Source organism: Dickeya sp. ws52, from assembly GCF_007210685.1.
Taxonomy (GTDB): Bacteria; Pseudomonadota; Gammaproteobacteria; order Enterobacterales; family Enterobacteriaceae; genus Dickeya; species Dickeya chrysanthemi.
The window spans coordinates 1-57,671 of sequence record NZ_SZVX01000023.1 but is presented as its reverse complement, the minus strand read 5'-3'; the positions used below and the strand labels follow the sequence as shown (position 1 = coordinate 57,671).

Here is a 57,671-nt window from a genome sequence, read left to right as displayed (position 1 = left end):
CTATAACAGACTCACTCTTGACAGTAGAGTTCGAACTGTAGAAATGTATAAAAACATACTGGTTGATAAAATTGTTGCCGCCGCTACGAGCGAACGGAATGCTAAGGAGTTAGCCTCAAGATATAAAACGCAATGTCCATACGGTCCGCGGTCAACTACGCGTTGTTATAAAGTAGCCACAATATTAGACAACCTGCAAAGACAAGCAGAAGCAGAAGCAGACAAGCTTGTTGCCAGGCAGGCAGCATGGGATGTTGCCGAAGCAGAAGTGGAACTGGCAAAGTTGGAGGGTAACTGGATCAACAATCGATACAACACGATCCCCCCTCGTCCACGATAAGTTTAACAAAAATACACGACAGTTTTCCGTCAGCGACACCCGGAATTTTCCCGGCAATGTCGGGGAAATTCCGGCACTGTTTGTATAATTTCGCTGGCTGACTGGCGCAAGAGAATCACGCCGCCAGGTGTGCCGGTTATAGGCAACGCTATGTCCCCCAGGTCTTGTTAATAATGTTTTGGCCGTTAATACTATCATTCTGGCTGTGCAGATATCCCCGTTTGTAATCCACAACAGAAAAACTCTCAAGCGCCGTATAAAAACCATTATTGGATGAATACACGCGCGCGTCGCCGTCAACGGTGAAACCTAAATGGAATCCTTTTATCATATTATTAAAAACATTAAATTCACCATAACGAAATAACCCAGGCGCGCGAACATAGAGGTTGTAGTAGTAATTATTGCAGATAGTGATTCGGGGCTTGCCTTTAAATCTACTGTTGCCATCAACAGGATAACCGAAAATACAACCGTATCGATGATTGGCAAAAACACAGTAGGAAATAGTAATGAAATCAGCGTCCTCTCCAAAATAGATATGCTTATCTTCCGCGCCATCATTAACCGACCACTCATGCCCCACGAAGTTACAATGATCCAACCAGTAACCTTCACCCGAGCTGACCCTCAGTTGAATATCGTTATTGCCGTTAATTTTCTTATCATGCAGGAAAGTCAGATTCTTGATGATGACGTTCCCCACGTTATTGTCGGCGATCAGGTAAATATTATTAAGCGTAATTGCTGGATTGCGGCCGACTAAGGTTTTATTCGACCCCAGTAAGATAATGTGCTTATCAGGTGTATTCAGCGTGCTGGTGATAACAATATTTTTATGCTCCGGGCCGGCAAGATGAAAAGCCAGCGCGTTGACGTTGTCAACATAGACAATTTGGCCTCCCACTCCCCCTCCGCTCACCTGTTTCATCCTGGCATACCCGGTTACACCACTATCAGACTGGGCCGTTCTGGCGTAGGGAAATACGGGCAGCAACACAGCAAGCTTAAGTAAATGCCGCCGTGAAAAAACGGTATCCATCGCAGATATAACCGTGTTCTTTCGCATCGTAGCCTCGCTTATTCAGTCGGGGTTGAAGAATGTAACACCACATGCATCAGGCGAATGTCGCCGGGTTCGTTCGCCGGCACCGCGTCCAGTTGAACCACGCTGATGCCATACTGCTGTTGAAGATCACTAAGCCAGACAAACAACGCATCGAAATGGACCACCACAGCAGATGCGAGCACCGCCTCTCGCGGGTGGTACTGAAATGCGGCGGCGAGATCGGCTGGCGGCGCAGAGCGCCGGAGGGCTTCCTGCAACGGCAACGCAAGCGTCTTTTTGTCGGGTCTGGCTGCAAGCCATACGGTGAAATCCTGCTGCTGTGCGACCCAGACGCTGGCTTGATGCAACTGTGCGGATTTTTCGCCAACGTGCACCAATAGAGCCGAGAGAAGAATGACGATGGCCCCCATTGCAGCCAGCCAGCGCCGCTGGGCCCGGGTGAACGCGCGCCATGCGTACGAGACCGCATTCACTGCAACCGCCTTATGACGAGGGTGACGTGAATTTTTTCGGCCTGGGCCTCATGAACAACCACACTCACGTTGGCAGGAGCCGTATGAATGAGATTTCTGACTTCTGTTTCCGGCAGGAGAACATCAATCCGAAGTTGACGCTGCGACGCATCGAATTGCAGGCGGGTAATCACTGGGTCGTGGAATCGTTGGCTCAGGGGTAAATAATCGGCCAACCGATCAAAGAAGTTGCTCTCACCACTCACCACGAGCTGCTGTTGACGATCGCGGATTAATCGCTCCAGCACCGGTAACGAAGCACCGGCGTCGCCGATAGGCTGATGAGCATAAAACGCCTGCAAAAATGCCGTGTCACGCTGTATTTGATAGCCCACTATTCCCAACCCGCTCGCCAGCGCAAGTATCGCCGCGGCCAACAGCGCCAGGCTGATGGCCGCGATATAGCGGTGCCATGACCGTATATGCGTAATGTGCAGAGAACCTGGCAGGCCGCGCAACAGATTAACATCGACACGTTCAGGTGGTGCAAGACGCTGGGCATCCGACAAGGCCGGATGTTGCGCCGCCCAGCACACGGCCTCCACCGGAGGCGGACCGTAGAGCGATACCGATTCCGGCGCGGCAATATGAGGCAGCAACGTCTGAACCGACACCGCAGGCAGCCAGTATCCAGCCCCCTTGCTAAAACGCAGCAACCAACGCGGTTCTGCCCACGCTAAAACGATGGGGGCATCAGGCAGGCTCAACCATTCAGGCAGAATCTGCTTCACGTTAAGCCCTGCTGTTTGCACCTCATCCCATACCGCCGATAGCCACGCGCACGAACAGCCGAATATCAACCGACTGCTGCGATCAATCCGCCACCAGTGAAAGTCAGTAGCAGGCTGCCCCAGCTTATCTTCAATCAGCAGCGCCAGTTGTGCGGCCGATAGCGCGACGTTTCCCGTGACGCTAACCGTTTCCAGCACGCTCTGCTCGGCAGGGATCCATAAAATGGCGTCATCCTCTCGCCGGGCGGCGGCAGGCAGCGTTAATTCCGCCAGGCTGCCGGCCTCTCCCCGATGAATCGGCTCACCACTGTCGGCAGAGCACCACCACCATCGTACTCTTCCACGCGGAGAAGACGGCAACAGGATCGACAACCGAGCCGTTTTCTTTTGCTTAAAGAACATCACGCTCACCAGAATCAATAAAATAGCGGCGGCGGTACACCAACGCCTGGCCTTGATAAAAATAGAGCAAGGTCGCAAGGCCGAGGTTATGGCCGTCAGAGGAGAGGGTCAGGGTTAAGAGGTAGTGGTGGCTGCCAAAATTAAGGTAGCGATTATCGTGTGCTAAAGCCGGCGGCAGTTCCTTTACCCCACGCCACCCTGTAGCAGGCCGGCTCCGTAATAACGACTCAAGCGGCGCCTGTTTATCGGTAATATGCAGCACCTCGGCCAACAGCGGCAGCGTCTCACGGGTTATCGCATTGATGTTGATTTTAAATACGTCAGACGTTTCCGACAGTGAAAAAATTGGCCACACACAGCTTATCCGCTGCAAGAAAGCCCTTTCCGCCGCCGGCAACGGAAGCTGGCTCAACTGGCTGATATCGCTAAATTCCGCGCCGTTTAGCCTGGTTTTGAGCACATCCTGCGATGGAAGGGGCGAAAAACCCTGCTTTGCTAATACGGCATCGATCCAGTCGCGGGCTATATTTTTACGAACGCCGATGCGGTCAAATTTCTTCGCCTCAATCAGCAGCCAGTTGAGATTAAAACAGCCCGATAAATCTTTTACCTGATAGCGGATCGCCTGACCGCTACTGTCTTGCGTGGCGCCCGTTGCGGCAAGCGCACCGGTAATAAGCTGGCTATGATGCTGAGCCAACTGCGCGCGCAGGCTTTGCGCTATTACCGACTCTGCACTCAACAACGCCCAGCGCTGGTTCATCTGTTGGCGATGGTGACGCAGCGAATAATGCACAAGCAGGCTATTCTGCATCACTCCCGCCAGTAAAAGCATACCGATCAACACCACCAGCATCACCATCAGCAGGATAATGCCTTTTTGGTCATCAGCACGCGTCATGGTACGCCCCTTAGCAAAATCAGCCGCTGATACGTTCCCAAATCGCTAAGGGTTACGGTGAATTCAATGGCGCTGGGCGGCAAAGACTGCCAACCGGTCTCGTTTTGCCAACTGCCCTGCTGGTAAAAACGCAGACGCCAGCTCTGCACGCCGGTCAGAATCGCTTGCCAGCGGGGAGCGAGCGATGTTTGTCGGTAAATCACGCCGTCCTGCAAGCGCCACGCGATCCGCATGGTCGATGTCCGTTGAGAAAGCAGGCCGCTACTGAATGCCAGCCCACTCAACTGGCTCCCGTCCAGCGGCTCAGTAAACAGCAATATGTTCCCGCCCGCCCGTTTAAATGGGACGAGGTTAGAAAGGTCCTGATGCATCTGCTGCACGCCCGCCACCAGCATAGTGATATGCTGCTGCCGGAGGCGTAAACGCTGGCTTCCGCTAGTCAGCTCTCGCAGTATAAAGAGTGCGCTCACCAGCAGTACCGAGGCAACGGCGACGGAAAGCAGCACCTCTAAAAGCGAAAATCCTCTCTGGGTCTGTTTCATGGCGGCGCAATACTGAGCTGGACTAGCGGCTGCGACTGCGTGGCATTAAAGACCCTGACCTGCAGCAGCCTCATGCCTGACGGCGCGACGTCCTGCGTGTAGCCCAATTCCCAGCGCCAGCGTTCATTGCCCATCACGCTACTGCCCGACGCTTGCTCGCCGCCGGCGGATAACGGCGTCAGGCGGGAGAGAACCAGAATATTATCTGCGACCCAGCCTGCGATAATCGCCTCCTGGGTGTACGCAGTCATCGCCATCTGCTGAGAAACAACGCGAAGAATAGCGCTGCCGCACAGCGCCAGAATAAACACAGCGATTAATACTTCCAGCAAAATTATCCCTCTGACTTTTTTATTATTAGTCATAAGGCACCTCTCGCTTTTTTATTTCAAAACAGCGGCTATTTCGTCCAGTTGCCAATATCATCTGCGGTGCCGGCTTTTTCATCCGGTCCTGAAGAGTAAATATCGACATCCTTATGCTGACCTGGGTTAGCATAATAGTAGGCATGTCCCCAAGGGTCTTTGGGAAGTTCGGATACATAACCGCCGCTCAGGCTTGCGCGGTTTTTTTCTGCCGTCAGCGCAGACAATCCCTCCAGTTCTTCCGGGAAGCGATTATGGTCGAGGTGATACATCTCTAGTGCGTTTTCAATGGCGCTGATATCCGCTTTGGCTTTTTGAATATTGGCTCGCTGTTTACTCCCCATGATATTGGGAATGATCAGGGTGGTCATTAATCCAATAATGACAATAACAACCATAATCTCCATCAAGGTAAAACCTTGCTGGACGCTTTTAATGCGCCGATATGACATAACTATTTACTCTCTGGAGTTAGATTGTATTACTGAGTTGCATAATAGGCTGGAGTATTGACATAACAATAAATAAAATCAGGCTGGAGATGATAATTAACAAACCATTTTCACTTAGCAGTAATACCAAACTCATTCGCCGCTTAAGGCTCTCCTCCTGTATATCGGCGATATACTTCAGCATCTGTTCCAGCCTGCCGCTTTGCTCACCGGAGGCAATCATATGTTTTACCATCCCGGAAAATATGTCGTTATTACTGAGCGATTCGGTGAGCGACTTACCTTCGTTTACCTTTTGGCTGGCTACGGCAAGCTGAAAGCGCGCAAAACTGTTGTTTAGTACATTTTCGGCTACGCTCATCGACTCCAGCAGCGGAATTGCGCTGGCGATTAAGATCTCCATGGTGCGGATATAGCGTGCGCTGCTTATATCCCTTAATAACGGGCCGATGACGTGTAGCCTGAGCAGGTGACGATCCAGCCAGAGTTTACGTGCGGGTATGCGTGTAATCTGGTGCAGGCCGATAACCAGCGCCGCCAGCGCGACCAGCAACACCCAGCCATATTGATTCAACAAATCGCTGATGGCTAACAGCGTTCGCGTGGTCAGCGGCAGCGGGGTATGCATTTGCTGAAGTTGCATGACAACCTGCGGCACCACCGAGGAGAGTAAAACCGACACCACAATGACGCTCATTACGGCAAGCAGCGCGGGATAGAGCAGCGCCTGAATTAACGCATTCTTGGTTTTCTGTCGCTGATCGAGATAATCCGCCAGCCTGATTAGCACCAGCGCCAGGCCGCCCGTCGCTTCCCCGGCAGCAACCATCGCGCAGTATAAGCGATTAAAGCTGTGCGGCAGGGTTTGCAGCGCCTGCGCGAAACTCACGCCGGCTATCAGTTGTTCCCGCACTGCGTTGAGCACCACCCCCACAGCCGGCTTATCCGCCTGACCAGCCAGCGTGGTTAACGCTTCCTCCAGCGGAATGCCCGCGTCAAGCAGAGAAGCAAGCTGACGAGTTAATAACGCCAGATCGAGGGTAGATAATCTTTCATAGCGGTTCAGGAAAAGCAGCCACTGTTGCAGCAGGCTGATGCGGCAACTGACCATAATTAGCTGCCGGGCGAATAACTGCTCCCGCAGCGACTCTTGCGAAAAGGCGCGGCGGCGGCCGGTCACCACCTCCCCTTCTTTATTGACCGCAATATAGCGAAAATTACGCATCATCAAGCTCACCTGTAACCCGGATGACCTCATCAAGCGAGGTTAAACCAGCCAGGACTTTATTGACCCCATCCAGGCTGAGTGAAGCCGCATTTCCAGCCAGCGCCGCCAACTCACTCTCATTTTTTTGCTGATAGATCCCGACACGCATCGGTTCATTAATCACCACCAGCGTCTGAATCAGCGTACGCCCGAGATAGCCGGTATTAAAACAGGCCGGGCAGCCTTGTGCCCGATATCCCGTCATGCCCTCCCGCCAGGGCACGCTGAGCATTTGGCATTCCGCCTCCGTGATGGCTACGGGCTGACGGCAGTGAACGCACAAGCACCTCACCAGTCGTTGCGCCATGACGGCATTCAGCGCACTGGCCAGCATAAAAGGCTCTACGCCCATATCCTGCAAGCGGGTAAGTGCGCTGATGGCGGTGTTGGTATGTAGCGTAGACAACACCAGATGGCCGGTCATCGATGCCTGTACCGCTATCTGCGCCGTTTCCTGATCGCGAATTTCGCCGATTAAAATCACGTCAGGGTCTTGACGCAAAATAGCCCGCAACCCTTTCGCGAACGTCATACCAATTTTGCCGTTAACCTGAGTCTGCGAGATATTGGCGATGTCATATTCGACCGGATCTTCGATGGTCATGATGTTCAGCTTTTCTTGATCCAGTTCGTTGATCATCGCATACAGCGTTGAGCTTTTACCCGACCCGGTCGGCCCCGTGACCAGAATGATGCCATTCGGCCGGCTCACTAACGACACCACCTTTTTTCTCACCGCATCAGGTATGCCGAGCTGACGTAAATCCAGTTTAACGGCGTTTTTATCCAGCAAGCGCAGCACAATCCTTTCGCCATAACTGGAGGGTAATACCGACACCCTGACATCTACGGCCCGGCCCAATATGCGTAAACTCATGCGCCCATCCTGCGGTTTGCGTTTTTCTGCAATATCCAGGCGGGACATAATCTTTAGCCGCGAAACCAGCAACGAAGAGAGGCGCCGTTCCGGCTCAAGCTTTTTGTGCAGTACGCCATCAAGGCGAAAACGGATGGCGACCCGCTGCTCAAACGTTTCAATATGGACATCGGAGGCGTGCTCCTTCAGCGCCTGCGCAAGAATCGCGTTAATCAGCTTAACGATAGGCGGATTATCTTCGTTATTAAGAATCTCTTCGTACACCGGCAGCGCCTCGGCTAACTGGTACATATCCAGATCTTCGCTCAGCCCGGCCATAACCTCACTTGCCCGCTGATCGCTATTTTGAAACGTGCTGGCGATGCGCTCCGCGAAGGCGTCATCGTCTATGGCGCTGAGTAACGCGCCCGGCGGGCAATAGCGCAACGCACTCATAATCGCCTGCGGGTGGGCATCGCTACGGTAATAAATCCGCCAGGCGTCATCTTGCCTCTCAATTAAAATGCCCTGGCTTTTCGCCCACGCCAGGCTAGAGACCTTTGGATGCATCAGCGCAAACTCGCCGTGAATTTCTGAATGCCGTTCAGAATGGCGTTCACTCCGGCATTCGGGCCCTCGGTCGCCTGCGACTCGGAGAAATTCCGCACCGCCTCATCAGCCACAGAGGAAGACGCGCCTCGCCTTGCCTGCGCGGCCTCAACCCCGTTGCCACGAATAATTCGCGGGCGGATAAACAGCATCAGATTACGTTTGTCATTATTCTGCGAGGTATACCTGAATAAGTTGCCCAGCCAGGGAATATCACCCAGCAGAGGAACCTTGTTAGTGGTCTCTTTTTTTTCGTCATCCAATAACCCGCCAATCACGACGGTTTCGTCATCCTGAACCTGTACTACGTTATTTACCGTACGAATATTAAACACCGAGCCAAGATTACTATTTACCTGCGCGGTGTCGGACAAGCTGGAAATTTCCTGCGAAATATTTAAGAGGATGGTTCCACTCTGATTGATGCGGGGCAGGATACTGAACTTAATGCCAATTGTGCGCCGCTGGACCGTATTAAAAATATTATCGTTATTGGTGGTTTGCGAGCCGGTTAAAATAGGTACGTCCTGGCCGACGTTAAATTCTGCGCGGTGATTGTCGAGGGTAACGACGCTGGGCGTTGCGAGAATATTATTACGCTTATTACTTTCGAGCGCGTTAAACAATGTTCCCCAGTTGCCATGATAAAAACCGGCAACCAGCCCTTCTGTCCCTTTTAACGCATTGACTAACGGATTGGGCTGATTGAACCCATTCCCGACGTTAACGCTATTGAAGTTGCTGCCGCCATAATTTCTATTTCCCCAGGCGATACCGAGATTCAAGCCTTCGGCTTGCTGTACTTCCACCACAATCGCTTCAACCAGCACCTGCTCATGCCGAACGTCAAGCTGCCGTATAATTGACGCCGCCTGACGCATGGCGTCGGGCGGCGCGCTGACGATCAGTGCATTGTTATCGCGATCGGCATGGACGCGAATTTGCCTCACCAGCGCATCACCACCGCCGAACAGGCTGCCGAGGTCGTTCGAAAAACCGGCGCCGGATACAGGTGCGGTGCCGTTGCCGGCTGCCTGACCGTCCGGGTTGACGGGCTGCCCAGAGCTCATGCCGCCTGGTGGCTGCTGCGCCAGTTGCGCGTCCATCGACATGCCGCTATCGCCCGCCATCGGCAACAAGCCCGGCTCAGAACTTCCTGACTGGTTATTGGTGAACAGTTTCGCCATCTGCGCCGCATCGGCATACTTTAAAAAAAACACTCGGGATTGCTGATCGGGCACGTCCATAGCTGAAATTAACCGTCCGATCTCCGTCTTCACGTGCGTGCTGCCTTTGACCACAATGGTCCTGGTTGCGTCGTTGCCGTAAATTAACGGCGCATCTTTATCTTCCGGGCTGAGGTTTTTGAAGGCACTCTGCAAAGATTTAGCAATATCCGACGCTTTCGCCCGGCTCACGTTAAATACCGCCGGACTGTTATCTTTTCTGGCATTGTCAACCTGATTCACAATGTCCACCAGTCGTTTAACCACATCCTCGCGCCCGGTGAAGATAAACAAGTTCCCTGGTGAGTAATATTTCAGTTTCACCGCAACGTCTTCCGATATGCGACTTAAAATAGGCTCTAGTTCCGAGCCAGGCAACGCATCCATTTTTGCCAAACGCACCACAATATTTTTTTCTCGCCCGGTGTTGCCTTCAGTCCAGGCTGCCCGTAAGGATTGCGCCAAAGGGACAATATTCAGAGTGTGGTTATCAATTTGAACCACGCTGTAGCCATAGGTTTCCATTACGTTAAGGAAGAAAACAAAATATTGATTTTCATCCAAATCATCATAACTACGTACAGAAATCTGCCCGGTCACTGACGGATCAATAATAATATTTTTCTTTAAAACTTGCGCCGCAGTCGCAACAAACTCCTTTATTTCCACTTCACGAAATGAGGCGGAGTATTTATTTGATGAGTTCGCAGCCGTTGTGGCAGCTAAAGAATGAACATCATCAGTCGTCATCGCCTTTTCAGCATAAACACGTTGCGATATCATAAAAATTAAAAACAGTACGTTTGCCCTAAAAATGTTATTCATTCTTAGACCCTGATCTTACTCATTTTTAAAATGTAACGATCGGTAATATCCATTACTGTCGATGATAACTTCATCCGGCAAAATCAGTAGGATCTTTTCATTACCGGGTGGCAATACATCTCCTGCACGGTAAGTCTGCTGTTTATTATCGTTTGCAACTGTTATTCTTGCAGCATTAGAGTCAACCGAATAAACGATACCGGTGAGTTTAACCGGTGATTCAGACTCCGGCACATGCTGTATAATGTATTCTGACAAAGGGTGGTCATATATTCTAAACGTATTGTCTATACTAAATGAATCGTCACTTTCTGATCTGACGACATGCGGTTCTCCAAACAGAGGTTTTTTCGTCACCACCTGTTTTTGTTGTGCCGTATAAAAATAGTGACTGATATAAAATAGACGTCCCGGCATATCTCCGTCATCTTGCGGCACGATTAACCACGTGGAAAACGCCAGTAAACTCAGCCATGAGATGCCACTGATTACTTTTTTAACCGTAACATTAATGCGTTTCATAGTGCATACTGTTTATTAATCAACAGACCAGTGCTATTATTAAACGTGTCTTTATTTTCACAACTTTTCATTTCATTTTTTAATATTTATTTATAAAATTCATCTGCCGCATTAAATATATACCCAAAATAATTCGAGTTGCAGGAAGGCGGCAAGAGAGAGAATCCCGATGAGCTTACTCAGGTAAGTGATTCGGGTGAACGAACGCAGCCAACACACCTGCAGCTCGAAGTATGACGGGTATAAACATAATTTAACTAAAAACACATAGAGTTACACCGTCTTATTTTTTGTTAAAATTAGCAATATTTCACTCACTAAAAACGCTACCGCCCTTAGGATACTTAATCCCAAAAATCATTTATTAAATACCCCACCACCTTCTTCTTGAAATAAACTTACAGTTGATGACCTTGATTTACATAAGATTCGTCTTAATAAAAACGACACTTTTTTTTCAGATTTAATCGGCACCGTTACAAATCACCATTACAGCGGCCTGTGCCCACCACGGTAGGCGATCCTGGGTTGCCGCCCGCGAAGAGTGGCGGCCTGATCCAACTGTAGCGCCGCCTTTCCTGATGGTGACCACAACTCATGTTATGGTCGGCACAGCCGCACGAATTTTCCGTCCAATGGCTAAACTGGCCACGACGGTGATAAAGCCATAAGCAAACGCACTTAACGCGACGATGTTGAAAAGCGATGCCAGGTCGGCTTCGAACTGTGTGACGGCCAGCCACCCTGCACCCGCCGCGATCACCATACGTACAGTCCCGGCGAGTACGGGCCAGAGCACGCGTTTCGCTCCCTGACCGGCAAAATAGAGCGCCATAGCGATGCCGATGGCGCCGTAAAACGGCGCTACGTTTTGCAGGTAGCGGGTCCCTGCCGCCAGAATGGCGTGATCGTCGCTAAACAGCGAAAGCCAAAGGTGCGGATAAACCGCCACGACAAGCCCGATTAATTCCGTAAACGTAAACGCGACGGCGGCGCCAACCCAGGCAATACGTTGGGCGCGCTGCTTTTTCCCCGCGCCGATATTGACGCCGACCATCGTCATGATCGCCGTCCCCAGCCCAAACAGCAGCGGAATTTGCAGATAATCCAGCCGTGAAGCGATGCCATACCCGGCGATGGCATCAGGCCCGAACAGCCCGACAACGGCAGTCACTACGGTAACGGTCAAATTGATCTGCACAGTACCGATGGCCGACAGGAAACCCACGCCAAGCACATCTTTGAACAAGTGGGGACTCAGCGGTGCGATTGACAGCTTGATGACACTGTTGGCTGAACGCATATGCCTGACCAGTAACAGCGTGGCAAAGAGATAGTAGAAAAGTATCGCTATCCCCGCGCCGGCGACGCCAAACGGCGGTATCGGCCCCCATCCCATTATCAGCGCAGGAGACAGCGGCAGCAGGATGGCGCCCCCCAACAAGGTGATACGCGCAGGGGTTTTCGTGTCGCCCGCACCGCGCAGAGCGGCAGACAACAACGCCACCAGCCAGACCAGCGGCGACCCGGCAAACACAAGATTGGAATAGGCCAACGCGGCAGAAAGCGACGGCCCTTTAACCCCCATGACGTGATACAGCGCCTCACCGCCGATGAGGATAATGGCGGCAAAGGCGGCTCCCAGCACACCAGCAATAATAACGCCATGCCATACCAGCGCCTGCGCATCCTGCCATCGACCTGCGCCGGATGCCCGCGATATCGCCGATGATAATCCCCCGCCGATACCGCCGTTCGCCATCATTTGCATCAGCATCAAGACGGGAAATACCACCGCCACCCCGGCTAATACATCGGCGCCAAGCGAGCTGACAAAGTAGGTTTCCACTACCCCCACCAGCGCCTGAACCACCAGCACCGCAACCGTCGGCAACGCCAGACGCAGCATAACCGGCAGGATGGGGCCGATCAGAATATCCGTGGTCAACTGTTTGGCGGTCGGCTCATGGCTTCGATTTGCGTTCGGTAATAATTTAGTCATCATGCAGGCCCAACACTCAGTGTTATGAATAAAATTTAAACGCCGCTATTGCTGTGCTGACTGGGAGCCGCCGCCGTTTCACCGGGTTGCCAGCCGCCGCCGAGCGCTTTGAACGCCGCAACCGCCGCACGGGCGGATTCGGCTTGCGCCTGAAGTCGTGCATCAGAAGCCCGCAGCAGACTTTCGTCGGCTTGCAGCACCTCGATCAGGCTAAGGGTGCCGTGCTGATAAGCCGCAAACGCGGCATCCCGCGCTCGACTGAGTGAATCAACCCCTTGCGTCAGCACGCGGGCCTGCTCTTCATTGTTAACCAGCGCCGAGAAGGCGTTTTCCACATCTTCAGTCGCCTGCAATACCGACAGCCGATAAGCGGCCAGCATCTCAGCTTCCTGGCCCTTGGCCTGGTTGATCTGTGCATTGATGCGGCCGAAATCGAACAGCCGCCAGCGCAAGCCGATTACCCCGGACGCCTGGCTGGCGCCGTTGCTAAACAGGTTGCCGCTGGATACCGTCGTCGCGCTGCCAAGCAGCCCACTCAGGGAAAATTTGGGATAATACTCGGCAACGGCGACGCCAATACGCGCGTTGGATGCGGCCAAGCGACGCTCAGCCACGATCAGGTCCGGCCGGCGTCGAAGCAGCTCGCCCGGCGTGCCGGTCGCGGCAATTTGCGGCGCGGCGGGAATGGCGCTGGTCTCAGCCAGTACTGCCCGGTTCGTGCCCGGTGCCGCCCCCAGCATCACATCCAGCGCGTTCATCGCCGTATCCAGCGCGGTTTGTAAAACCGGCACCGATGCCTGCACCTGCGCCAACGCGCCTTCGGCCTGTTTTACCTGAAGCTCCGCCGCCAACCCTTTGTCATACAAGCGGTTGATGGTGGCGAGCAAATCCTGCTGCGTTTGCACTTGCCGACGGGCGACGTTCAGACGGGCCTGTAATCCACGAATCGTGATGTAGATGTCGGCGGTTTGTGCGGCGACCGCCAGACGGGTTGCCGCCACTCCCGCTTCAGATGCCTGATACTCGGCCAGAGCCGCTTCCCGCCCGCGGCGCAGGCCGCCGAACACATCCAGCTCCCAACTGGCGCCGAGGTTGGCCTCGTAAGAATTACCGTAACGGTCGAAACCCGGTGTCGAGTTCAATACTCGCCCCAACGGGGTTTCGACAGACTGGTAGGCACGGCCCGCCTGGCCGGAAATGTTGCCGGAAGGCAGCAGTGCGGCATTCGCCGCGCCAAGACCGGCGCGGGCCTGCACCACGCGTGCGGAAGCCTGCGCAAGAGAGAGATTCTGCTGCAACGCCTGCGTGATAAATCGGGTTAATTGCGGATCGCCGAACCCCTCCCACCACGTCAGAAGCTCGGCACGGGCGGCGGCATGTCGTTGATTTACAGCCTCCTGACCCAGGTATTTTTCCTGCATGGACACGGCAGGCCGGGTGTAATCAGGGCCGACCGCACAACCGGCTAACAAACCAGCCACGGTAAGGACGATAACGGGAGACTTGGGTAACATATTTTTCCACCATAGACATTGCACCGATTTGTGACCATATTACAAATTGGTCACTCGTTGTCAACGAGAAGGTCAGGGGGTAAACTTCTCCCCCTGTGTATTACGTCAGGGGCAAATTGCAAACTATGAGTAAAGAAAATCCTTATCCCGTGTCGAACCGGGGCCCGGCTGATCATGATGTACGGGATCAGATAGTAAGCGCCGCGACTGAGCACTTCAGACTTTATGGCTATGAAAAAACTACGGTTTCCGACCTCGCCAAAGCCATCGGTTTTTCCAAGGCCTACATTTACAAGTTCTTTTCATCCAAGCAGGTCATCGGTGAGATGATTTGTGCCAACTGCCTGCGAGAGATCGAAGCAGAAATTCGTGCCGCCATTGAGGAAGCCGATCAGCCGCCGGAAAAATTGCGACAAATGTTTAAATCCGCCGTCGAAGCCAGCCTGCGTTTGTTCTTCCATGACAGAAAGCTGTATGAAATTGCCGCTTCCTCCGCCAGCGAGCGCTGGCAGTCGGCGATCGCCTATGAAGAACGCATCCAGACACTGCTGCATGATATTTTGCTGGAAGGCCGACAGAGCGGGGATTTTGAACGAAAAACGCCGCTTGATGAAACGGCGGCGGCGATTTATCTCGTCATGCGTCCTTATCTCAACCCACTGATATTGCAGCACAGTTTCGATTATGCCGAGAAGGCGCCGGCACAGCTGTCCAGCCTGATACTGCGTAGCTTATCGCCCTAGTTCAGCAGCGGACATGAAATAGTGACTATTGACTAAATTAGTCACTTGAATGAAGATGGGTCTCCTGATTAATCCGTCAAGGGGACTCTACATATGGCTCGTCGCCGCCTCCTTTCATTTGCAGTCATCTGCGCATTGCCGTTTGCCCTGGCCGCCTGCGGCGAAAAAACATCCTCCGACCCGCGAACGCAGGCGCCACTGGTACGATCCGCAACGATACAGGGCTCAGAGGTTGAGTCACGGACGTTCACCGGAACAGTCGCCGCCAGAATAGAGAGTGATTTAGGGTTCCGGGTCTCCGGCAAAGTACTGGAACGGCTGGTCGATACCGGGCAAGCCGTCAAACGTGGTCAGCCGTTGATGCGCCTTGACCCCATCGATCTGGAACTCACCGCCCGCGCGCAGCAGGAAGCCGTAGTCGCCGCTCGTGCGCGGGCGTTACAAACCGCAGAAGATGAAGCCCGCTACCGCGGCCTGCGCGGAACCGGCGCGATATCGTCATCCGCTTACGACCAGGTGAAAGCCGCGGCAGACGCAGCCAAAGCCCAGCTCAGTGCAGCGCAAGCCCAGGCCGACGTGGCCCGCAATGCCAGCCGTTATGCGGTATTAGTCGCCGATGGTGACGGCATCGTCATGGACACGCTGGCCGAACCGGGCCAGGTGGTCAGCGCCGGGCAAACCGTCGTACGTTTGGCTCAGGCCGGGCAGCGTGAAGCGATTATCCAGTTGCCGGAAACGCTGCGCCCCGCGCTCGGTTCGACCGGGCTGGCAACACGCTTTGGTCAGGCAGGCACCGGCAGCCCGGCCACCCTGCGACAACTCTCCAACACGGCGGACAAGCTGACGCGCACATTCGAAGCGCGCTATGTACTGCAAGGCGAGCTGGCCAATGCGCCGCTGGGAACCACGGTGATGATCCGCATCTCCGACCCGCAATCCGCTACGCAAGGAAGCCTGCGAGTGCCGCTGGCCGCCTTGCTCGACGCCGGCAAAGGGCCGGGCGTGTGGGTGATTCACGGCGAACCGGCGACGGTAACCTGGCGCTCGGTCGCCATTCAGCATATGAGCGACGACACCGCACACGTCACCGGCCAGATACAGCAAGGCGAGCAGATCGTCGCGCTCGGCGCGCACCTGCTGCGCGAAGGCGAAGCGGTGCGGGTCGCTGACGTTGCCGCCACCACTGCTGCTGCGGGAGGTCGCCCGTGAGTGAAAGTCGTTTCAATCTGTCGGCGCTCGCGGTACGCGAACGCGCTATTACGTTGTTTCTGATCTTCCTGATCTCCGTCGCCGGTATCGTCGCGTTTTTTCAGCTCGGGCGTGCGGAAGATCCGCCGTTTACCATCAAGCAGATGACGATCATCACCGCCTGGCCGGGAGCCACGGCGCAGGAAATGCAGGATCAGGTTGCTGAACCGCTGGAAAAACGCTTGCAGGAGCTGCGCTGGTACGACCGCACGGAAACCTTCACCCGTCCCGGTCTGGCTATCACCATGCTTTCTTTTCTTGACAGTGCGCCGCCTTCGGAGATTCAGGAGGAGTTTTATCAGGCCCGTAAAAAGATGGGGGATGAAGCCAAAAAATTGCCTGCCGGCGTCGTCGGCCCCCTCATCAACGACGAATATGCCGACGTGACGTTCGCGCTGTTTGCGCTCAAAGCCAAAGGCGAACCGCAGCGGCTGCTGGTGCGGGATGCGGAAACATTACGCCAGCAACTGCTGCACGTTCCCGGGGTGAAGAAGGTCAATATTATTGGCGAGCAGCCCGAACGCATTTTCGTTTCGTTCTCCCACGACCGCCTGGCTACGCTCGGCATCACGCCGCAGGATATCTTCGCTGCGCTCAATAACCAGAACGTAATGACCCCGGCCGGCTCCATCGAGACCAAAGGGCCGCAGGTGTTTGTGCGCGTCGACGGCGCGTTCGATAACCTGGAGAAAATCCGCCAGACCCCTATCGTGGCGCAGGGACGGACGCTGAAATTAGCGGATGTGGCCACCGTCGAGCGCGGTTATGAAGACCCTTCGACCTTCATGGTCCGCAGCAACGGCGAGCCGGCGCTGTTGCTGGGCGTCGTGATGCGTGACGACTGGAACGGGCTTAAGCTCGGCCAGGCGCTTGAAGCGGAAGTCACCAATATCAACGCAGGGCTTCCCCTGGGCATGACCTTGAGCAAAGTGACTGACCAGGCCGTCAACATCAGTTCGGCGGTCGACGAGTTCATGGTCAAATTCTTCGTCGCTTTGCTGGTCGTGATGGCGGTGTGTTTTCTCAGCATGGGCTGGCGCGTCGGTATTGTGGTCGCCGCGGCGGTTCCGCTGACGCTGGCGGCGGTGTTCGTCATCATGGCCGCCAGCGGCAAGAATTTCGACCGCATCACACTGGGCTCGCTGATTCTGGCGCTGGGCTTGCTGGTGGATGACGCCATCATCGCCATCGAAATGATGGTGGTGAAAATGGAAGAAGGTTACAGCCGCATCAAAGCATCGGCCTATGCCTGGAGCCACACGGCGGCCCCGATGCTTTCCGGTACGCTGGTCACCGCCATCGGCTTTATGCCGAACGGGTTCGCCCGCTCCACCGCCGGTGAATACACCAGCAATATGTTCTGGATAGTCGGCATCGCGCTGATCGCGTCCTGGGTGGTGGCGGTGGCGTTTACCCCTTATCTGGGGGTGAAAATGCTGCCGGATATCAAGAAAGTCGAGGGCGGACACGACGCCATCTACAACACCCGTAACTATAACCGCTTCCGGCAGGTGCTGGGGCTCGTTATTGCCCGCAAGTGGATCGTCGCCGGCGCGGTCATCACGTTGTTCGTGGTATCGGTGCTTGGCATGGGAGCAGTCAAGCAGCAGTTCTTCCCGACGTCCGACCGACCAGAAGTGCTGGTTGAAGTACAGATGCCGTACGGCACCTCGATTGAACAAACCAGCGCCGCCACCGCGAAAGTCGAAGCCTGGCTGTCGAAGCAGCAAGAAGCGCGGATCGTGACGTCCTACATCGGCCAGGGTGCGCCGCGTTTCTTCCTGGCAATGTCGCCTGAATTGCCCGATCCGTCGTTCGCCAAAATCGTGGTGCTGGCCGGTAACGACAAAGAGCGCGAAGCCCTCAAGTTCAGGTTGCGCGAGGCGATAGCCGGCGGCTTAGCGCCGGAAGCGCAGGTACGTGTCACTCAAATCGTGTTTGGCCCGCCGTCGCCGTTCCCCGTCGCCTACCGCGTCATGGGTCCGGACCCGGACAAGTTGCGCGCCATCGCCGATGAAGTCGGGACAGTGATGCGCGCCAGCCCGATGATGCGTACCGTCAATACGGATTGGGGACCGCGTGTTCCAACCTTGCACTTCACGCTCAACCAGGACCGTCTCCAGGCGGTAGGGCTGACCACCAATTCGGTGTCCCTGCAACTGCAATTCCTGCTGAGCGGAGTACCGATTACAGAGGTGCGTGAGGATATTCGTTCGGTGCAGGTCGTCGGCCGCGCGGCGGGTGATATCCGTCTTGATCCCGCCAGGATCGCCGACTTTACGTTAGTCGGTTCCGCCGGGCAGCGCATTCCGTTGTCTCAGGTGGGGTCGGTCGATGTGCGCATGGAAGACCCGATCCTACGACGCCGTGACCGCACGCCGACCATCACGGTTCGCGGCGACATCGGCGAAGGGCTGCAACCGCCGGATGTTTCCACCGCCATCCTGACGCAGTTGCAACCGATTATTGCGCATCTGCCGGCAGGCTACCGGATCGAACAGGCCGGCTCGATCGAGGAATCCGCCAAGGCGACCAAAGCCATGCTGCCGCTTTTCCCGATCATGATCGCCCTCACGCTGCTCATCATCATTTTGCAGGTGCGCTCGATTGCGGCGATGGTGATGGTGTTCCTGACCAGTCCGCTGGGTTTGATCGGCGTGGTGCCTACTCTGCTGCTGTTCCAGCAACCGTTCGGCATCAACGCGCTGGTTGGCCTGATTGCGTTGTCAGGGATCCTGATGCGCAACACGCTGATACTGATTGGGCAGATCCACCACAACGAACAAGAGGGCCTGGACCCGTTCCGTGCCGTCGTCGAAGCCACCGTACAGCGAGCCCGACCGGTACTGCTGACGGCGCTGGCGGCCATTCTGGCGTTCATCCCGCTCACCCATTCGGTGTTCTGGGGAACGCTGGCCTACACCCTGATCGGCGGCACATTGGCCGGGACAATCCTGACGCTGGTGTTCCTGCCGGCCATGTATTCCATCTGGTTCAAGATCAGGGCGGTCCGTCATGCATGATCTGTCCACTGACCATTAATTATCTGATTTGAGAGGACTTGCTATGTCAAAACAAAAGGTTGTGGTGGTTACCGGCGTATCGTCAGGCATAGGACGTGCCGTAGCACAGAAATTTGCCAGCCAGGGCTGTATGGTCTTCGGCACCGTGCGCAACATCAACACCGCGAATGCATTGCCCGGTGTGGCACTGATCGAAATGGATGTGCGTGATGACGACGCCGTACAGCGCGGCATTCAGTCTATCGTTGAGCGGGCTCAACGTATTGATGTGCTTATCAATAACGCGGGAACGGGCTTAGTCGGCGCGGTGGAAGAGACGTCGACGGCGGAAGCGGCCGCCCTGTTCGATACCAACGTGTTCAGTATTTTGCGCACGGTACAGGCGGTGCTGCCGCTCATGCGGGCGCAGGGTAGCGGGCGGATCGTCAATGTCAGTTCGGTGCTCGGTTTCCTCCCGGCGCCGTACATGGGGCTGTACTCCGCGTCCAAACATGCGGTGGAAGGACTCACGGAAAGTCTGGATCACGAAGTACGCCAGTTTGGTATCCGCGTCACGCTGGTGGAGCCGTCTTTCACCCGCACCAATCTGGATATCAATGCGCCGCAGACCAGCGCCAAACTCGACAGCTACGATCGCGAGCGGGGACAGGCATTACACGCCATCGTCAACAGCGTCAAAAGCGCTCCCGACCCTGAAGGGGTGGCCGCCACGATTGTCGATGCCGCGCTGGGGCCGTGGCAGATGCGCCGCACACCGTCAGGGCAAGCCTCTCTGCTACGTAAACTGCGCCGCTTTATGCCTGCCGGACCGGTCGATGCCAGTTTACGTAAAACCTTCGGGCTCAATTGACCATTTTATCAGTTTCTTAGAGGTAAATACGCCATGAGTACGGGAAACGCTACACGTATCGTCGTGACAGGAACCGGTATTGTCGGGCCATTGGGATGTGGCACCGAAAACGTATGGTCTCGCCTGCTGGCCGGACAATCGGGTATTCGAACGTTACCTGCCGAGTTTACCGAGGGTACAGGCACGTTGATCGGCGGGCAGGTGCCGGATCGCCAGGACGATCCGCTGGCGGGTTATGACGCCGGGGAGGTCATTGCGCCCAAAGAACGCAAGAAAATGGATCGTTTCATTGAGTTTGCGTTAATGGCTGCCAAAGAAGCGCTCTCTCAGGCGGGGTGGACCCCTGCCGAAGCGTCTCAACGTCAGCGAACGGCCACGATCATTGCGTCCGGCGTCGGCGGGTTCGGCGCCATCGCCGAGGCGGTGCGAACCACCGACGAGCGCGGGCCGCGCCGGCTGTCGCCATTTACCGCCCCCTCGTTCCTCGCCAACATGGCGGCCGGCCATGTTTCTATCGCGCATGGCTTCAAAGGGCCGATTGGCGCGCCGGTCACCGCTTGCGCGGCGGGCGTGCAAGCCATCGGCGATGCGGCACGGCTGATACGCAGCGGCGAAGCGGACATCGCTTTATGCGGCGGCACCGAAGCGGCATTACACCGCGTCACTCTCGGGTGCTTTGCAGCGGCTCGGGCGCTGTCGACCGCATTCAACGATCGCCCTCAGGAAGCCTCACGCCCCTTTGACAGAGACAGAGACGGCTTTGTGATGGCCGAAGGCGCCGGGTTGCTGGTGATCGAATCGCTCGACCACGCACTGGCGCGCGGCGCACGTCCGCTGGCGGAGCTGGTCGGCTACGGCACCAGCGCCGATGCCTACCATCTGACGGCCGGCCCGGAAGATGGCGACGGTGCTCAACGCGCGATGCAGCAAGCACTGCGACAAGCCGGCATCGCTCCCGGCGAGGTTCAGCACATCAACGCACATGCTACCTCTACGCCAGTCGGCGATCGGGGAGAGCTGAGCGCCATTCGTGCTGTGTTCGGAACCGGCTCCAACGTCGCGATCACCTCAACCAAATCCAGTACCGGTCATTTACTGGGAGCGGCCGGCGGCATCGAGGCCATTTTCACGGTTCTGGCGTTGCGCGATCAAATCGTGCCCCCAACCCTCAACCTGACCCATCCGGATGAGCTGGCCAACGGCCTTGATCTGGTAACGACATCCGCACGGGCAATGCCGATGCAGTATGCCCTGTCGAATGGGTTTGGGTTCGGCGGAGTGAACGCCAGCGTGCTGTTCCGTCGCTGGGAAGCGGAGTAAGAAGACAGCCTGGGCAGGCATTCCTCAGGCGGAGCGCTGACACAACGCGCTCCGCCAAGTGTTATCAGGTCATCACCAAGCCAACATCAAGGGGATTTCTATGCGTAAAATTTGGTTTATTACCGGCGCCTCTCGCGGTTTCGGCCGTCGCTTTGTTGAAGCGGCATTGCAGCGTGGCGATAACGTCGCCGCCACCGCACGCACTACCGATTCATTGGCCGATCTGGTTGCGGCTTATGGCAGCGCGATTTTACCGTTATCGCTGGATGTGACCGATAAGTCGGCCGTAACCGACGCCATCAGTCAGGCGCACGCGCACTTCGGGCGGTTGGATGTCGTCGTCAACAATGCCGGTTACGGCGTTTTCGGCATGATTGAAGAGATGAGCGAGCAAGAGGTACGCACCCAATTCGAGACCAATGTGCTGGGTACGCTGTGGGTGACGCAGGCAGCGCTGCCCTACCTGCGTGCTCAAGGCAGCGGCCATATCATCATGTTATCCAGCCTGCTCGGCCTCGCCTCCTTCCCGACAACCGGCATCTACAGCGCGTCTAAAGCGTCCGTCGAAGCCTTTGCCGACGCGTTATCCCAGGAGATCGCCGCCTTCGGCATTAACGTAACGATTGTCGAACCCGGCCCGTTCAGCACCGACTTTTCCGCATCCGCGGTGTATGCCTCACCGCTGGAATCTTACAGCGGAGTGCGTGATGCGTTTAACGCCAGTTTCTCCGCTATGCCGATCGCCGATCCCGATATCGTCGGCCCGGCGCTGCTGAAAGTGGTCGATGCCGACGACCCGCCGCTGCGGATCTTCTTTGGCCCGCTTGCCAGCCAGGTTATTCCGTATGTCTATGCCGAGCGGCTCAAGACATGGGAAGCCTGGGGCGATGTCGGCACCGGTGCCGATACCCAGCACAACTAACCGTTTCTTTGTCAGCCAGAGCGGTCAGCCTGAGCGTGAAACTCGTCGTTCACGCTCAGGCCCTGTGCCATTTTCCTAATCCATTGAAATAAAAAGCATGAGCAATACACCGGCTTAACCAACCCGTCTTCCGTATCTGTTGCAGGCCCATCCTCCGACACGCAGCTATCTACGCTGGCGGGCTCATGGGGGAAGGTTGCCTCTGCGCTTACCCCGCTCTATTTAGCCTTGCGCCCGCGTGCGGCCGGCCGCTTCGGTATCGTGCCGCCATACACCTGCCACCACGCCGTCAACGCCTCCATCGTCGGCCCCAGTCCGCGAGCCTTCTCGGTAATTTCATATTCGACGCGCGGCGGTACTTCTGCGAAGACCGTGCGTGATACCAACCCATCCGCTTCCAGTTCACGAAGCTGAGCCGTCAGCATGTGCTGCGTGATACCGGGAATGGCTTTGCGCAATTCACCAAAACGGTAGATTCGCTGGCTGAGCAACCACATGATCTCCAGCTTCCATTTCCCCGAGAGCAGCGCGAATGCCCGACGCATTTCTTCGTGCATATTGATCTCTTCACCTTCATTAGTATGGTTTTCCATACTTATCACCACTTTTTCATCCTACTTGCGAATTATCATCTTAGACGACATTCTTGCCACTTGTCGCATCCCAAACATGAATGTGAGAACCTTATGACCGCTATCTATACTTATTGGATCAGTACCGTTCTACTCTCTCTGCTCTATTTCACGTCAGCCGCGCTATATGTCACGAAGAGCGCCGATGTTCGAAAGATACAGGCGGGGTTGGGCTACTCCGCTTCCTACCTCGTTCCCTTCATGATCGTGGTAAAAGTACTGGGTCCGATTGCGATTCTGTCACGCTTCAATGTGGCACTCAGCGATCTTGCGTATGCCGGCATCTTGTATCACCTGATTTTATCCGGACTCGCACACCTTGGTGTTCACAAACCCAAAGGCGCCATTCCGGCGGCCGTAGGGCTCATCCTTCTGGCAGCCTCTTTCGCGACACAAAACGTTGCTCGCGAGCCTTCATCGCCCTACGCACCTGTTGCAATAGCAATCCAGACGCTTCGTTAACTAAGAGACCCGGCCGCTCCACCGGCAACATACCTTCCATTTCCCCGAGGTTTAACATGAAAATAACCCTTTTCGGTGCAACCGGAAAAACCGGCAGCTATCTGATTGATGAAGGATTAACGCGCGGCATGGATATAACGGTCTTTGCCCGACCGAACAGCCCATTTGAAAACGCCAACGTACGAGTCATACACGGAGAACTCACCGACAGGGATAGTCTAAGAGAGGCTATTTCGGGTGCTGACGCGGTGTTGTCGGCGCTCGGCCCGACTTCACTAAAACACCCCAAAGACTTGCCGATTACCAGCGCCATGAGCGCCATCACTGCGGTCATGAGGCAGGAAGGCGTAAAACGCCTGATTGCCGTATCAACCGGTACGGCCCCAGATCCTGAAGACCGATTTGATCTAAAAATCAGGTTCCCGGCGTTACTTATCCGGTTTGCGATGCCCGGCTCCTTTCAGGACATTATCGGACTGGCAAACACGATACGTGCTTCAGAGCTGGACTGGACGATGGTCCGTGTGGCATTCCTGAAAAACACGCCTGCGTCAAACCGCCTGAATGTCGGGCTGTATGGATACACAACCCATTCGCAGACAGTCTCTCGTCAGGACGTTGCCATATTCATGTTCGACCAAATCTCGAACCCCGAATTTGTTAATCAGGCACCCGGCATCAGCTCACGATAGCCTGATCGGGTATACCTGAGTGATCTCAAGATGATTCAGATTACGTTTTTCGTGACGCCAGCATCATTCCGCCACGAGGATGAGCTCGTGGCGTGCCGTCATCTGCGCCCTATGGATTGCGCATCCAACAACACCCACCCAGTGATTCACCATGCAAAAACAGCCTCTTCGTCTTACCGCGCATGGATATTCATAATTCTTACACTCTGAAAACAAAATAATAACATTTTGTTATTGTTTCACGATAACTTAGCGTCCGTTTTCCGGATGTGGGGCTAAGTGATGATGCAATGTCTGGCGTATTAGCGGTCTTCACTAACAACCGCGATAGACGCGGTGTTGCATACATTCCGGAAATACGGCCCGCGATGTCCAAATTAACAGGGCGACCAACGTGGTATCAGCTCATTTCCTGCTACGGGTAATGATATGAATACCGAAATATTTACATTCATTTTTATACGGTTAAAAGAGGTGTTATTGCATATGTTCAGAAAATTATCTCTCCTGAAAATCATCGTTATTTTTACTATCTCACCGTTTGCATTCGCCAAACAGGATGTCATTCGTATTGGCGTCGATTTGACTTTTCCACCCTTTCAAATGCGGGATGAACATGGCAACCCGGCAGGGTTTGATATCGATATAACCGATGCCATCTGTAAATCAGTCAATGCAAAATGCGACTATATCGTAAACACATTCGATGCCCAGATTCCGGCCCTGCTCGCCAAAAAAATAGACGTTATTTCACCACTTGGCGTCACGAAAAAGAGAAAAGAATCGATAGGTTTCAGCGACTATGCTTTTCATATACCTACCCAATTTGTTGCAAGGAAAGAAACGAACCTGCTTCCCCAGGCCGACATGCTGAGAGGGAAAAATATAGCGGTACAACAGGGCACTATTCAGGAAGCCTACGCCAACAAACACTGGCTGCCTGCGGGGGTTAACGTTATAACCTACCCTGATCAGGAAGCGATTTACGAAGATTTATATGCCGGGAGGGTTGATGGCGCGCTGTGCCCATCGGTTGCGCTGACATTCGGATTCCTGCAAACCCCGGAAGGTAAGGATTTTGAGTTAAAAGGCCCGGAAGTAACCGATACGGATTTGTTCAGTATCGGCTCAGCATACGGTATACGCAAAGACGATACGGACACAAAGGAGATGTTAAATCTGGGCTTGAAAAACATAATGAACAACGGCGAATTTTCCCGTATCAAAAAACGGTATTTCGGCGATATTGATTTAAGCGTAAAAGAATAACATCAGGCACAGTTAACCGATTCCTTGATTAATACTGAACTATTCCTTTCCGGTTCAATCACTCCCCCGGCCTGTAATGAGGCCGGGAAGAAGCAAGACACCCGCTAAACGTACGGGGAAATGGGCTACTCATTTTCAATACCGCCTCTCAGGCAAGAAGCTGGCCGTGTCCTGCCATTGTTATCCACTGACTTGTCTTTTGTCATTACGTCGATGTGACGCAATCCTGTAGTCACTTGATCCTGTAATTATTTGACCCTGCAGTAACTTGACCCTGTAGTAGCTTGACCCTGTAGTAACTACAGGGTGTTGAATAAGCCGCATACAAAGGGTGATGCTTATCCACGGCGTCGGTCGTCTGGCAAATGCCAACTGTGAGCGGAGAAATAACTATGGGTATTTTTGATAAATTATTTGGCGGTCATCACGGCGGTGGTCATCACAGAGGCGGTCATCATGGGGGAGGTCATCACGGCCACGGCCATCGTGATTCTCATGACCGTTACCCAACCGGGAACAACGTGGGGACGAGTTGCCCGAATTGCCGGTCGCTCAATGCCGCCACAGCACGTTTCTGCCAGCAATGTGGCTCATCGCTCGTGCCAGCGGCCTGCCCACAGTGCGGCACGGCAGTACAGGCTGGTGCAAAATTTTGCGGTCAGTGTGGGAATACCGTCATCTGATATCCGGCGGTGTCCCGCCATGCCGCGACACCGCCTAAAATACCGCCGCGTGCAACACGGTTCTGACCACAATACCGAACAGCGCCCCCAATGCGGCATAACGGAACAGGCGAGTAAAACGGGAGCCGACACCGAGAAAAATACCGATCCCCGGCAAATCAAAGGTCTGAATCAGTAAACCAGCGGACGCATTGATCTGGCTGACGCTCATCCTTCCTTGCTGAATCAGGTCCGATACCACGCCGAAATAAGCGGTGCCGCCCGCCAGACATTTCACCAGCGTCGGCATCACGAAAACCGGAGAAATATGGGCGGCGGCCAACAACGGCGAGAAGACACGCTCAAGCGCCGCCACCGCGCCGGCGGCCTCCAGTATGCCGACAATCGTCATGGAGAGAATCAGCATCGGCACCGATCCCAGCGCCAGCCTGATGGCGTCTGCCCCGGCACTGTTAATAATGCCGATAATGCCTCTGGCGGTCGTTTCATCGGCAGAGATCTCGCTGGAACGGCGGCTTTCCTCGATAGAGAGTTTGCGTCCCAGCACGTGGTAGGTCAGCGCGGCGGCGGCCAGCCCGCCGATCATCGATATGGCGATCGCCGCCGCCCAGTGCAGGCCAAACGGCGTCAGCGGATAAAATACGTTGCCCTGCCCCATGGCAAACACCATCGCCAGCGTCGCCGCCATATGACGATCAGACACGCCGCGTTTTTCCATCATCGCCAGCGTGGCCAGCGGCGCGGCAAAACTGACGAAATTAAGCTGAATTAACGCAAAGGTGCTCATCCCGGTCAGCCCGAAGGGCTTGAGGATGGGGGCCATCCAGCGCACCAACGCATCGACAACGCCTTTCACTTCCAGAAACCGCATGATGACCAGCATCACCACCATAATCGGCAATAGTGTATACAGCGCAACGTCAACGGAGGCTTTCCCCGATGACATGATAATTCCAATCACGTTCATGTAATGTCCCTGCACGGGTGAAACGGCTCCGGTTGCCGCCGGTAGCGGCGCGCCCCGGATTTTCTGCCCGGTTATTTTCGTGACAATCATCACAATATTCCACAACGTTTTTTAGCTGCCCGCCATCGAATCACCACTAAAATTCGCGGCGACGACGGACGGATAACCCATCGCGCACTTGTCTGTCATAATTCGGTTTTTTCCCTATGGACGTTGCGCTACCATGGCCGCCACGTTGTTTTTGACTGAATTATATGGATATCTGATGCGTCGCCTGGTTGCTGTTTTCCCGTTGTTGCTGGCGCTGTCCGCCTGCAGCAATAAATCCACTGAGCCCGCTGGGGCTGAAATTATCGGTACACCTGCCACCAACGCCCCATCCGGCGGCTTTTTGTTGTCTCCCGCCCATGCCGGCGCCATGCTGACCAACGGCGATTTCGCCAACAGCCCGGAAGTTAACCGCTTCGTGGATAAGATGGTGCAGCAGCATGGTTTCGAACGCCAACAACTGCACGACGTACTGGCGCAGGCGCAGCGGCTGGACTGGGTCATCAGGCTGATGGATAAACAAGCCCCCGCGCCGTCAACCGCTACGCCTTCCAATATTCCCAACGGTGCCTGGCTACGTTACCGCAAGCAATTCATCACCCCGGATAACCTGCAAAACGGCGTTGCGTTCTGGAACCAGTATCAGGATGCGCTGGCGCGCGCGCAGCAGGTTTACGGCGTCCCGCCGGAGATCATCGTCGGTATTATCGGGGTGGAAACCCGCTGGGGCCGGGTGATGGGCAAAACCCGCATACTGGATGCGCTGGCGACATTGGCCTTCGCCTACCCGCGCCGCGCCGCGTACTTCCAAAGCGAGCTAGAGTATTTTCTGCTGATGGCGCGGGAAGACGGCTTTGACCCGCTGTCGCTGCGTGGTTCGTTTGCCGGTGCGATGGGTTACGGCCAGTTTATGCCATCGGCGTTCAAGAAATACGCGGTGGATTTCAACGGCGACGGCATTGCCAACCTGTGGGACCCGGTAGACGCCATCGGCAGTGTCGCCAACTACTTCAAATCAAACGGCTGGCAGCCAGACGGGCAGGTCGCGGTGACCGCCAGCGGCCAGACTTTCGCACTGGAAACCGGCTTCAAAACCCGCTATTCCGTGTCAACGCTGGCGGCGGCCGGGCTGCGCCCAACCGCTTCATTAGGCGGCGCGCAGGAAGCCAGCTTACTGCGTCTCGACATGGGCAGTTACTACCAGTTCTGGTATGGCCTGCCGAACTTCTACGCCATCACCCGTTACAACAACAGCGTGCACTACGCCATGGCGGTATGGCAGTTAGGGGATGAAGTCAGAAAAGCGCGAATGGGGTATTAAGCTTAGGGCTGGCTGTTGAACAACAGCCGGGTTTGTTACTGGCAAATTTATGTCAGGGCAGTGGAAAAGTTTCGTGCGTGATGGCATCGGTAATTCCTTTGCAACGTCACCGCACGCACGACAAGGAGAGGCTCAAACGCCGCCTCTCCTTGACCACTGGCTAGGGGCTAAACTGTGCCGCTGCGCGGTTCCTTCGGCGTTCGACTTCGCTGTTCGGACCGCTCGTGACGCGTTCCAAACGCGGCACGAGCTTGCGCGGCTTCCCTGCCGCGCATCCGGCGAAGTCGTCCACCTCAGCACAGTTTTTGACGCCGGAAAAACCTCTCACCTTGAACTCAATACGTTTGCACAACAAGCCTCATCCGTCGCTCTATGCACTATGCCGTGCGGCGTATTCCGCGCTGTTCACCCACTGGTGGTCCTGCTCCCAGCTAAAACGCCACTGGCGCACCGGCCCGGCCATCACGTTGAGGTAGTAACTGTCGTAGCCCGCCAGCGTCGCCACCGGATGATAACCGCGCGGCACCATCACCACGTCCCGGTCATACACCGCCATGCACTCGTCCAGCGAGCGATCCTCGGTATAGACCCGTTGCAGACAGAACCCCTGCGGCGGGTTGAGCCGGTGATAGTAAGTTTCCTCCAGATAGGTTTCCTGCGGAGGGTTGTCGACGTCGTGCTTGTGGCTGGGGTAAGAACTGGTACAGCCCTCGTCGGTGTAAACTTCAACCACCAGCAGGCTGTCTGCGGCTTGGTCCTCCGGCAGAATATTATGCACGAAACGGCGGTTGCGCCCGACGCCACGCGCCTCGGCACCGATATCCTGCGGCGCGATCAACCGGGTGGGATGGTTACCCGCGCCCGGCGCGGCACAGACCGCCAGTTCCAGCGGCGTATCGGCGATGATCGTCACCGTTTCACCCGGCGTGACGTACACCGCCCAAGGTCTCTTGCGCTCGAACGGGTTCATGCGTTCGCCGATATGTTCAAAGCGCGCCTGCGGTGTTATCACCGTCGCCCGGCCGCCGACCAGCACCAGACAACGCTCTTGCGCTACTGCCGGCAGCACCAGCGTCGTACCGGTTGATAGCTGGTAAACCTCAAACCCGACATAACGCCAGCCCGCACGGGCCGGGGTAATCTGCTGGATGCGCCCCAGCGCGTCCGGCGCATGATAACGAGACAGTAATCGAGACATCGCCACCTCCTGGTTGCTACCGTCAAATCAAACCTGCATCGCGGGCAAAGCGTTGCAGGTTATTGAATCCCAACGTCGCGTAAGTCAGCGGATGCGCCACCGCCGGGTCCTGTTCGGCTTCCACCACCAGCCAGCCCTGATAATCATGCGCTTTCAGCAGTTGGAACAATGACGGGTAGTCGACGCAGCCGTCGCCCGGCACGGTGAACACGCCGCTCAGCACCGCATCAAGGAAGCTGGTCTTGCGGTTCTTCACCTCTTTCAGCACCTCGGGGCGAATGTCTTTGCAATGCACATGGTTGATGCGTTGCACCCAGCGCTGCGCCACCGCCAGCGGGTCGGCGCCGGCAAAGGTGAGGTGACCGGTATCCAGCAACAATCCTACTTCCGGCCCGGTATGGGTCATCAATTGGTCTACGTCGTCGGCGGTTTCAATCACCGTTCCCATATGGTGGTGATAGGCGATTTGCACCCCCTGCTGCTGGGTATAACGGGCGAATTCGCTGAGCTTCTCGCCGTATTCCTGCCAGCGCGCCGCCGGGAAACGCGGCCGTAAATGCACCGGCGTGCCCTGCTCGCCGTGAATCGCGCCGGTCACTTCGGCGAACACCAACACAGTGGCGCCCAGTTCCCGTAGCAGGTTGAGATGGTCCTGCACCGCCGCGATTTCCTCGTTGACCGAACGGGTCAGCAGTTGGCCGGAATACCAGCCGGAGACCAAACGCAGCCCATGTTGTTGCAGAATCGGCCCCAGCACGCCGGACTGACGCGGAAACTTGTTGCCCAGTTCAAACCCGGCGAAGCCGGCCTGACGCCCTTCGCTCAGGCAGGTTTCCAGCGGGGTTTCCGCCCCCAGCGAGGGCAGGTCGTCATTGGTCCAGGTCAGCGGATTGATACCCAGTTGAACGCTCATTCTCGATTCCTTCTGCTCAGAATTAATGGAGTTAGCCGCGCTGACGCCACAAGGCGATCAAGTGCAGGTAGTTATCTTTGACGTCGGCGATCAGTTGCTGATCGTCGATATCGCCGCGCAGCCACTGCTGCGCCGGTTGCGCAAACAACGTGCGTCCCACCGCAAATCCTTTCACCACCGATTGACCGGCAGCGGCGTTGAACCCCTGACGTAACGTCTCGATTGGCGCATCCAGCCCGAGGATCACCACGCCACGGCAATAGGGATCGCGCTCGGCCAGTAACTGTTCCAACCGTTGCCAGCCGCTGGCGGACAGCGGCGGCAGTTTCCACCAGTCCGGCCGGACGCCAAGGTTGTAAAATCGCTGAATCGCCCGTAGGTACAGCTCGTCGCTGCGCGGCATGTCGGCCGGCAGGATCACCTCCAGCAGCAACTCATGGCCGGATTGGCAACAGGCGCGATAGACCTCGCTCACCTGCCGCTCCTGCGCCAGCCGCAACGGGCTGTCGTCTTCCGGGTGGAAAAACACCAGGCACTTCACGATGTGTTCCAGCGGCCAGTTCACCAATTGCGAACCGATGTTGCCGTGCTCCAGCGCCAGTGGGCGTGAGCCCGGCAGCTCGATCGGACGGCCTATCCACCAGCCTTGCCCGGTGATGGTATTGAGCGCGTCTTGCCCGAAGGTGCCGTCGCACAGTAATCCGGCTTTGCCGGGGGCTAATCCGGCCTTGCCGGGCGACCCGGCATCACCCAACAACCCGGCTTGCTGTGCCGCTTGTTGACTGGCCTTGAGAATCAACTGTTTGAGCGCCGGGATCCGGCTACGATCGGCACCGCAGGCCAGCGCCATCTCCTCCAGTTGAATACGGTGATCGAAGGCGATCACGCACAGCTCTTCCCAGCGCTGACGGCGGGTGGTAACGCGATGCAGGTGGTTCAATTCCGGGTCCAGATCCGGTCTTGGCACCGTATGCGCGCGCGCCAGATAATTATCCAGTTCGATACGGCTCGGCATCGCCGGGGCGCAGCCGTGGCGCGACACCACCAGCGCGCCGCAGGCATTGGCGTAGGCACAGGTTTTTTCCCAGCCTTCACCGCTCAAATAACCACGCAGCAAGCCGGACATAAACGCATCGCCCGCGCCCAGCACGTTGAGCACCTCGACGCGCACGCCTTTGACGGTGATGCCGTCATCCAGCGACGCCGGAATAGCGCCGGTGAACACCGAGCAACCGAGCGGGCCGCGCTTGCACACCAGCTCCGCCGCAGTATGCAAACGCACCTGACGCAGCGCCTGCAATGTGTCGGTGTTACCGCCGGCGATATGAAACTCCTCTTCGGTGCCGACGATCAGGTCGAACAGGTTCAGTACCTGTTGCAGTTGCGCCGTCACCGCAGCGGATTCGATAAAACGGGTTTCGCCGTCGCCGGGCGAGGTCAACCCCCACAGCACCGGCCGATAGTCGATATCCAGCACCGTTTTCACACCGTGACGGCGGGCGTAGCGCAGCGCGGTCAGCACCGCTTCGCGGGTGTTCGGGTGCGACAAATGGGTGCCGGTAATCGCCAGGCAGCGTGACGAGGCGATGTAGTCTTCGCTGACATCTTCCGGCGTAATGGCCATGTCGGCGCAGTTATCGCGGTAGAAAATCAACGGAAAGGTTTCCCTGTCCTTGATGCCGAGCAACACCAGCGCGGTTAGCCGCGTCGGGTCGGTAATCAAGTGGCTGGTGTCGCAGCCGACTTGCTGTAATTCTTCGCGCAGAAAGCGCCCCATGTGTTCGTCGCCGACCCGCGCCAGCATCGAGGAACGCAGCCCTTGCCGGGCAGTGCCGTAGGCGACGTTGCCGGAAGAACCGCCCAGATATTTGGCGAAGCTGCCCATGTCTTCCAGACGCGCGCCGATCTGCTGACCGTACAGGTCTACCGCCACCCGCCCCATGCAAATCACATCAAACTGCTTTTGCGTAGTCATTATGTCCATTCCTGTCAGCCCAAAAGGGAAATCGACAACACGTCGGCCAGACGGTTATCCCACTTCATGCACCGCCACCCAGCGTGCGGCCTGATGCGACAGCACAATGGCATCCAGCACCCGGGAGACGCGCCAGCCCTCTTCAAAATCAGGCCACAGCGGCCGGTCGGCGGCGATGCCGTCGACAAGATCGCGCACCTCGACGGTTTTCTGATCGTTAAAACCGAAACCATGCCCGGCGCTGGCGCAGAACGCAGCGTATTCCGGGTGTTGCGGCCCGATCAGCAAGGTCTGAAATCCTTGCCGGTTAACCGGGTCGTCATGCCGGTACAGCTTCAACTCCGCCATGCGCTCCTGGGTAAAACTGAGGGCACCGCGGGTGCCGGTGATGACATAACTCAGCCCCATTTTGCGGCCACAGGCCACGCGTGACGTCTCAATCACCCCGCGCGCGCCATTGGCGAAACGCACCATCGCATGGGCCTGATCTTCGTTTTCCACCGTGACCCGATCAGCGGAACCGGCGCTGACCGGCCGCTGCGGCACTACCGTTTGCAGATCGCCGCACACCTCGGCTACCTCGCCGACCAGGTAGTGCGCCATATTGACGATGTGCGCCCCCACGTCGCCCAGCGCCCCCAGCCCGGCGGTATGCCGGAAGCAGTGCCAGTCCGCCGGCTTGTTCGGGTCGGCCAAATAGTCTTCGTTATGGGTGCCGTAGAAATGGGTTACCTCGCCGATTTCACCACGCGCGATAATCTCTTTCGCCAGCTGCGCCGCCGGGTTTTTCATGTAGTTAAACCCGACCAGCGTTTTCACCCCGGCCTGACGGGCGGCGTCCACCATCTCGCGCGCCTCGGCGGCGTTGAGCGCCAGCGGTTTTTCCGAATAGACGTGTTTGCCGTGGCGAATTGCTTCCATCGCCATGGTCTGGTGCAAAAAGTTGGGGGCGCAGATATCCACCACGTCGATGGCCGGGTCGGCCACCAGTTCCTGCCAGTCACTGGTATAGCGGGCAAAGCCCAGTTCCCGTGCGCGCTGTTTCGCCAGCTCCGGCGAGACTTCCGCCAACATCTCGCACACCAGTTGCCCTTTCAGCCCGTACACCACCGGTGCCTGCGCATAGGCGATTGCGTGGGCGCGGCCGATGTAGCCGGTGCCGATCAAACCGATTCGTACCTGTTTCATGTGTGTCGCTCCCATTGTCAGAGTGCGCCGCGTCGGCTTTTGGCGTAAGTATCGAACGCCACCGCCAGCACGATGATGAGCCCGGTGATGATCTGCTGGTAGTACGCCGAGACATTCATCAGCACCAGGCCGTTAATCAGAATCCCCATAATGACCGAGCCGATAATGGTGCCGCTGATACGCCCGTAACCGCCCATCAACGAGGTTCCGCCAATCACCACCGAGGCGATGACCCGCAGTTCGAACGAAATACCGGCTACCGCTTCGGCACTGCCCAGCCGGGCGCTGAGAATAAAGCCCGCCAGCCCCGCCAGTGCGCCAATCACTACGTAGACGCTGACCAGCACCCGCTGCACGTTAACCCCGGCCAGCCGCGCCGCCTCGGTATTGCCGCCGATGGCGTACACAAAGCGCCCCCAGCGGGTTTTATGCAGCGCCAGCCAGCCGACCAACGCCACCAGCGCGAAGATCCAGATAGGGATGGAAACGCCGAGCAGTTCGCCGCGCCCCCACCAGCGGTAGCTAGGGTCAAACCCGGCGATGGGCGCACCGTCGTTGACAACCAGCGTCAGGCCGCGCCAGATGGTCATGCCGCCCAGCGTAACGATGAATGGCGACAGACGCAGACGGGTAACCCCCAACCCGTGCAGAAAGCCGATGACCGTACCCATCACCAGGCAGATGCCAAGCCCCACCAGCCAGCTCATACCGCCCCAGGCTTGCGCATCGACGGTGGTGAAGTTATCGCCTTTGATAACGTAAGCGGCGGTCATCGCGCACACCGCCAGAATCGACCCGACCGACAGATCAATGCCCGCGGTCAGGATCACGAAGGTCATCCCCACCGCCATGATGCCGTAGATAGACACTTCGGTAAGGATGTTGGTGATGTTGCGTTCCGTCAGGAAGTTGCTGTTCTGCGACTGAAAAAAGATCAGCAGCAGGATCATGAAAATGAATACCCCGAAACGCTCGAAGAAGGCGATCGGGTCGATGCGTCCCCGGCCGTTGGCCGGCGCCGGCAATTTAATGCGCGATAAAGGTTGTTGCATACTCATAGACTCTCCGTTATGCAGCCTGTTGTGCGTCATGGCAGATGGCCATCAGGGTCATCAGCCGCTCTTCCGTGGCGTCATCGCCGTGCAGTTCGCCGGTTACCCGGCCTTCGCTCAGCGTGATGATGCGATCGGAAATCGCCATCACCTCCGGCAGGTCGGACGAAATGACGATCACCGCCACACCGCGTTTCGCCATATCGAACAGCACCTGATGCACTTCGGACTTGGTGCCGACATCAATGCCGCGCGTCGGCTCATCGACGATCAACACCCGGGGGTTGAGCGCCATACAACGCGCCAGAATCACTTTCTGCTGATTGCCGCCGGAGAGCTTGCGCACCTCCTGCTCGCTATCCACCATCTTGATGCGCAACGCCTGCCGGTAGGATTCGATCAGGTCGTCCTCGCGGCGGGTATCGACGAAGTAGCGCCAGCGCAACAGCGACGACAGGCTGGAGAGCGACAGGTTGTTGCGGATAGACAAGCCCAGCACGGCCCCCTCTTTTTTGCGATCTTCCGGCACCAGCGCGATGCCCTGATCGAGCGCATGAAGCGGATCGACCGGGCGGTAGGGCTGTCCGTCGAGCCAAAATTCACCGGAAGTGAACGGGTCGGCGCCGAACAGGCAGCGCGCCACTTCGGTACGCCCGGCGCCCACCAACCCGGCGATACCGAGGATCTCGCCCTCGTGCACCTGAAAACCGATGTTATCGAGCGCGATGCCGTGCGGGTCGAGCGGCGGTTTTTCCCGGCACAGCCCTTTCACCGCCAGCCGTACCGGCTTGTCCTGATGATGGGTTTCCGACGGCGGACGGCGGGTAAACACCACATCGCGCCCGACCATCATGCGAATGATGCCGGCCACATTGATGTCGGCCACGTTGCCGGAACCGGTGTAACGGCCGTCCTGCAATACGGTGAAACGGTCACACAGTTGGAACACTTCGTGCAGCCGGTGCGTAACATAAATCACGCTGACGCCGCGCGTTTTCAGCTCGCGCACCACCCGATGCAAACTCTCGACTTCGCTGTCGCTCAGCGCGGCGGATGGCTCATCCATCACGATCAACCGGGCGTTCAGCGTCAGCGCACGGGCGATTTCCACCATCTGTTGCTGCGCCACGCTCAGCCGCGCCACATGGGTGGTCGGCGATATGTTCAGTTGCAGGTACTCCAGTATCGTGCGGGCTTCCTGATTGACCGCTTGCGCATCGACAAACAGCCGGTTGCGTTGTAGTTCACGGCCAAGAAACATGTTTTCCGCCACCGTCATGTTGGGCAGCAGGTTGAATTCCTGATAGATGGTGACGATGCCGCGATTCTGCCGCTCTACCGGCGAATCCTGCGGCGACAGCAGCTCGCCGTTGAAGCGGATATCGCCGCTGGTCTGAGGCTGCGCCCCGGCCAACGCCTTGAGCAGAGTCGACTTGCCGGCGCCGTTCTCGCCCAGCAAGGCGTGGATTTCGCCTGACTGCACCGTCAGTTGCACTTTATTCAGCGCCCAGACGCCGGAGAAATTCTTGGCCAGATCAGTGATAGCCAGTAAGGGTTCAGTCATGGGATAGCCCTCCTTCATCACCGGCCTCCCGGCCGGTGAGTGAGTGGTGTGTCCGCTTATTTGCCCGCTTCGCCGATACGTTCAGCATCGTTCAGGTTGTCTTTGGTGATCATGGTCGGCGGATAGTCCGCTCCGGTGATCGCCGACTTGGTGCGAATATTGTTGGTCAGTTGGGTCATCGCCTGTGTTACCGCGTAGCCGGGTCGTTGATCGGCGGTGGCCGCCAGCCAGCCGTCGCGTACCCGCGCCAGCGCTTCCGGTACGGCGTCAAAACCGGTGACCATCACCTCGCCCGGCTTCAACCCCTGGCTTTGCAGCGCTTCAATCGCCCCCAACGCCATATCGTCGTTGGCCGACAAAATCACCTGCGGGCGCTTGGGCAGCGACGGCAGCACGCTTTCCACAATGCGCATCCCTTCGGAACGCATCCAGTTGCCGGTCTGATCCGCCACCAGACGGTACTTGCTGCCGCCGGCTTTCAGGCTGTCGCGGATGCCCTGCGTACGTTCGATGTTGGACGACGACCCCGGTTGCCCCGTCAGCAGCACGATGTCGGCACCGTTCGGAAAGCGCGCTTTAACGAAATCGCCGATTGCCTGGCCGCCTTTGTAGTTATTCGCACCGAAGTGCGGCACTTTCTTGTCGGTTTTCACCGAGCGGTCCAGCGTGACTACCGGCAGTTTGGCGTCCTGAATTTCCGTGACCGCACCGGATACCGCGTTGACATCGTTCGGCGATACCACAAATCCCTGCGCGCCGCGGGTGATGGCGTTTTCCAGATCCGCCACCTGTTTCGGGGAACTGCCCTGGCTGTCCAGCACCTGCAGGTTAACGCCCAGTTCTTTGGCGGCCTTGACCGCAGTACGCTGCATGTGGACTTCAAATGGCATCGCCAGGTTGGGAGTACTGAATACAATCTGTTCGTTCTGGGCCTGCGCCAGACCGGACGACATCGTGAAGGCCATCGCGGCGGCCAGGATGGTTATCTTTTTCATGGTGTTGTCTCTGCATCAGTTGGGGATAAAGGTAAGGTCATGTTGTTATTCGAATCATGTCACTATGTCAGAGCGAAACAGCACGCCCTGTCGCCAGCGACTCCAGCGCTTTGTCGGCCAGATACAGCGCCCGCTCGCCGTCGACGCCGCTGCACTCGGGCCGGATACGCCCGTGCAATACCTCAACGAAATGACGCCATTCCGCCGCGTAGGCGTCGCGGTAACGCTGCAAGAAAAAGTGTTCCGGTTTGGCGGCGAGACACCCGGCGTCGCCCCAGTGTTCCACTTGGTTTTCGCGGATATTGCCCGCGCTCAACACGCCGAGTTCGCCGTGCAGTTCCAGCCGCTGGTCGTAGCCGTAACCGGAGCGGCGGCTGTTGACGATGGTCGCCATCGCGCCGGAGGCGAATTTGAACACCACAAACGCGGTATCGATGTCGCCCGCCGCGCCGATAGCCGGGTCTACCAGATTGCTGCCCTGCGCAAACACCGAGACCGGCTCTTCGCCCATGATGAAACGCACCATGTCGAAATCGTGGATGGTCATATCGCGGAACATGCCGCCGGACACGCGCACATACTCCGCCGGCGGCGGTGACGGGTCGCGGGAGATAATCATCAGTGATTCCGGCTTGCCGATACGCCCTTCGCCCGCCAGCGTTTTCACCCGGCGAAACTGCGGGTCGTAACGACGGTTAAACCCGACGAACAACGGCACCTGCTGTTGCTCCACCACCTTCAGGCAGTCGCGCACCCGGGCGATATCCAGATGTACCGGTTTTTCGCAGAAGATGGCTTTGCCGTGGCGCGCGGCCAGCTCGATCAGGTCGGCGTGGGTATCGGTGGCGGAGGCAATCAGTACTGCGTGAACCGCCGGGTCGGCCATCGCCTCATCGATAGTTTGCAAACGCGCCTGATATTTATCAGACAGCGCCTGCGCGTTGGCCGGATTGGGATCGACCACCGAATAGAGACAGGTTTCCCGATGTTCGGCGATGTTGACGGCGTGAACCTGGCCGATGCGGCCGGCACCCAGTAAAGCAATGTTAAACATGGCTACTCCCTCGATACCCGGAGGTATCACTGGTTGGTTGTAGGGTCAGGGTTTGTTCTGCTGGTTAGCGTAAAGACAATAAAACGTTTATTTCAATTTCAGTAAAACTGGAAATTATGTTTTTGCGCGCCAGCTAACATTTTTGTGACATATGAGCAAAATAGTGTTAGCAAAATCACGAAACCACCGTCATTCCGTCAACGCGTTGCAGTACGGGGAAAAACCCAATCAAGGCAGGAGATTAGTAAAGAAAGACCACTGTGTATCTTGTCGCCGGCTCACGGGCAAAGCCGCCTGAGGAGAGACGGATAGGGCTATCCGCATTTCCCTGCCGGTGAATAAAAATGAAATAAATATTTCAAATGCCGTTTCCGTTGCAGAAAAACAAGGGCACCGACGCCATACAGCGATGCTCAATCAGAGGCTGAGCACCGCGTAGCAATCGCAGCAATGAGCTTATTCCGCAATCAAAGCCGTGGCTGAAAACCGCGTTGAATTTGATAATGACAACCATTATTATCTAAGGATTGCTGATGCAACCCAGGGCAGGAAATAACGCAGCATGATTTCAAATCAGTACATCAGCCGCATCTCTCTTAACCGCGATAAGGTGGAATCATTCGACCTTTATCCATTTTCTATTCCAGCCATTCATTCGTTTGACTTTATTGACCCTCACCCCAAGGTGACCTTTTTTATTGGCGAGAACGGCAGCGGAAAATCCACATTGCTGGAAGCAATTGCCGTCGCCATGGGATTTAACCCCGAAGGCGGCACCCGAAATTTTAATTTCAGCACACGGGCGTCGCATTCAGAATTATCGAATTATCTGAGAATCGCCAAAGGCGTGAAACGCCCTCGGAATGGATTTTTCTTCCGTGCCGAAAGCTTTTTTAATCTGGCCTCGGAAATCGAACACCTTGATGCCGAACCGGCCGGCAGTCCGCCGGTGATTAATTCGTATGGCGGTCACTCGTTACATGAACAGTCGCACGGCGAGTCTTTTCTCTCACTGATGATGAACCGCTTTGGCGGCAAGGGGTTATACCTGCTCGACGAACCGGAGGCTGCGCTATCGCCGGCCAGGCAATTGGCCATGCTCGCCAGAATGCATGACCTGATTCAGGATGATTCACAATTTATTATCGCCACCCACTCGCCGATTCTGCTGGGTTACCCGGATGCGTTAATCTACCAGTTCGATGGCGATAGCCTCTCGCCGGTAAATTATAAAGACACCGATCATTATCAAATTACACGCTCCTTTCTGAACAACCCGGAAAAAATGCTGCAAGAGTTGATGAAAAAATAACGCTGCATATCCAGAGATGAGTAAACCCCCGACAGTCACGCTAATTAATAAATCTTGGAGTCAAGTCATGTTTATTTCGGATAAAGACGTCGCCAGAAAAGTCATCAAAAACACGTCTACGATGATAACGTTAATTGAAAAAGAGCTGGTCGACCTTGGCGATAAAATACCAGAGGAAGAATATAACCAATGTAAATACCGGGTAGGCGAACTTCTTTATACCCTTTGCAATGTGATCAATGATATTTCGATTGATCACCCTGATTTAAAGCCTAAAGATTTTCCTGTTTACGTTCGAAAAGAGGTGAGTGAATAATTCAGGATTCACACTTGTCATTCATCTCTGCGTATGGCGTATGGCGTATGGCAGAAGGTGCCCTGCAATGCTGCGCAGGGCACCCGCCAGACAGACAATCAGGCGGATTAATACTGTCGGGCTTTCGCACGCTGTAATTGCACCTCGCGCGCCGCGGCTTCAATCGCCGGGTTATCCGCCACCTGTGCGGTGCCGGTGTTCCACCAGGCGTCGTAGCCGTGGGTCATGGTTTTCGGCAACACCTTGATATCCAGCAGACAAGGGCCGGAGTGCGCCTGTGCTTCGCGCACCGCCTGTAACAACGACGCCTCGTCCCGCACCGTCCACGCCCGGCAACCGTAGCTTTCGGCGTTGCGGGCGAAATCCACCGTCACCAGCGGGCCGGTCAGTTTGCCGCTGCCCTGATCACGCCGCCGGTTCTCGGTGCAAAAACTGCCCATGCCCTGGCCCATTTGCAGGTTGTTGATGCAGCCGAACCCAGCATTATCGAACAGCAACACGGTTATCTTGATGCCTTCCTGCACCGCGGTTTGCAGTTCGCTGTGCAGCATCAGGTAAGAACCGTCGCCCACCATCGCATACACCGGCTGCTGGGGGGCGGCCAGCCGAGCCCCTACCGCCGCCGCGATCTCATAGCCCATGCAGGAATAGCCGTACTCCAGGTGATAGCTGTCCGGCGTTTTCACCTGCCATAGCCGTTGCAGGTCGCCGGGCAACGACCCGGCCGCGCCCACCACGATAGCGTCGTCTTCCAGCGCATCGTTGAGCAGCCCCAGCACGCGGGTTTGCGTCAGCCGGGTGCCCAACGTCTCACGGTATTCCGCCAGTTGAGCCTCCAGATGCCCGGCGATTTCCAGTTCCTGCCCGTCGTCGTCACGCCGCTCAAACAGCCGCCGACGCTCCTGCTGCCAGTCGGTGCGCGCCTGCGCGACCTCATCCCCCCAACCGCTGCGGTAGCCCTGCGCCTCCAGCGCCTGCGTCAGTTGCGTCAACCCCTCGTGGGCATCCGCCACCAGCGCAGCGGCATCCAGCTTGAACGCATCGAACTCCGCCACATTGAGCAGCAAAAACTCCACCTGCGGGTGGGTAAATAGCGACTTGGAAGCGGTGGTGAAGTCGGTCAACCGGGTGCCGACGCCAATCACCAGATCCGCTTGTGCCGCCAGCCGGTTGGCGGCCTGCCCGCCGGTCACGCCGATGCCGCCCACGTTGAGCGGATGCGACGAGACCACTGCGCCCTTGCCCGCCTGGGTTTCGCCGAACGGCAGATTGAAACGTTCGGCAAACCGGCGGAACGCGTCGTGCGCGCCGGCATAACGCACCCCGCCGCCGCAAATCAGCAACGGGCGACGTTTACGCGCCAGCAACGCCGCCGCCTGCGCCAACCGGGTGGTATCCGGCGGGCGACGCTCCAGATGATGAACCCGCCGCTGGAAGAACGACAGCGGGTAATCCCAGGCTTCCGCCTGTACGTCCTGCGGCAGACATAGCGTTACCGTGCCGGTATCCGCCGGGTCGGTCAGCACCCGCATGGCGTTGACAAGTGCGCTCATCAGTTGTTCCGGGCGGCTGATGCGATCCCAGTAGCGCGATACCGGCCGCAGGCAATCATTGGTACTGATGGTGGCATCGTGATACTGCTCAATCTGCTGCAATACCGGGTCGGGCTGGCGACTGGCGAACAGATCCCCCGGCAGCAACAGCAACGGAATACGGTTGGCGGTGGCAGTAGCGGCCGCCGTCACCAGATTGGCGGACCCCGGCCCCACCGAGGTGGTTACCGCGTATACGCGACGCCGCCGGTGTTGTTTGGCAAACCCCACCGCAATGTGCGCCATGCCTTGTTCATTACAGCCCTGATGCACCTGCAGGTGCCCGGCGTCCTGTTCCAGCGCCTGCCCGATGCCAAGCACGTTGCCGTGCCCGAAGATGGTCATCACCCCGGCAAACAGCGGCGTTTCCTCACCGTCAACCTCAAGGTACTGCTGATTAAGAAACCGGACCAGCGCCTGCGCCATGGTCATTTTCAACGTGTCCATCGTTCTGCTCCCGCAAATCAGGTGGAATTACTCTAGCGTCGGCATGACAAAGCTACTGGCGTGCTGCTCCAGACGCACGCTGGCCGGCCAACGGCTGGTCACGGTTTTCATGCGGGTATAGAAACGCACGCCATCGTTGCCGTGTACGTTGAGCGGGCCAAAAATGGAACGCTTCCAGCCGCCAAAACTGTGAAACGCCATCGGCACCGGGATAGGGACGTTGATCCCGACCATACCCGCCTGCACCTCTTCACTGAACTGGCGGGCGGTTTCGCCGTCGCGGGTGAAAATTGCCGTGCCGTTGCCATATTCATGCTGGTTGATCAGGGTCAGCGCGGTGTGGTAATCCGGTACGCGCACCACCGACAGCACCGGGCCGAAAATCTCTTCCTGATAGATCTGCATGTCCGGCATCACCTGATCGAACAGCGTCGGCCCGACAAAATAGCCCTGCTCATGCCCCGAAACACGAAGCCCGCGGCCATCGACCCGCAACGTCGCGCCCTGATCGACGCCGCTTTGAATATAACCGTTAATCTTGTCGCGGTGCGGGCCAGAAATCACCGGCCCCATGTCGTTTTCTTTCCCGTCCACCAGACCGGGGCCGACGCGCATGGCGGCAATCTGCGTTTCCAACCGACTGCACAACGCTTCGGCGGTGTCATCTCCCACCGCGACCACCACCGACAGCGCCATGCAGCGTTCGCCTGCCGCGCCAAACGCCGCGCCGAGAATAGCGTTGGCGGCCATCTCCATGTCGGCATCCGGCATCAGAATACAGTGGTTTTTAGCGCCGCCCAGCGCCTGACAACGTTTGCCGTGGGCCGATGCGGTGCGGTAGATGTACTCTGCCACCGGCGTCGAGCCGACGAAGCTTACCGCCTGAACGCGCGGGTCGGTCAGCAGCACGTCTACCGCAGCTTTATCGCCCTGCACCACGTTGAAGACGCCGTCCGGCAGACCGGCCTCTTTCAGCAGCGCCGCCAGCATCAGCGACAGCGACGGATCTTTCTCTGAAGGCTTGAGGACAAAGGTATTGCCGGTGGCCAGCGCAATCGGGAACATCCACATCGGCACCATCGCCGGGAAGTTGAACGGCGTGATCCCCACGCAAACGCCCAGCGGCTGCATCAGCGAATGGCTGTCCACGCCGGTGCCGACGTTGGCGGAGTGCTCGCCTTTTTGCAGATGGGGAATACCGCAGGCGAATTCGACCACCTCCAGACCTCGGGTCAGTTCGCCCACGGCATCGGAATAGACTTTGCCGTGCTCTTCGGAAATCTGCCGTGCCAGCGCGCTCAGGTTTGCTTCCAGCAGGGCTTTAAAACGAAACAGGATGCGGGCGCGACGCAGCGGAGAGTGCTTCGCCCAGTCGGGGAAGGCCGCCGCCGCCGCGCTGATCGCCTGCTTTGTTTCGTCAGCGCTGCTCAGCGCCACCTGACGAATCGCTTCGCCTGTGGCCGGATTAAATACCGACGCAACGCGCCCGCTATGGCTGGGCGCAATCTCGCCATGAATGAAATTGGATACGGTTTCCATGGTTACACCTCTGCTGGGTTTAGGGTGACGGATGGCTGATACCGCTTTACTGTATATGAAATAAAAATTCCATTTTAATAAGAAATAAAACAAATGTTGATTATTGTGATCCAGGATAGATTTTCTAGTAAACGTCAGGTAACCGCTATTTAACCGGGTTTTTCAACGGATTTATCCGCCTGCGCCGCATGAAACAGCTGAAGTATTCATTCTATTTTTCACCGAAAAAATAACAAATTGGTTTGAAATGCCGGTTCAACTCACTAGAATCGGATCATTACCATCCCGCCGGATGACGGAGAACAACACTATGGCGATGGCGACCAGCCTGAGAGAATTACAGGAGCAGATCCGCGCGCGGTACGATGCCCTGAGCAAGCGTTTGCAGCAGGTGGCGCGTTACGTGCTGGATAACACCAACAGCGTGGCGTTTGACACCGTGGCGGTGATTGCCGAACAGGCAGACGTCCCGCCTTCGACGCTGATCCGTTTCGCCAACGCCTTCGATTTCAGTGGTTTCAATGAAATGAAACAGCTGTTTCGCATGAATCTGGTGGAAGAAACCGCCAGCTATACCGACCGGGCGCGCTTATTTCGGGAGATGGAAGACCGAGTACCGGAACGCCCGCAGGACATCCTGCACGAGTTCGCCCGCTCCAACGCGCAGGCGATGCAGCAACTGGCGGCACGCACCCAGCCGGACGATCTGGAAAAAGCGGTCGACCTGCTGGCGCAGGCCGATACCATCTATATCGTCGGGCTACGCCGCTCATTCAGCGTCGCTACCTATCTGTCTTATGCGCTGAGTCATCTGGAAAGCCGCCCGGTGCTGGTCAACGGGCTGGGCGGCATGTTCCGCGAACAACTGTGCCGCCTGAGCGACAAAGACATCGTGGTGTCGATCAGCTTCTCGCCTTACGCGCAGGAAACGGTGATGGTGAGTGAAATGGCCGCCAGCGCCGGCGCACGCCAAATCGTGATCACCGACAGTCAGCTCAGCCCGCTGGCGACGCTGAGCGACCTGTGCTTTGTGGTGAAGGAAGCGCAGGTGGATGCCTTCCGTTCCCAATCGGCCACGTTGTGTCTGGTGCAGTCGTTGATGGTGTCGCTGGCGTACCGTCAGGGCAACAGCCTGCGCCAGCGCGAAGAGGGGCAGAAAAGCGCCTGAATCAATACCGCACCAATGAGTGAAAGCCGGGGAAATCCCGGCCGCCCTCTTCCTCATTCCTGCCGGTCGTGTTTTCCGGCATCAACCGCCGCCAGCCTCTCTGCAAACGGTGTAAACATCGGGTCTCCGATACCGCGTCCTTTTTACGAGAGTTTGCAGATGAGCAATTTCTGCGCCACAACCCAAAAGACGGGCGGCGGCAACCGGAAAAAAGTCCCGCCTCGCGATATGAAGTGATACTCTTGCTGCCACAGATCAAGACGTCTTACTTAGAGCCTGTCCCATTAGGCGCCAGACAGTACAACGATCCTAATAACAGAAAACGATCCCATAACGGAAAGAGTGATATGAGTAAAATTCGGGTTGGCGTGGTTTTTGGTGGTAAATCCTCTGAGCACGAAGTGTCATTGCAGTCCGCAAAAAATATTGTGGATGCCATTGATAAAACGCGATTCGATGTGGTGCTGTTAGGCATCGACAAGCAAGGGGAATGGCACGTCAACGATGCTTCCAACTATCTGCTCAATGCCGACAATCCGGCGTTGATCGCCCTGAACCGTTCCAGTCAGAATGTGGCGCTGATCCCGGGGCAAACCCATCATCAGTTGATCGATACGGCCAGCGCCAGCGCTTTGTCGCAGATTGACGTTATTTTCCCGATCGTTCACGGCACGCTGGGCGAAGATGGCTCGTTGCAGGGCCTGTTGCGCATGGCGAACATCCCGTTTGTCGGCAGTAGCGTATTGGGCTCCGCCGTCAGCATGGACAAAGACGTCACCAAGCGCCTGTTGCGCGACGCCGGGCTGCAGGTCGCGCCGTTCGTGACGCTGACCCGCGCCAATCGCGCCCGTCATGCTTATGGCGATCTCACCGCCCAGCTTGGCCTGCCGTTATTCGTCAAACCCGCCAATCAGGGATCGTCCGTCGGCGTCAGCAAGGTGCGCAATCAGGCGGAATTCGATCACGCCGTGGAGCTGGCGTTCCGTTATGACCATAAAGTATTGGTGGAATCGGCGATCGTCGGACGGGAAATTGAGTGTGCGGTGCTGGGTAATGATTACCCGAAAGCCAGTGTCTGCGGCGAAATCGTGTTGCATGACGAGTTCTATTCTTACGACACCAAATACATCAATGAAGACGGCGCCGCGGTGGCGATCCCGGCCGTGATGAACGACGACGTTCACCAGCATATCCGCGACATCGCCTTGCGGGCGTTTCAAGCGCTCGACTGCCGTGGTATGGCGCGCGTAGACGTGTTTCTGACGCCGGACAATCAGGTCGTCGTCAACGAGGTCAACACCCTGCCTGGGTTTACTAACATCAGTATGTACCCGAAACTCTGGGAAGCCAGCGGCATCGGCTATACCGCCTTGATCACCCAACTGATTGAACTGGCGCTGGAGCGCCACGCGCAGGACAGCAACCTGCACAGCTCGGTACACGAGTGAGGATGATGCTCCGGTACGCGCATGGCGCTTGCCGGAGCCTGTTCACTCAAATGCGGCTCAGAGCCGAAAACGCATCGATAGTCATAGACGGTTGGAAATTGATGACCTCGTAATTCGCTACCGCCTGAAACGGATCCTGCTCTAAAAACGCCTCCAGCTCTTCCCGCACGACGCTCTTCGCCAGAATCACCCCGCCGGTACGCGGATTCTTACGTCCGGAAGCCACAAACATGCCCTGTTCATATCCTCGTTTCAGCCAGGTCACATGTTTCTCCAGCAAGTTCTCCACTTCATCCAGCGGCGCATGGTATGTCAAACTGATGATATACATGGTTGTTCTCTTCGTTATAAATCGGCATTCGGCCAGCGCCCTTGCTGCAACACTACCCGGTAACCGTCGGGATCACGGAAAGTTTTGCCCTGCCGTTCCCAGTAAGGATTAAATGACGCCACCACGCTGAAGCCGGCCTGTGCCATGCGACCGCAAGACTCCTGCCATCGTTCATGGTCAGGCATGTACAGCACCAGTAAATCGTCTTCCGTCGGCGCCGGCATGATCGGGTGAGTATGACAAACGGTAAACTCAAGGTGCCAGGCCAGCCCCCGTCGGCCCAGCATAACACCACTGAAGCCGTCGTGTTGCGCAAACGAGCTTAATTTCTGCAACCCCAGCCCGTCACAGTACATTCGCTCGCTGCGTTGCAAGTTCGTCACTGGCCGCGCTATACGTAATGTGGTCATACATCACTCCTTTTCTGTTGATGGCAAAGACAGTGATATCACGAATCCCCCCTGGCGGCTACGCCACTTATTCCCCTTTTTTATCATGGTATTATATGAAATAGTACGTCGATGACTGGTTACCCGGGAGCCCGTGATGCCCACACATTGCACGCCGTTGTTTACCATCCGGCCAGAGGCTGTTGATCAGCCGGACATTCTGACATTGCTGGAAAAACTGGACGCTTATCAATCGACGCTGTATCCACCAGAGTGCTGCCACTTCACCGATTTGCGCAAACTGGCCGCCGACGAACTGATTTTTCTGGTGATCCGCCGGCGAGACGGGCTGGCGGTAGGTTGCGGCGCCATCTGGCTACGCCAACCTGGGGAAGGTGAGATAAAGCGCATTTATGTCGAGCCGGTCTGCCGCGGCAGCGGGGCTTCGGATCAACTGATGCGGCAATTGGAGAAACAGGCGCGTCTGGCCGGCTGTCGGGTGCTTAGGCTGGAAACCGGCATTCATCAACCACAGGCAATCCGGCTCTATCAACGCCACGGCTATCGTCTGTGCAGTCCTTTTTTCCCTTACGGCGACGACCCGCTCAGCGTGTATATGGAAAAAACGCTGGAGGGCGGCTCCTAAAAAAAACTGATTGCAGACTCTGGAATAAATGCTGTATGTTTAGCCAGTATTTTTCATGGAGATGCAACTAATGTACGTAGAGTTAGTTTACGATAAAAGAAACGTGAGCGGGTTACCCAACGCGGCGGAACAGATTAAAAACGAACTCACCAAACGGATCCATCGGGTGTTTCCGGACGCGGAAATCAAGGTAAAACCGATGCAGGCCAACGCCATCAATTCCAATGCCAGCAAACAGGATAAATCCACCATCAACCGGATTATCGAAGAAATGTTCAACGAGGCCGACGAATGGCTGGCGCCGGAATAACAGATGTCGGCACCGCGTCGCCGTTGCGGACATCGAGCTAACCCGCCACCGGGCTTCGTGCCGGAGGCGTTGGACCAGCAGCCGGTTTACACGCTACCAGCGGCCCTCTCGTTAATCGGCTACGTCCTGTAACAATGCAGGGCCGTTGCTGGATGTATTCTCGTTAGCAACACATCTCAGTACTGCGCACAGCTGGCGTATTGTTATACCACTCGGCTCCCTGTCAGATAGGTTAACAGCCTGTATTTTAAAATAAAAAAACCGGGTTATTCATATTCGCTTTCCTTACCACGCCGGAAATTCGTGAGCGGTATAACAGATACCAGCAAACATAACCGGCATAAGAAATTCCGTAATAGTCACCCGCATCGGGCCCTACAACAATAAGCGGGAACGGAGCAAACGCTGCTTTTATCTATCTTCGGAGTTTCCAATGACTAACAATAACAAGTTAAGCACAGCGGAAAAAATGGGTTTCGGTATGGGAGACGCGGCCTGCGGCATCGTCTACTCCTCTGTCACCATGTTCCTAACCTATTTTTATACCGATATTTATGGCATTTCCGCTGCGGCAGTGGGCGTGATGTTTCTGGTAACCCGTATACTGGATGCGGTCGTCGATCCCATGATAGGTCTGTTGGCTGATAGAACCCGCACTCGCTGGGGGCATTTTCGCCCATGGCTTATCTGGTTCGCCGTGCCGTATGCCGTGATTGCCGTCCTGACCTACACCACGCCGGATCTGACCGGTACTGGAAAATTGGTGTATGCCTACATCACATATACCCTATTGATGATGTTCTACACCTTCATCAATATTCCTTACTGCTCGCTGGGTGGAGTCATCACCACCGACGAAAAAGACCGGCTTTCCGCCCAGTCTTACCGCTTTACCATCTCTTCCGCCGCCGGGCTGCTGGTGTCAGTAGGAACCTTGTGGCTGGTGGACTGGATAGGCCAGGGAAATAAACAGCTCGGCTATCAGGGCACCATGGCGATAATGGGCGTCCTGGCGGTTATCATGCTGATTTTCTGCTTTTTCACTACGCAGGAACGGATTAATCCGCAGGTGGAACCAGGACAAAACGTCTGGGACGATATGAAAAATCTGCTGAGTAACGACCAGTGGCGTATCGTCGCCGTCATCACCTTTTTCTCCAGCATGGCTGGAGTGATGCGCGGAGCCGCCACACTCTACTACGCCACCTACCTGATGATCGGCCCGGAGCATAGCGGCACGACCGGTACCGCCATGAAAAGTGCGTTTATTACCACCAGTGTGGTCGGCACCATCATCGGCGCGATGCTGGCGGGGTATTTCGCTAAACGCTACCGCAGCCTGAGCCTGTTCAAAAACATCAACCTACTGCTGGTGTTAACCGGCCTGGTGCTCTTCATGGTGCCACCCACCTGGCTTGCGGTGGTGTTTCCACTCTATTTTCTGGTGGGTTTTTTCCATCAAATGTACCAGCCGTTCAAATGGAACATGATGGCGAACGCAGCCGACTACGGCGAATGGAAAACGGGTCGCCGTATTACCGGACTGTCGTTTTCAGGTAACCTGTTCGCACTTAAACTGGGGATGGCCGTTGCCGGGGCGTTGGTCGGTTTCTCGCTGGGCTGGTTCGGTTATGTCGCCGGTTCGTCAACTCAAACGCCGTTGGCCGCCACCGGGATTATCGGTTTACTGAGCATCGGCCCCTCATTGTCTTACCTGATACTGTACTGGCTAACGCGTTTTTATACATTAGACGACCAGACTATGGAACGCATTCAAGCGGACTTGGCTCGTCGCCATGCCGCGCAGCCTACCGTCGAGCAGGATAACAGCGTCGAACCCCATCTAACCCCACGTGGCGCGGCCTGACAAGTCATACCGCCAAGGCCTCAGGCAAGGCCCAGGGATGGGCCGGGCAATAAAACCAACGCACTGGTAGCCTGAAGCTCGACGGGTATAGACGGGTATAAAAGGAGAAGAACAAGGTGAACCCATCACAGATGACATCCCCCTGGAATCCGGATCTGGGCAACGGCCGCTACCGTAATCCCGTACTGTTCGCCGATTATTCCGACCCGGACATCATACGAGTCGGCGATGATATTTATCTGGTGTCCTCCAGCTTCAACCATATGCCGGCCCTGCCCATCCTGCACTCGCGGGATCTGGTTAACTGGACGCTAATCAACCATGTTTTTACAGGTTTTGACCTGCCGGGGTACGAACGGTTTCAACCGGGAAAAGGCGTCTGGGCTCCCAGCATTCGTTATCACGCCGGGAAATTCTGGGTGTTTTTCAGTACACCTGATGAAGGGATTTTCATGTGCCAGACGGATGACCCGCGCGGCAAGTGGAGCACGCCGCATTGTGTGAAATCCGCCAAAGGTTGGATAGATCCTTGTCCATTCTGGGATGATGACGGCAGCGCCTGGCTGATACACGCCTTCGCGTTCAGCCGTAGTGGGCGCAAACACCTGCTGCAACTGTGCCGAATGAGCGGCGACGGCCGCCAGTTGCTGGATGACGGGCGCATAATCGTCGATGGCACTGCCAGCCAGCCGACGCTGGAAGGCCCCAAACTCTATAAGCGCCGCGGCTGGTACTACATTTTCGCCCCGGCTGGCGGCGTACCTACCGGCTGGCAAACGGTGCTGCGTGCTTCATCGTTAGAAGGGCCGTGGCAATCACGTATCGTATTACATCAGGGAGGAACGGCCGTTAATGGCCCTCATCAGGGTGGCTGGGTCGAACTGGAAAGCGGCGAGAGCTGGTTCGTACATTTTCAAGATCGCCACGCCTATGGCCGCGTCGTACACCTGCAACCAATGAAATGGCAGGACGACTGGCCGCTCATTGGCGCACAAACAGGCGACGACGGCATCGGCGAGCCGGTCACAGAAGCGGCCATACCTAACGTCGGCCGCCCATACATGCCGGTGCAGCCGGCAACATCCGACGATTTTACCGATGACCGGCTCGGCCTACAGTGGCAATGGCAGGCCAATCCCGATGCCGGTTGGTACGAACTGTGCCGGCCGGGGCTGCGACTGTTTTGCCAGCCGATGCCGCAACGCAACGGCGTTCCTTCCTGGTATGACGTTCCTCATTTACTGATGCAGAAATTTCCGGCGGAGACCTTCACCGTTACCACCCGGCTACAGCCATCGCTGGCAAACGTGGGCGACCGGTGCGGGCTGATCGTCTACGGTGAACGCTTCGCTTTTCTGGGGCTGGAAAAAACGGCGGACGGCGTGGCGCTGACAAGCGGCTATGGCTGGATGACCGATGCGCAGGAACTACGCCAGTACGCCGGGCCGACATTACCGGTTGGAGAAGAAGTGCACGCGCTTGAACTGCGGGTGACGGTGCTGCCGAACGCACGCTGCCAGTTCGCGTGTCGCACGCCTGACGGCGGTTTCACCCCGGTCGGGGAGCCTTTCGCCGCCGGGCCGGGAAAATGGGTGGGGGCCAAAATCGGGCTGTATGCGCTGTCGTTACCGGAACAGCGCGGGCCGGGCCGAGTCGACGTCGATTTTTTCCACGTTACGCCCTGAACGCCGATTACGCGGCCCGCATCCGGGCCGCAGCCATCAGGCTGTCACCCGCATTGGACCGCTGCCAGCGGTCACGCCTAATAGCGATAGCCGCTAAATAACGCCCCCGCGGACAAGAAAAAAGCACCGCCTAGTAATACTCGATTTTGGTGGTGTGCGTCAGCGTGGTCACCGTTTGCGTCACCCCCTTGCCATTGGATACCAGCACCTGACACTGGCGCGGGTTCAAATGCTGGTCATACTGGCATGTGGTGCGGGTCACGCTAATCTGTTGGTTGTTTTCCGTCACGATGACCGTCGCATTCAACCGCTTTTCCGCCGGAGCGTCGTTTTGCATCTCAACGTTGGTCACCTTGCCGTTTTCCGGTGAAACAAACGTCATGCTGATCGGGAACCCCTCATCGTCGTAACGATAGCTCGCCAACGGCGTAGGCCGATCGCGATAAACCACCTCGCTGATCGCCTGTTTATCATCGGAACGGTAGCTCAATCGGCCATCCGGCGTTTTCTCCAACTGGCAGTGCTCCGTCAGTTGAAACAACACCTGACGATCGCTCTTCTCTATCAATCTATTCCCGTCACGTAGCAGATCCAGATCGAGATTCATCGCCGGCTGGTAGGTACGTAATGTCACCAGGCATCCTTCGGCATCAAATGCGCCTTCAACATAGGCGGTGACTTTGCCGGCATCATCGGTCTGCGTTTGTGTAAAATGCTTAATCTTTCCCCGTAACGCATCAAAACCAAAAATATTGGAAAGCCCAGCCAGCACCGGGTTCACCGGCTCCAGTGCCGATGTTAAGTCACACCCTGCCAGTAATATCGCCCCCACCAGCACCATGGCGTGTCGTTTCATAGTCCTTATCCTGGATACTTGTTGAATCGCATCAGTTTACGTCAATTCCCAAAGAGAGGATAAAGAAACACGCTATCGCTATCGGGAAGCTACAAATAAGAAGAGAACCTCCAGAAGACGCCGCTCACGCCGTCGCCATCATGGGCGACGGCATCATGTAGACGGCAACGGTTTCCTGCTGCTGCCGGGAAGTCAGAAATACCTGGCGGATCCCCAGCGAATGAAAGCCGCACTTGAGCAACACCCGGCCGGACGCCACATTCTGCGGTAAGTGGCAGCCATAGATTTTCTCAACGCCTAACTGGCTAAATGCGAACTGGCATAACGCCCGGCTGGCTTGCGTGCCAAACCCCCGCTGTCGAAAATCCGCGCTTAGCCAATAGCCTATCTCCGGCTGCGCCGTTTCCAGCGAAACCAGTGAAATCGAACCAATCAACTGCTGGTTCTCAGACAGACAGATAGCGTAGGCCACGCCTTTACGTTGCTCCCAATGCTGCTGCAAATCGGCAATCCAGTTAGCTACCGTCTCACGCGGGCAAGGATAGGGAATCAACATGGTCATGGCGGAAATATCGGGTGTGCTGTTCAACAGAGTGCAGACTTCTGCAACGTCAGGTGCTTGTAATGGTCGTAACAGCAGATGTTCGGTAGTCAGGGTCGGTTGCCGCATCGGATTCTCCTCATCAGTCGCCTCCCGTCGTCATGTCCACGGGTGCTCTGTTAGGTGGCGTCATGGCAAAGAAGAGTTCCGGCCGACGCGATTCTCGTCGGCCGACGACACCGGGATCACCTGTCTATGATATCGCCTGCCGGCGAGCATCAGGAATACAGACTATTGGCCGCTTGTTCGCTTTCCTCGCGGGTGTATCCCCCGTAGGTCATGGCGGAAATAAACGCGGTACGGTCGGTCTTGGGGTACACTTTTTCATCCAGTAATAACCGGCCGACCTCTTCCGGCGTCAATTGTGGGTACTGCTCGTGAATCCCCCCCACCACATCCCAAGCGGCGTAGCCGAGCGTGCGGATAATCACGGCGACTTCCAGCGGCGACGTATCATCCTGATAGGTTGAATGAATCACATCGGCTATCAGTTTTGCGGTCAGCACGTTGACTTTGGACACATCGCTGTAACGGCTGCCCAGAGATTGAACAATATGATTGATGGCGTCTGCCGGTCCATAGCCTCTTTCACGAATTCGGGTTAATACCGAAACCATTTTGTCTCTCAGATCGATAAACATAGTGCTGTTCCTTCGTCAAAGTCGATAATCAACCCGAAGCGCGCGAAGGCTATCCCTGAGGTATAAACACATTTCCTTAATGGTCGCGTCTGGGATTTTCCTACTGGTCTCACACTGGTGACCACATCAACAAACCCGATACTTAATTTCAGCATAGGCGCAGATGCCTATCCTTCCACTGGCATTTCCCGCTTTGTGGGCAAACGCCGAATTTTTACGCTGTTCGCCCCCACCGATTGAAAAGGCCAAGGGTATGACTCCCAATACAACCTAATTCCATTAACGATACATTAATACGGCTTTTTATCGTTAACGCGACTCTCCCGACAAGAATGTGACATTGATAAGGTTGATGGTATCAACCTATTTCAGGGAACTGCACAACCCACATCTTAGCTGCTATGATCTCAAGCCCTAAGCTACGCCGCCTGCTCGCCATACGCATCTTGCAACAACCTAGTGAGCGATAACCGGTCAATAAAACCCGCTGAACGTTGATGATAATTCCCTGTAGGGGCAATCCTTCAGCAAGGAGGTTTAATCATGATTACCACTGACGGTAACAATGCAGTCGCCTCAGTCGCCTGGCGAACTCATGAAGTTATCGCCATCTACCCGATTACGCCCAGTTCGGCCATGGCAGAACAAGCTGCTGCCTGGTCGAGCGACGAGCGTAAAAATATTTGGGGAGATACCCCCCGCGTCGTTGAAATGCAGTCTGAAGCCGGAGCGATCGCTACCGTGCACGGCGCGTTGCAGACCGGTGCCTTATCCACCACCTTTACGTCGTCGCAGGGATTGCTGCTGATGATCCCGACGTTGTACAAACTGGCGGGTCAGTTGACGCCGTTTGTGCTGCACGTCGCCGCTCGTACCGTGGCCACCCATGCATTGTCGATTTTTTGCGATCACTCCGATGTGATGGCGGTGCGCCAAACCGGCTGCGCCATGCTGTGCGCCGGCAATGTGCAGGAAGCGCAAGACTTTGCGCTGATTTCACAGATAGCCAGCCTGAACAGCCGCCTGCCGTTTATCCATTTCTTCGACGGCTTTCGTACCTCGCACGAAATCAACAAGATCGAACCGCTGAGCGATGCACAACTGCATACGCTGTTGCCGCAGGCGGCGATTGAGGCGCACCGTAAGCGTGCACTTACTCCTGAACATCCGGTTATTCGCGGCACGGCGTCGAACCCCGATACCTTTTTCCAGGCGCGTGAAGCGATCAACCCGTGGTACGACGCGGCATTCGGTCATGTCGAACAGGCGATGAACGACTTCGCCCGCGAAACCGGCCGACAGTATCAGCCGTTCGAGTATTACGGTCATCCAGACGCGACCCGCGTTATCGTGATGATGGGGTCCGGCGTCGGCACCTGCGAAGAAGTGATCGACACGCTGTTGACGCGCGGCGAAAAGGTCGGCGTGGTAAAAGTGCGTCTCTACCGGCCGTTTTCCGCACAGCACCTGCTGGCGGCAATCCCGCAAAGTGCGCAGTCCATCGCGGTGCTGGACCGCACCAAAGAACCCGGTGCCCAGGCGGAACCGCTGTATCTGGATGTGATGACCGCGCTGGCGGAGGCGTTCTCACGCGGTGAGCGCCCACTTATGCCGAAAGTGATCGGCGGCCGTTATGGGTTGTCGTCAAAAGAGTTCACCCCGCAATGCGTAGAAGCGACGTATAAAGAGTTGGCGCTTACCAACCCGAGACCTCGCTTTACCGTCGGTATTTATGACGACGTCACCCACCTGTCGCTGCCGCTTTCCGACCAGCCGATGCCGACGCAGGCGTCGCTGGAAGCGCTGTTCTACGGCCTCGGCAGCGACGGAACCGTATCCGCCGCCAAGAACTCGATCAAAATCGTCGGTAATTCAACCCCGCTGTTTGTACAGGGTTATTTCGTTTACGACTCCAAGAAAGCCGGCAGCCTGACGGTTTCCCATATGCGCGTCGGCCCGCATCCGATTCACTCCGCCTACCTGATTGAACAGGCGGATTTCGTGGCCTGCCACCAATGGCAGTTCATCGACAAATACAACATGGTGGAGCGCCTGAAACCGGGCGGTATTTTCCTTATCAATTCGCCGTACAGCGCCGGCGACCTGTGGCATCGGTTGCCGCAGGAGGTACAGGCCGGGCTGAACCAGCGTCAGGCGCGGGTGTACTGCATCAATGCGGCGAAAATCGCCCGTGAATGCCAGTTGGGCGCCCGTATCAACACCGTGATGCAAATGGCGTTCTTCCACCTGACGCAAATCCTGCCGGGCGGCGATGCGCTCGACAAACTGCGCGCCGCCATCGCCGGCAGCTACGGCAGCAAAGGGCAGGAACTGGTAGAGCGCAACTGGCGGGCGCTGGACGCAACGCTGGCCGCGCTGGAAGCGGTGGCGCTGGAACCGGTCAATCCGGACAGCCCGTGCCGCCCGCCGGTGGTATCCGATGCCGCGCCCGATTTCGTCAAAACCGTCACCGCCGCGATGCTGGCCGGCCTAGGCGACAGCCTGCCGGTTTCCGCGCTGCCGCCGGACGGGACCTGGCCAGTCGGCACCACGCAATGGGAAAAACGCAACATCGCCGAAGAGATCCCGTTATGGAAACCGGCGCTGTGCACCCAATGTAACCACTGCGTGGCCGCCTGCCCGCATTCCGCTATCCGTGCCAAAGTCGTCCCCGCCGAAGCGATGGCCGATGCGCCGGCATCATTGCAGTCGCTGGATGTGAAAGCCCGCGACATGCGCGGTCAGAAATATGTGCTGCAGGTCGCCCCGGAAGACTGCACCGGCTGTAACCTGTGCGTAGAAGTGTGCCCGGCCAAAGATCGCCAAAATCCGGACATCAAAGCCATCAATATGGAACCCCGGCTGGAACATGTCGCGACCGAGAAAACCCAGTACGACTTTTTCCTTACGCTGCCGGAAATCGACCGCAGCAAGCTGGAACGCATCGATATTCGCACTTCGCAGCTGATCACGCCGCTGTTCGAGTACTCCGGCGCCTGTTCCGGCTGCGGCGAAACCCCGTACATCAAGCTGCTGACCCAGTTGTACGGCGACCGTCTGCTGGTCGCCAACGCCACCGGGTGCTCCTCGATTTACGGCGGTAACCTGCCGACAACCCCCTGGACCACCGACGCCAACGGCCGCGGGCCGGCCTGGGCGAATTCGCTGTTTGAAGACAACGCCGAATTCGGGCTGGGCTTCCGCCTGAGCGTCGACCAGCACCGCCAGCGGGCCCTGCGCGTGCTGGCGCAGTTGGCCGCGCAACTGCCTGCCGACCTGGTCGCCGCCTTGCAAGACACGTCGGTGAATGTCGATACACGGCGCGAACAGATTGCCCACCTGCGTCAGTCGCTCAGCGTCATCGACAGCGACGACGCCCGCCAACTGACGGCGGACGCCGACCATCTGGTGGATAAATCCATTTGGCTAATCGGCGGCGATGGCTGGGCCTACGACATCGGCTACGGCGGTCTCGACCACGTCATGAGCCTGTCGGAAAACGTCAACGTACTGGTGCTCGATACCCAGTGCTATTCCAACACCGGCGGTCAGCAATCGAAAGCTACCCCGCTCGGCGCGGTCACCAAATTTGGCGAGCAAGGCAAGCGCAAAGCACGCAAAGATCTCGGCGTCACGGTGATGATGTACGGCCATGTCTACGTAGCGCAAATCTCGCTGGGCGCCCAGCTAAACCAAACGGTGAAAGCGATTCAGGAAGCGGAAGCCTGGCCGGGGCCGTCGTTGATCATCGCCTACAGCCCTTGCGAAGAGCACGGCTACGATCTGGCATTCAGCCACGACCAGATGCGTCAGTTAACCGCTACCGGATTCTGGCCGCTGTACCGTTTCGACCCACGTCGCGCAGCGGAGGGCAAACCGGCGCTGGTAACGGACTCTCGTCCGCCGTCAGCCAGCCTGAGCGAAACCCTGCTCAACGAGCAACGCTTCCGCCGTCTCAACAACCAGCAACCGGAAGCCGCAGCCCGCTTGTATGAAGAAGCCGAGGCGGACCTGCGCCGTCGCTATGACTTCCTCAGCCTGTTGGCTGGCAAGGCCGAAAAAAGCGGGCAGGAATAATACTGCGCGTGCAAACCTACGCCGGGAGCGGGAAACCGTTCCCGGCGGTGTTCCCGTTGTTCATCGCGTTATTTCCCTGCATTGTCCTGCCGGTCACCGCGCAGCACGAGACTTATTTATACCCGTCATACTTCAAGTTGCAGGTGCGTTGGCTGCGTGACTCGGCCCATCAATGGGCCTCGCCCTTCGGGC

At 56.6% G+C, this 57,671-nt stretch carries 52 protein-coding genes (1 of these 52 running past the window's edge); 22 read left to right on the top strand and 30 right to left on the bottom strand.

The annotated features are described in order from the left end of the window. On the top strand, nucleotides 1-340 hold the 3' portion of the coding sequence (locus FDP13_RS18785) for a hypothetical protein (protein WP_143840126.1). 434 nt of this gene lie to the left of the window's left edge; only the last 340 of its 774 coding nucleotides appear in the window; its start codon lies beyond the left edge, outside the window; its stop codon occupies nucleotides 338-340. Between the two features lie 148 nt (nucleotides 341-488). On the opposite strand, the gene FDP13_RS18780 is transcribed toward FDP13_RS18785, so the two are convergent. From FDP13_RS18780 to FDP13_RS18720, 13 genes are all read right to left on the bottom strand, one after another. After that, nucleotides 489-1,409: a pectate lyase gene (locus tag FDP13_RS18780; RefSeq protein WP_143840125.1), complete on the bottom strand. Its 921-nt coding sequence runs from the start codon at nucleotides 1,407-1,409 to the stop codon at nucleotides 489-491. A gap of 11 nt (nucleotides 1,410-1,420) precedes the next feature. Continuing rightward, the gene (gene gspM / locus FDP13_RS18775; protein ID WP_143840124.1) at nucleotides 1,421-1,882 is read right to left on the bottom strand and encodes a type II secretion system protein GspM; all 462 of its coding nucleotides are present in this window, start codon (nucleotides 1,880-1,882) and stop codon (nucleotides 1,421-1,423) included. Next, nucleotides 1,879-3,054 carry a type II secretion system protein GspL gene (gene gspL, locus FDP13_RS18770; RefSeq protein ID WP_143840123.1) on the bottom strand — a complete coding sequence of 392 codons (1,176 nt, stop codon included), beginning with the start codon at nucleotides 3,052-3,054 and terminating at the stop codon, nucleotides 1,879-1,881. The genes gspM and gspL overlap by 4 nt, the downstream gene beginning before the upstream one ends. Continuing rightward, nucleotides 3,044-3,955 carry a type II secretion system protein GspK gene (locus FDP13_RS18765; protein ID WP_143840122.1) on the bottom strand — a complete coding sequence of 304 codons (912 nt, stop codon included), beginning with the start codon at nucleotides 3,953-3,955 and terminating at the stop codon, nucleotides 3,044-3,046. The genes gspL and FDP13_RS18765 overlap by 11 nt, the downstream gene beginning before the upstream one ends. Further along, complete coding sequence (locus tag FDP13_RS18760; RefSeq protein WP_143840121.1) at nucleotides 3,952-4,497, bottom strand: type II secretion system protein GspJ; 546 nt, start codon at nucleotides 4,495-4,497, stop codon at nucleotides 3,952-3,954. Before FDP13_RS18760 ends, FDP13_RS18765 begins: the two co-directional genes overlap by 4 nt. Beyond that, a complete protein-coding gene (locus tag FDP13_RS18755) occupies nucleotides 4,494-4,862 on the bottom strand; it encodes a type II secretion system protein GspI (RefSeq protein ID WP_143840120.1) in 369 nt (122 codons plus the stop codon). The genes FDP13_RS18760 and FDP13_RS18755 overlap by 4 nt, the downstream gene beginning before the upstream one ends. A gap of 35 nt (nucleotides 4,863-4,897) precedes the next feature. Next, on the bottom strand, nucleotides 4,898-5,314 hold the full coding sequence (gspG, locus tag FDP13_RS18750) for a type II secretion system major pseudopilin GspG (protein ID WP_012770978.1): 417 nt from the start codon (nucleotides 5,312-5,314) through the stop codon (nucleotides 4,898-4,900). 19 nt (nucleotides 5,315-5,333) lie between these two features. Then, nucleotides 5,334-6,542 carry a type II secretion system F family protein gene (locus FDP13_RS18745; RefSeq protein ID WP_234424437.1) on the bottom strand — a complete coding sequence of 403 codons (1,209 nt, stop codon included), beginning with the start codon at nucleotides 6,540-6,542 and terminating at the stop codon, nucleotides 5,334-5,336. After that, complete coding sequence (locus FDP13_RS18740; RefSeq protein ID WP_012770980.1) at nucleotides 6,532-8,007, bottom strand: GspE/PulE family protein; 1,476 nt, start codon at nucleotides 8,005-8,007, stop codon at nucleotides 6,532-6,534. Before FDP13_RS18740 ends, FDP13_RS18745 begins: the two co-directional genes overlap by 11 nt. Further along, the gene (gene gspD, locus FDP13_RS18735) at nucleotides 8,007-10,097 is read right to left on the bottom strand and encodes a type II secretion system secretin GspD (protein ID WP_143840119.1); all 2,091 of its coding nucleotides are present in this window, start codon (nucleotides 10,095-10,097) and stop codon (nucleotides 8,007-8,009) included. Before gspD ends, FDP13_RS18740 begins: the two co-directional genes overlap by 1 nt. Before the next feature lie 15 nt (nucleotides 10,098-10,112). Further along, complete coding sequence (locus FDP13_RS18730; RefSeq protein ID WP_143840118.1) at nucleotides 10,113-10,619, bottom strand: type II secretion system protein N; 507 nt, start codon at nucleotides 10,617-10,619, stop codon at nucleotides 10,113-10,115. Between the two features lie 595 nt (nucleotides 10,620-11,214). Beyond that, nucleotides 11,215-12,624 (bottom strand): MATE family efflux transporter, encoded by a 1,410-nt coding sequence (locus FDP13_RS18725; protein ID WP_143840117.1) that lies wholly within the window; start codon nucleotides 12,622-12,624, stop codon nucleotides 11,215-11,217. 32 nt (nucleotides 12,625-12,656) lie between these two features. Beyond that, a complete protein-coding gene (locus tag FDP13_RS18720) occupies nucleotides 12,657-14,135 on the bottom strand; it encodes an efflux transporter outer membrane subunit (RefSeq protein ID WP_143840116.1) in 1,479 nt (492 codons plus the stop codon). A 125-nt stretch (nucleotides 14,136-14,260) separates the two neighbouring features. Here FDP13_RS18720 and FDP13_RS18715 point away from each other — a divergent pair, with 125 nt between their 5' ends. The 6 genes from FDP13_RS18715 (at nucleotide 14,261) to FDP13_RS18690 (ending at nucleotide 22,241) form a co-directional block, all read left to right on the top strand. Next, entirely contained in the window at nucleotides 14,261-14,878 is a 618-nt protein-coding gene (locus FDP13_RS18715; RefSeq protein WP_033577673.1) for a TetR/AcrR family transcriptional regulator, read from the top strand. A 93-nt stretch (nucleotides 14,879-14,971) separates the two neighbouring features. Continuing rightward, entirely contained in the window at nucleotides 14,972-16,087 is a 1,116-nt protein-coding gene (locus tag FDP13_RS18710; protein WP_012770986.1) for an efflux RND transporter periplasmic adaptor subunit, read from the top strand. Further along, on the top strand, nucleotides 16,084-19,149 hold the full coding sequence (locus tag FDP13_RS18705; protein ID WP_143840115.1) for an efflux RND transporter permease subunit: 3,066 nt from the start codon (nucleotides 16,084-16,086) through the stop codon (nucleotides 19,147-19,149). The genes FDP13_RS18710 and FDP13_RS18705 overlap by 4 nt, the downstream gene beginning before the upstream one ends. A 43-nt stretch (nucleotides 19,150-19,192) precedes the next feature. Beyond that, nucleotides 19,193-19,999 carry an oxidoreductase gene (locus tag FDP13_RS18700; RefSeq protein WP_143840114.1) on the top strand — a complete coding sequence of 269 codons (807 nt, stop codon included), beginning with the start codon at nucleotides 19,193-19,195 and terminating at the stop codon, nucleotides 19,997-19,999. 33 nt (nucleotides 20,000-20,032) lie between these two features. Further along, the gene (gene fabF / locus FDP13_RS18695; protein ID WP_143840113.1) at nucleotides 20,033-21,319 is read left to right on the top strand and encodes a beta-ketoacyl-ACP synthase II; all 1,287 of its coding nucleotides are present in this window, start codon (nucleotides 20,033-20,035) and stop codon (nucleotides 21,317-21,319) included. Nucleotides 21,320-21,419: 100 nt separating this feature from the next. Then, nucleotides 21,420-22,241, top strand: coding sequence for an SDR family NAD(P)-dependent oxidoreductase (locus tag FDP13_RS18690; protein ID WP_143840112.1), 822 nt, complete (start codon nucleotides 21,420-21,422; stop codon nucleotides 22,239-22,241). A 218-nt stretch (nucleotides 22,242-22,459) separates the two neighbouring features. On the opposite strand, the gene FDP13_RS18685 is transcribed toward FDP13_RS18690, so the two are convergent. Further along, a complete protein-coding gene (locus tag FDP13_RS18685) occupies nucleotides 22,460-22,846 on the bottom strand; it encodes a helix-turn-helix domain-containing protein (protein ID WP_012770991.1) in 387 nt (128 codons plus the stop codon). Nucleotides 22,847-22,927: 81 nt separating this feature from the next. Here FDP13_RS18685 and FDP13_RS18680 point away from each other — a divergent pair, with 81 nt between their 5' ends. The 4 genes from FDP13_RS18680 (at nucleotide 22,928) to FDP13_RS22015 (ending at nucleotide 25,979) form a co-directional block, all read left to right on the top strand. Next, the gene (locus tag FDP13_RS18680; protein ID WP_143840111.1) at nucleotides 22,928-23,335 is read left to right on the top strand and encodes a DoxX family protein; all 408 of its coding nucleotides are present in this window, start codon (nucleotides 22,928-22,930) and stop codon (nucleotides 23,333-23,335) included. 56 nt (nucleotides 23,336-23,391) lie between these two features. Continuing rightward, nucleotides 23,392-24,027: an NAD(P)-dependent oxidoreductase gene (locus FDP13_RS18675; RefSeq protein WP_143840110.1), complete on the top strand. Its 636-nt coding sequence runs from the start codon at nucleotides 23,392-23,394 to the stop codon at nucleotides 24,025-24,027. Nucleotides 24,028-24,513: 486 nt separating this feature from the next. Beyond that, a complete protein-coding gene (locus FDP13_RS18670) occupies nucleotides 24,514-25,296 on the top strand; it encodes a transporter substrate-binding domain-containing protein (RefSeq protein ID WP_033577693.1) in 783 nt (260 codons plus the stop codon). Nucleotides 25,297-25,661: 365 nt separating this feature from the next. Next, on the top strand, nucleotides 25,662-25,979 hold the full coding sequence (locus tag FDP13_RS22015; protein ID WP_370512563.1) for a zinc ribbon domain-containing protein: 318 nt from the start codon (nucleotides 25,662-25,664) through the stop codon (nucleotides 25,977-25,979). Between the two features lie 34 nt (nucleotides 25,980-26,013). On the opposite strand, the gene FDP13_RS18660 is transcribed toward FDP13_RS22015, so the two are convergent. Continuing rightward, the gene (locus FDP13_RS18660; protein ID WP_012770995.1) at nucleotides 26,014-26,946 is read right to left on the bottom strand and encodes a nucleoside recognition domain-containing protein; all 933 of its coding nucleotides are present in this window, start codon (nucleotides 26,944-26,946) and stop codon (nucleotides 26,014-26,016) included. Between the two features lie 265 nt (nucleotides 26,947-27,211). Here FDP13_RS18660 and mltB point away from each other — a divergent pair, with 265 nt between their 5' ends. After that, complete coding sequence (mltB, locus tag FDP13_RS18655; RefSeq protein ID WP_199886355.1) at nucleotides 27,212-28,315, top strand: lytic murein transglycosylase B; 1,104 nt, start codon at nucleotides 27,212-27,214, stop codon at nucleotides 28,313-28,315. A 370-nt stretch (nucleotides 28,316-28,685) separates the two neighbouring features. Here mltB and iolB read toward each other — a convergent pair whose 3' ends face one another. The 8 genes from iolB to iolG form a co-directional block, all read right to left on the bottom strand. Further along, the gene (iolB, locus tag FDP13_RS18645) at nucleotides 28,686-29,513 is read right to left on the bottom strand and encodes a 5-deoxy-glucuronate isomerase (protein WP_143840107.1); all 828 of its coding nucleotides are present in this window, start codon (nucleotides 29,511-29,513) and stop codon (nucleotides 28,686-28,688) included. Nucleotides 29,514-29,535: 22 nt separating this feature from the next. Continuing rightward, the gene (gene iolE / locus FDP13_RS18640) at nucleotides 29,536-30,426 is read right to left on the bottom strand and encodes a myo-inosose-2 dehydratase (RefSeq protein ID WP_033577662.1); all 891 of its coding nucleotides are present in this window, start codon (nucleotides 30,424-30,426) and stop codon (nucleotides 29,536-29,538) included. A gap of 31 nt (nucleotides 30,427-30,457) precedes the next feature. Continuing rightward, nucleotides 30,458-32,401, bottom strand: a complete 1,944-nt coding sequence (iolC, locus tag FDP13_RS18635; protein WP_143840106.1) for a 5-dehydro-2-deoxygluconokinase — start codon at nucleotides 32,399-32,401, stop codon at nucleotides 30,458-30,460. A 54-nt stretch (nucleotides 32,402-32,455) separates the two neighbouring features. Continuing rightward, a complete protein-coding gene (locus tag FDP13_RS18630; RefSeq protein ID WP_143840105.1) occupies nucleotides 32,456-33,589 on the bottom strand; it encodes a Gfo/Idh/MocA family protein in 1,134 nt (377 codons plus the stop codon). A gap of 17 nt (nucleotides 33,590-33,606) precedes the next feature. Further along, nucleotides 33,607-34,641, bottom strand: a complete 1,035-nt coding sequence (locus FDP13_RS18625) for an ABC transporter permease (protein ID WP_143840139.1) — start codon at nucleotides 34,639-34,641, stop codon at nucleotides 33,607-33,609. A 16-nt stretch (nucleotides 34,642-34,657) separates the two neighbouring features. After that, the gene (locus FDP13_RS18620; protein WP_027713048.1) at nucleotides 34,658-36,205 is read right to left on the bottom strand and encodes a sugar ABC transporter ATP-binding protein; all 1,548 of its coding nucleotides are present in this window, start codon (nucleotides 36,203-36,205) and stop codon (nucleotides 34,658-34,660) included. A gap of 56 nt (nucleotides 36,206-36,261) precedes the next feature. Continuing rightward, nucleotides 36,262-37,200, bottom strand: coding sequence for a substrate-binding domain-containing protein (locus FDP13_RS18615; RefSeq protein ID WP_012771003.1), 939 nt, complete (start codon nucleotides 37,198-37,200; stop codon nucleotides 36,262-36,264). A gap of 67 nt (nucleotides 37,201-37,267) precedes the next feature. Next, on the bottom strand, nucleotides 37,268-38,254 hold the full coding sequence (gene iolG / locus FDP13_RS18610) for an inositol 2-dehydrogenase (RefSeq protein WP_143840104.1): 987 nt from the start codon (nucleotides 38,252-38,254) through the stop codon (nucleotides 37,268-37,270). Between the two features lie 562 nt (nucleotides 38,255-38,816). Between iolG and FDP13_RS18605 the strand changes: the two genes are divergently transcribed. Next, complete coding sequence (locus tag FDP13_RS18605) at nucleotides 38,817-39,566, top strand: AAA family ATPase (protein ID WP_012771005.1); 750 nt, start codon at nucleotides 38,817-38,819, stop codon at nucleotides 39,564-39,566. A gap of 67 nt (nucleotides 39,567-39,633) precedes the next feature. Next, the gene (locus FDP13_RS18600; RefSeq protein ID WP_143840103.1) at nucleotides 39,634-39,882 is read left to right on the top strand and encodes a hypothetical protein; all 249 of its coding nucleotides are present in this window, start codon (nucleotides 39,634-39,636) and stop codon (nucleotides 39,880-39,882) included. 107 nt (nucleotides 39,883-39,989) lie between these two features. Here FDP13_RS18600 and iolD read toward each other — a convergent pair whose 3' ends face one another. Beyond that, the gene (gene iolD, locus FDP13_RS18595; RefSeq protein WP_143840102.1) at nucleotides 39,990-41,921 is read right to left on the bottom strand and encodes a 3D-(3,5/4)-trihydroxycyclohexane-1,2-dione acylhydrolase (decyclizing); all 1,932 of its coding nucleotides are present in this window, start codon (nucleotides 41,919-41,921) and stop codon (nucleotides 39,990-39,992) included. A 27-nt stretch (nucleotides 41,922-41,948) separates the two neighbouring features. Then, nucleotides 41,949-43,460, bottom strand: coding sequence for a CoA-acylating methylmalonate-semialdehyde dehydrogenase (locus tag FDP13_RS18590; RefSeq protein WP_012771008.1), 1,512 nt, complete (start codon nucleotides 43,458-43,460; stop codon nucleotides 41,949-41,951). Nucleotides 43,461-43,770: 310 nt separating this feature from the next. On the opposite strand from FDP13_RS18590, the gene FDP13_RS18585 reads away from it, so the two are divergent. Together FDP13_RS18585 and ddlA are read left to right on the top strand one after the other, a co-directional pair. After that, nucleotides 43,771-44,628 carry a MurR/RpiR family transcriptional regulator gene (locus tag FDP13_RS18585; protein ID WP_012771009.1) on the top strand — a complete coding sequence of 286 codons (858 nt, stop codon included), beginning with the start codon at nucleotides 43,771-43,773 and terminating at the stop codon, nucleotides 44,626-44,628. Between the two features lie 347 nt (nucleotides 44,629-44,975). Further along, nucleotides 44,976-46,076, top strand: a complete 1,101-nt coding sequence (gene ddlA, locus FDP13_RS18580; RefSeq protein WP_143840101.1) for a D-alanine--D-alanine ligase — start codon at nucleotides 44,976-44,978, stop codon at nucleotides 46,074-46,076. A 46-nt stretch (nucleotides 46,077-46,122) separates the two neighbouring features. Here ddlA and FDP13_RS18575 read toward each other — a convergent pair whose 3' ends face one another. Together FDP13_RS18575 and FDP13_RS18570 are read right to left on the bottom strand one after the other, a co-directional pair. Beyond that, nucleotides 46,123-46,407 carry a YciI family protein gene (locus FDP13_RS18575; RefSeq protein ID WP_012771011.1) on the bottom strand — a complete coding sequence of 95 codons (285 nt, stop codon included), beginning with the start codon at nucleotides 46,405-46,407 and terminating at the stop codon, nucleotides 46,123-46,125. A 14-nt stretch (nucleotides 46,408-46,421) separates the two neighbouring features. Continuing rightward, complete coding sequence (locus FDP13_RS18570) at nucleotides 46,422-46,817, bottom strand: VOC family protein (protein WP_033577655.1); 396 nt, start codon at nucleotides 46,815-46,817, stop codon at nucleotides 46,422-46,424. Nucleotides 46,818-46,953: 136 nt separating this feature from the next. Here FDP13_RS18570 and FDP13_RS18565 point away from each other — a divergent pair, with 136 nt between their 5' ends. The 4 genes from FDP13_RS18565 (at nucleotide 46,954) to FDP13_RS18550 (ending at nucleotide 51,304) form a co-directional block, all read left to right on the top strand. After that, the gene (locus tag FDP13_RS18565; RefSeq protein ID WP_027713057.1) at nucleotides 46,954-47,442 is read left to right on the top strand and encodes a GNAT family N-acetyltransferase; all 489 of its coding nucleotides are present in this window, start codon (nucleotides 46,954-46,956) and stop codon (nucleotides 47,440-47,442) included. A 70-nt stretch (nucleotides 47,443-47,512) separates the two neighbouring features. Next, nucleotides 47,513-47,752, top strand: a complete 240-nt coding sequence (locus FDP13_RS18560; RefSeq protein ID WP_012771014.1) for a DinI family protein — start codon at nucleotides 47,513-47,515, stop codon at nucleotides 47,750-47,752. Between the two features lie 433 nt (nucleotides 47,753-48,185). Further along, nucleotides 48,186-49,619 carry a glycoside-pentoside-hexuronide (GPH):cation symporter gene (locus FDP13_RS18555; protein ID WP_143840100.1) on the top strand — a complete coding sequence of 478 codons (1,434 nt, stop codon included), beginning with the start codon at nucleotides 48,186-48,188 and terminating at the stop codon, nucleotides 49,617-49,619. A gap of 131 nt (nucleotides 49,620-49,750) precedes the next feature. Continuing rightward, nucleotides 49,751-51,304: a glycoside hydrolase 43 family protein gene (locus FDP13_RS18550; RefSeq protein ID WP_143840138.1), complete on the top strand. Its 1,554-nt coding sequence runs from the start codon at nucleotides 49,751-49,753 to the stop codon at nucleotides 51,302-51,304. Nucleotides 51,305-51,434: 130 nt separating this feature from the next. Here the strand turns inward: FDP13_RS18550 and FDP13_RS18545 are convergent, their stop codons facing one another. From FDP13_RS18545 to FDP13_RS18535, 3 genes are all read right to left on the bottom strand, one after another. After that, nucleotides 51,435-52,160, bottom strand: coding sequence for a YnfC family lipoprotein (locus tag FDP13_RS18545; RefSeq protein ID WP_033577653.1), 726 nt, complete (start codon nucleotides 52,158-52,160; stop codon nucleotides 51,435-51,437). 124 nt (nucleotides 52,161-52,284) lie between these two features. Then, the gene (locus FDP13_RS18540) at nucleotides 52,285-52,830 is read right to left on the bottom strand and encodes a GNAT family N-acetyltransferase (protein WP_027713059.1); all 546 of its coding nucleotides are present in this window, start codon (nucleotides 52,828-52,830) and stop codon (nucleotides 52,285-52,287) included. A 149-nt stretch (nucleotides 52,831-52,979) separates the two neighbouring features. Continuing rightward, entirely contained in the window at nucleotides 52,980-53,402 is a 423-nt protein-coding gene (locus FDP13_RS18535) for a hypothetical protein (RefSeq protein ID WP_143840099.1), read from the bottom strand. A 543-nt stretch (nucleotides 53,403-53,945) separates the two neighbouring features. On the opposite strand from FDP13_RS18535, the gene nifJ reads away from it, so the two are divergent. Both nifJ and FDP13_RS21845 read left to right on the top strand, forming a co-directional pair. Further along, nucleotides 53,946-57,479, top strand: a complete 3,534-nt coding sequence (gene nifJ / locus FDP13_RS18530) for a pyruvate:ferredoxin (flavodoxin) oxidoreductase (RefSeq protein WP_143840098.1) — start codon at nucleotides 53,946-53,948, stop codon at nucleotides 57,477-57,479. Nucleotides 57,480-57,487: 8 nt separating this feature from the next. Beyond that, nucleotides 57,488-57,671, top strand: a 184-nt coding sequence (locus FDP13_RS21845) for a hypothetical protein (RefSeq protein ID WP_234424436.1), incomplete at its 3' end; no start/stop codon positions are given.

Excerpts from the sequence above, each read along its gene's own strand:
- FDP13_RS18780 (WP_143840125.1), bottom strand. The coding sequence starts at position 1,409 with ATGCGAAAGAACACGGTTATATCTGCGATGGATACCGTTTTTTCACGG.
- gspL (WP_143840123.1), bottom strand. The coding sequence starts at position 3,054 with ATGTTCTTTAAGCAAAAGAAAACGGCTCGGTTGTCGATCCTGTTGCCG.
- FDP13_RS18765 (WP_143840122.1), bottom strand. The coding sequence starts at position 3,955 with ATGACGCGTGCTGATGACCAAAAAGGCATTATCCTGCTGATGGTGATG.
- FDP13_RS18760 (WP_143840121.1), bottom strand. The coding sequence starts at position 4,497 with ATGAAACAGACCCAGAGAGGATTTTCGCTTTTAGAGGTGCTGCTTTCC.
- FDP13_RS18755 (WP_143840120.1), bottom strand. The coding sequence starts at position 4,862 with ATGACTAATAATAAAAAAGTCAGAGGGATAATTTTGCTGGAAGTATTA.
- gspG (WP_012770978.1), bottom strand. The coding sequence starts at position 5,314 with ATGTCATATCGGCGCATTAAAAGCGTCCAGCAAGGTTTTACCTTGATG.
- FDP13_RS18745 (WP_234424437.1), bottom strand. The coding sequence starts at position 6,542 with ATGATGCGTAATTTTCGCTATATTGCGGTCAATAAAGAAGGGGAGGTG.
- FDP13_RS18740 (WP_012770980.1), bottom strand. The coding sequence starts at position 8,007 with ATGCATCCAAAGGTCTCTAGCCTGGCGTGGGCGAAAAGCCAGGGCATT.
- gspD (WP_143840119.1), bottom strand. The coding sequence starts at position 10,097 with ATGAATAACATTTTTAGGGCAAACGTACTGTTTTTAATTTTTATGATA.
- FDP13_RS18730 (WP_143840118.1), bottom strand. The coding sequence starts at position 10,619 with ATGAAACGCATTAATGTTACGGTTAAAAAAGTAATCAGTGGCATCTCA.
- FDP13_RS18725 (WP_143840117.1), bottom strand. The coding sequence starts at position 12,624 with ATGATGACTAAATTATTACCGAACGCAAATCGAAGCCATGAGCCGACC.
- FDP13_RS18720 (WP_143840116.1), bottom strand. The coding sequence starts at position 14,135 with ATGTTACCCAAGTCTCCCGTTATCGTCCTTACCGTGGCTGGTTTGTTA.
- FDP13_RS18715 (WP_033577673.1), top strand. The coding sequence starts at position 14,261 with ATGAGTAAAGAAAATCCTTATCCCGTGTCGAACCGGGGCCCGGCTGAT.
- FDP13_RS18710 (WP_012770986.1), top strand. The coding sequence starts at position 14,972 with ATGGCTCGTCGCCGCCTCCTTTCATTTGCAGTCATCTGCGCATTGCCG.
- FDP13_RS18700 (WP_143840114.1), top strand. The coding sequence starts at position 19,193 with ATGTCAAAACAAAAGGTTGTGGTGGTTACCGGCGTATCGTCAGGCATA.
- fabF (WP_143840113.1), top strand. The coding sequence starts at position 20,033 with ATGAGTACGGGAAACGCTACACGTATCGTCGTGACAGGAACCGGTATT.
- FDP13_RS18690 (WP_143840112.1), top strand. The coding sequence starts at position 21,420 with ATGCGTAAAATTTGGTTTATTACCGGCGCCTCTCGCGGTTTCGGCCGT.
- FDP13_RS18680 (WP_143840111.1), top strand. The coding sequence starts at position 22,928 with ATGACCGCTATCTATACTTATTGGATCAGTACCGTTCTACTCTCTCTG.
- FDP13_RS18675 (WP_143840110.1), top strand. The coding sequence starts at position 23,392 with ATGAAAATAACCCTTTTCGGTGCAACCGGAAAAACCGGCAGCTATCTG.
- FDP13_RS18670 (WP_033577693.1), top strand. The coding sequence starts at position 24,514 with ATGTTCAGAAAATTATCTCTCCTGAAAATCATCGTTATTTTTACTATC.
- FDP13_RS22015 (WP_370512563.1), top strand. The coding sequence starts at position 25,662 with ATGCCAACTGTGAGCGGAGAAATAACTATGGGTATTTTTGATAAATTA.
- FDP13_RS18660 (WP_012770995.1), bottom strand. The coding sequence starts at position 26,946 with ATGAACGTGATTGGAATTATCATGTCATCGGGGAAAGCCTCCGTTGAC.
- mltB (WP_199886355.1), top strand. The coding sequence starts at position 27,212 with ATGCGTCGCCTGGTTGCTGTTTTCCCGTTGTTGCTGGCGCTGTCCGCC.
- iolB (WP_143840107.1), bottom strand. The coding sequence starts at position 29,513 with ATGTCTCGATTACTGTCTCGTTATCATGCGCCGGACGCGCTGGGGCGC.
- iolE (WP_033577662.1), bottom strand. The coding sequence starts at position 30,426 with ATGAGCGTTCAACTGGGTATCAATCCGCTGACCTGGACCAATGACGAC.
- iolC (WP_143840106.1), bottom strand. The coding sequence starts at position 32,401 with ATGACTACGCAAAAGCAGTTTGATGTGATTTGCATGGGGCGGGTGGCG.
- FDP13_RS18630 (WP_143840105.1), bottom strand. The coding sequence starts at position 33,589 with ATGAAACAGGTACGAATCGGTTTGATCGGCACCGGCTACATCGGCCGC.
- FDP13_RS18625 (WP_143840139.1), bottom strand. The coding sequence starts at position 34,641 with ATGCAACAACCTTTATCGCGCATTAAATTGCCGGCGCCGGCCAACGGC.
- FDP13_RS18620 (WP_027713048.1), bottom strand. The coding sequence starts at position 36,205 with ATGACTGAACCCTTACTGGCTATCACTGATCTGGCCAAGAATTTCTCC.
- FDP13_RS18615 (WP_012771003.1), bottom strand. The coding sequence starts at position 37,200 with ATGAAAAAGATAACCATCCTGGCCGCCGCGATGGCCTTCACGATGTCG.
- iolG (WP_143840104.1), bottom strand. The coding sequence starts at position 38,254 with ATGTTTAACATTGCTTTACTGGGTGCCGGCCGCATCGGCCAGGTTCAC.
- FDP13_RS18605 (WP_012771005.1), top strand. The coding sequence starts at position 38,817 with ATGATTTCAAATCAGTACATCAGCCGCATCTCTCTTAACCGCGATAAG.
- FDP13_RS18600 (WP_143840103.1), top strand. The coding sequence starts at position 39,634 with ATGTTTATTTCGGATAAAGACGTCGCCAGAAAAGTCATCAAAAACACG.
- iolD (WP_143840102.1), bottom strand. The coding sequence starts at position 41,921 with ATGGACACGTTGAAAATGACCATGGCGCAGGCGCTGGTCCGGTTTCTT.
- FDP13_RS18590 (WP_012771008.1), bottom strand. The coding sequence starts at position 43,460 with ATGGAAACCGTATCCAATTTCATTCATGGCGAGATTGCGCCCAGCCAT.
- FDP13_RS18585 (WP_012771009.1), top strand. The coding sequence starts at position 43,771 with ATGGCGATGGCGACCAGCCTGAGAGAATTACAGGAGCAGATCCGCGCG.
- ddlA (WP_143840101.1), top strand. The coding sequence starts at position 44,976 with ATGAGTAAAATTCGGGTTGGCGTGGTTTTTGGTGGTAAATCCTCTGAG.
- FDP13_RS18575 (WP_012771011.1), bottom strand. The coding sequence starts at position 46,407 with ATGTATATCATCAGTTTGACATACCATGCGCCGCTGGATGAAGTGGAG.
- FDP13_RS18570 (WP_033577655.1), bottom strand. The coding sequence starts at position 46,817 with ATGACCACATTACGTATAGCGCGGCCAGTGACGAACTTGCAACGCAGC.
- FDP13_RS18565 (WP_027713057.1), top strand. The coding sequence starts at position 46,954 with ATGCCCACACATTGCACGCCGTTGTTTACCATCCGGCCAGAGGCTGTT.
- FDP13_RS18560 (WP_012771014.1), top strand. The coding sequence starts at position 47,513 with ATGTACGTAGAGTTAGTTTACGATAAAAGAAACGTGAGCGGGTTACCC.
- FDP13_RS18555 (WP_143840100.1), top strand. The coding sequence starts at position 48,186 with ATGACTAACAATAACAAGTTAAGCACAGCGGAAAAAATGGGTTTCGGT.
- FDP13_RS18550 (WP_143840138.1), top strand. The coding sequence starts at position 49,751 with ATGACATCCCCCTGGAATCCGGATCTGGGCAACGGCCGCTACCGTAAT.
- FDP13_RS18545 (WP_033577653.1), bottom strand. The coding sequence starts at position 52,160 with ATGAAACGACACGCCATGGTGCTGGTGGGGGCGATATTACTGGCAGGG.
- FDP13_RS18540 (WP_027713059.1), bottom strand. The coding sequence starts at position 52,830 with ATGCGGCAACCGACCCTGACTACCGAACATCTGCTGTTACGACCATTA.
- FDP13_RS18535 (WP_143840099.1), bottom strand. The coding sequence starts at position 53,402 with ATGTTTATCGATCTGAGAGACAAAATGGTTTCGGTATTAACCCGAATT.
- nifJ (WP_143840098.1), top strand. The coding sequence starts at position 53,946 with ATGATTACCACTGACGGTAACAATGCAGTCGCCTCAGTCGCCTGGCGA.